Consider the following 55,799-nt stretch of genomic DNA (forward strand, 5'->3'; position numbering starts at 1 on the left):
GCCAGCCTGTTGGCCTTTATCGCTCTTCGCTATGCGGGGATATCGCGGACTTGAAGCCCATCCGATCAAACAAAAGCGTGAACAAATGGGAGCTTGGTATGCAGAAAATTTCTCGTTGGTGTTTTGCCGCGGCGGTCGCATGGATGTCTTTATCCAGCCCAGCCCTCTCGGCCTCAGTCGAGCCGCGTCCGATTGCAGTGGGTATGGACCATTATCATGGGACATGGCTCGAGATCGGCCGTCGGCCTATGTGGCTGACTGATGGCTGTGTTGCGGGCTATTCAACCTACAAGCCCGGAAAAATGCCAGGCGCGGTCCAGGTGGAAGACGGTTGTCACGTCGGCACTCCTGGCGGACGGCTGAAGACTGTCAATGGCGATGGAAGGATCGTCGATCTCGGGCACGGCAATGGCAAGATGCGCGTCCGATATCCCTTCTTCATCGTGTTCAACTACTGGGTTCTTTACAAATCCCCCGACAAAACGTGGTTCATTAGTGCCGATCCTGAAATGCGGAACCTCTGGATCTACGCGCGGGCCATCCCATCGAAAGCAAAACTGAAGGTGATGATCCGCAAGGCGAGCGAACTCGGCTATGATGTCAGAAAGCTTGAGTTTCCCGCGCAGTCCGGGCGGTGAGTGGACGAAGGTTACTTCAGCAGGTCGAGCGCCGACGCACTTTCAGAACGTCCCGCTGGAGCGCGGATGACAGTCGATTGTCTGCCCTCCGCGCCTTGAGAGAAGAGGTGACCATCAGCTCGCGCGGAGAATGGCGATATCCCGCAACTTCGTGTCAGCCCCTAAGGGCTTCGTAGGGTCCTCGATAGGTAGCAGTGAGATTGGATCGGCTACAGTTTCCGATGTGGCGGAAACGTGCATGCGTCTATGCGCTATCCATGGCGGTTCATGTCGATAACGACCCACCGGAAAAATGCAAAGGCGCCCGCAGCGAAGTACAGCAACGGGGAGATATCGTCGAGCATCATGCTCATTCTCCTATCGATGATCCGATGCACTCATGATTGGCGTAACTGATTTCAAAGCGGTTAATCACAATACCCTTTTCAAAAGACAATGAATCCGCCGTAAACAGAAGACTCAAGCACCACCGGCGCCATGCCATGCCTCTGAAGAGGCATCGAATATGGCTCTGTTTTGAGCCACATTGAACTCGCTACTTCTCTCGGAAACATGGGCTCGCATCGCCAGATAAACCGTTTGGCAAGGCTCGCCTAATCCGCCTGCGGCAAACCCGCCTGCTTTCGCTCGCCCATCGCGGCCGGTCTGGCCGACCTCGAGGCCCACGGCCAGATGGTTCTCGCCAATCCGGATTTCGTCGCACGGCTGAAGACCGGAAGCCCTCTGAACGAGGCCGACCGTGCGACCTTCTTCGGCGGCACTGAGAAGGGCTATACGGACTATTCTTCGATGGAAGCTGGGAAAGAAGCCACGGATCCCGGTTAAGCATGGGGTCGACTTGTTCTGGCGCATTAGGCATTAGACATGAAAAGAGCCGCTTCACGATGAAGCGGCTCTTGCAATCTACTTAGAACTTAGATCCGGGGATCGGTACGGTAGCGGCCGCGCTCGGCTGCGATCTGATCTGCGGTATACGGATCAGCGGTGTCATCGAAGCGCGTCCAGCCCTCGGCAACGTAGGCGTCACGGCGCCCGCCGAGATTGACGGCGCGCGAGCGATCGAGGATCGACTGTGCGGCCGTGATCTTGTCGCTCTCGACCTTGGCTGCGACGACAGCACCGCCACGACGGATGCCCTCGGCGTAGACGTGAGCATCCCTCTCCGGGACACCGGATTCGATCATCGCACCGACGATACCACCGGCCGCGCCGCCGACGACTGCACCCGCAACCGCACCTGCCGCCGTTGCCGCAAGCCAGCCAGCCGCAACGACTGGGCCGACGCCCGGAATGGCCATCATGCCAAGGCCCGTGAGAAGGCCGCCTGCGCCGCCTGCCACGGCACCGATGCCTGCACCCGTGCCTGCACCTTCGGCGGCATTGTTGCCCTGCCCTTCGACCTCTTCCTTACCGTCCTTGTAGTAGACGATGCTGATTTCGTCGGAGGACACGCCAGCATCTTCCAAGGCCTTAACGGCGGAGCGAGCGTCATCGTAGGAATCGAAAAGTCCTGTTACGGTCTGCATGGTTGTCTCCTCGTGTTTTTTTCGTTGTTGTCGCTTGGATTACTTTGCCATCGTCACGTTGCCCTGGAAGTCCAGAGATACGTTCCCGGCTTTACCATCCTTGGTGCCCATGCCGCGCCAGACGCCCTGGTCGTCGAGCTTCAGGCCGGACACGTCGGTGTAGCCCGCGACTTCGATGCGCGACTTCGCCTGATCCTCGGTGAAGCTGTTCTTGCCAGCTACTGGAGCGCCGGGGTTTTGCTCACCGGAAGTGGAGACGGCCGGCGTGGTCTGCGACGTCTTCGGTGTCTCGCTCTGAGCGAAGGCGGCGGATGCAGAGAGGAGCGCGGCGGCGGCGATAAAAGTGATCTTTTTCATGGTGTTCCTCCAATTTCGGCATCCAGTTTGGAATGCGAAGAGGTAACCTGCGAGAATACATTTAGTTCCGTGCGTGTTCGCGCGTCGGCGGCAAACAAAGAATACCTCTCTCGTTGACCGAGACGGACAACGATCCCATCTATGGAGCATGCCGAAGACCGAAACGATCGACATCGAACTGATCAGGACGTGGACGCTCCCAGCGGCCGCGACCGTGGGATCGTCTGTCCGAGCGAAAGGCATCCTACAGGAGACGCAAGCCCGGCTTCCTACCATTTCCAAGAAGTCGATCACGCTCGAAGGGAGCGAGATCACCCTCGCGATGCCCGCCCGCGACAAGACTGCGTTCAACGCTGCGGCGGGGATCGTCTCAGGTGTGATGGAGGAGGCCGAGACCCTGCCGGTGATCCCGCGCGAGATCCAGGAAATCCTTGAGATCAAGGCGACCGAGCGCCATCGCTGGCTCGCGGACGGGCGTCTTCCCAGCGCCGGTACGAGGACGGTGCGGTTGAACGGCCGTGCCAGGCAGATCACCTTCCATGTCTTCGATCCCAGGATTGTCGAAGACCTCCTCGACCGTGGGGTCGTGGACGAGTGGCGGATCGAGGACGCCGGGGCGAAGGCGGAGAAGCGGGAGAAGGCTGCCTTTCAGAGAAAGCTGGCACGATCGCTCAGGAAGAAGCCAAAGTCCGAGAAAAATGCGGATGTCGACAAGGGCGCGGTAGGGCTTCGTGGTTGGGAAGACTTCGATCGGGATGGATTTCTTCGGTGATCCTCAGCCCTACTAACGGGTTGTTTTGAAAACCGACGCAATGGGACGCCGCCAATATCTCCACGAGCTTCGGCGCATCGCGTGGATCGGGACCACCCCCATGGGCAAACTCATCACCCCTCCCCGTCGGCAGCCTAAACTCGGTGTCGCGATCGGCCAGCCCTGAGAGATCGCCGGATAGATCGAACAGCCGCTGCGCCACCAGGTGCGCCACCTCCCCTTCCTGCTGAATCTAGCCATTGATCGCCATCATCGAGGATCCAAGCACCACACGGCGACGTTTCTCAAACAGCGTCGGCCAGACAACAATGTTGGCCGGCCTGCTGCAGCGTTCGATTGGGAACGCGCTTGGTGTTGTCGCAATGACAGCGATAGTCTATCGAGCCACAGGACCCATTCAAATTGTCGCTAGAAAGATGCTTATTCGATGGCACGAAAAATCAGAGACGATGTTGCTTCGCGGGATGTCGAGGTGGAGCCCGTCATCTGCTCGCTATGCGAGCGAGCGATACCGGACGACCAGATCCAGGAACACCATCTTGTTCCCAAGAGCAAAGGTGGCAAGGTAAAGGTCCCTTTGCACCGAATATGTCATAGCCATATACACGCAACCTTCACGGACGCACAGTTGGCGAAGAAGTTCTCCACGATCGCCGCTATTCTCGACGACCCCACAATCCAGAAGTTTGTAACTTGGGTGAAAACAAAACCACCAGGCTTCCAGGACGAGGCCGAGGAGCGTGGCCGCCGTCGCTGAGAATTGCCCATGAAACTGCGTAGGTCAGCCTCGTTGAGGATCGAGGGAAGATGGGAGAATTTGCAGCCAAGCTTGCGGGCGGCACCCAAGCACCACAAGCAGTCATCTGAATCTAATGATGTGAGTGGCATTTACGCAGTTCGCGCGCGTAAAACCGAGCTTCTCATAGAGAGCAGCAGCTTCTGCCGTATCGGTAAACAGCCGAACACCGGAGAATGATGTTCGCGCTGTGTCCAGCAAATAGCGAGCAATGCTGGAGGCGACCCCTTGTCGGCGGATGGGCTTTAGTACGTATAGGTGGCGCAGGCGAGCAATACTTGGATCATCTACGTAAGGGTCGATGTTCAATCCGCCGACAGCCACCAATCGTGCATTGTGATAAGCACCAATCAGCATCTCTCCTTTTTTGTCGAACCGATTTGCCTTCGACTCCCATTCCTTGACAAGTTTCTCCATAAAACGAAAACCCGCGGTGGAGGCCTCGATCCGAAGAAGCTCGATGTCAGCCGGAAGCTCGAGGACAGGCTTGAGTTCGATTGCTAGGCCCATGACCGTCTCGTCATTGTGATCGCATTTGCTTTTGTATCAGCGGACCTCAATGGCCGCAAAGTGCCTAGCGCTGACGTCGCGGTTCACTTCCTTGAGACCGGATCCCGCGTTCTTGAAGGGGATCGAACGGTCGACAGATAGCTCAATTATCTGAATTTGAAGTCTCAGGCATGGCGGCAGCCTGTCGAACATTCAACGAAACCGCGGCGGCGGCTCCCCCATCCTTCTCGTCGCCGCCGACATTCACCATCGACTGCGCGAACTCGACGTCGTTCGCTCGGAAAGCTTCCTGGATTATCACATGCGCCTTCCTGCGAATTTAGGTCTTCATACCCGGCAAAGTCGTCATGCCGAAGCTCAGCACTGTGCTGTAGTCGCCGAACTCCTCGACGCCCTTCATCTTCAATGGTTGGATGACCATCGGACCGATTTCGGTATCCTCCATGAGTTCCGCGCCGACCTTCTTTCCGAACGGAGAGCGCATAGCCGAAGCCGTGATTTCCATCGACAAGGCCTTGTCCGCCGAGGCCGGAACCGAGATCGCTGTCGAAGCACTTTGCGGAGGCCTGTCCGTCGATATAGACGCCTGGGAATTGTCGAGCGGGGCACTGTGGGTCGCGGCATGAGCGGTCGGATGGAACTGACATTAACATAACGTCTCGTGCGCGTTGCCTCCACCGCTGACATCTGCGGCGGGCGCAGCGCGCAATTGCGGCAAGTCGGTGTCGTCAGTCGGTCATTGCAGCCAGGATCCTGCCACCGTTCGGTTCCTGCACGAGTATGGCGCGCTTGAGATCGCTCTTTGCGGCAGGGATCGGAAGGTTCAATGGCTTGCCACTCCAGGTGCCGAGATGAGTAAGAGCGTGCACGACGTGGGCATGTGGTAAGGTCTCTCCGGCATTTTCGCCTCTGGCGACCGGCACCTCCACCGTGCCGGGTGCATATCGAACCAGCCAGATATCGGCCGAGGCCGACTGCTTCTCGGTTCCGTCGAGCGCGGCCATGTTGTTAGAAAATTTGATCGCAGGCCCCGTGAAGGCCGGCTCAGCGGCTATGGTGCTGCGGATGTCCTTCAGCTCGTAGCCGACGGTCGACCGATGGCCGTTGATGACCATCTGTGGTGTGAACGGGCCGGATTGGCCAAGCGCGGGTTCATATGTGACCTGTCGCGCCGTGAACTCCGGCTTGCCGAAAATGTCCTTCCAGCCGAGATAGTCCCAGTAGGTGACAGAGAAGCTCAACGCCAGCACGTTGGGGTCGTTGCTCAGCTTGACGAGATTGGCATTGGCGGGTGGGCAGGACGAGCAGCCGTGACTGGTGAACAGTTCGACCACCGTGGGCGATCGCTCCGCCGAGGTCGACGCTGCCGAGGCCTGCGTGGTGAAGGCCGCCGCAAAGCCAAGGATCGTCGTGGCGATCGTCAGTGGTGATACGATTGATGTCGTCATTGCGTTTCTCCCAGATGTTCTACCTCTGGATCTGCTTCGCAATTGCTTGGGATTTGTTACAGCCTTCACGGCTTCGTGACCCTGGTGCTCGCCGTAGCGCAAACGTGCGAGATGACCGCATCGCCAGTGGGCGGACCTGCGTTGTTCGTGCCTCCAAAATTAATCTGATCGTTGCTGTAACAAACTCGTCCGGGGCTCCGTATCTGCTTGTGAAGGTCACACAACCGGGACATCGAGAACGATCATGGCGATACTCGACGACTATAGCGACACACCGCCAACCGCACCGACAACCACCTTCATCCGCCGCCACTCGCTGGTGACGCGCATCACGCATTGGATCAACGTTCTTTGTCTCAGCCTGCTCCTCATGAGCGGGCTGCAGATTTTCAACGCACATCCCTCGCTTTATTGGGGGCAATATGGCGCCGATGCCGATCCGTCATGGCTGTCGATTACGGCCGTCAGCGATGACAATGGCACGCGCGGCGTGTTGAACATCGGGAGTTTGCAGGTCAGCACGACAGGTATTCTCGGTGTCTCCGGTTCCGGCGACGATGCGACTGAGCGTGGCTTTCCGGCCTGGGCGACGGTTCCCGGCTATCAGGATCTGGCCACCGGCCGGCGCTGGCATTTCTTCTTTGCCTGGCTGTTTGTCATCAACGGCTCGCTCTATGCGCTTTATGGCTTCGCACGCGGACATTTTCGTCGTGATCTGGCGCCGAGCGCCGAGGAGATATCGCCGCGCCACCTCAAACAAGAGATCGCCGATCACGCTCGGCTGCGCTTTCCCAAGGGTGAAAAAGCGCGCCATTATAATGCGCTGCAAAAGCTCACCTACCTGATCGTCATCTTCGTGATGCTGCCGCTGATGCTGGCGACGGGGCTGACGATGTCGCCTGGTATCGATGCCGGCTATCCGTTCCTGCTCGATCTGTTCGGAGGGCGGCAGTCGGCGCGGTCGATCCACTTCATCTGCGCCTGGTCGATCGTGGTCTTCGTGATTGTCCATGTGGCGATGGTGATCCTGTCGGGCCTCTGGAATAATATGCGTTCGATGATCACCGGTCGCTACGCCATCGAAACAGAGCGAGGCGACCAATGACCTTCTCAATCACACGCCGCCGCCTGCTGATCGGCTCTGCGGCCAGTGTCGGCGTCATAGGCCTTACCGGCTGCGACGACATCGCCCAGAATTCGAACGTCCAGAACGTTCTCGAGATGGCCGAGCGGCTGACAATGCGCGGCCAGCGGCTGCTGGTTTCCAAGGACAAGTTGGCGCGGGAATTTTCCGAAGCGGATATCTCGCCGGTCTTTAAACCCAACGGCTCGACGGCACCCGACAGCGAAGACTATGTGCGGATGACCGAGAACGGCTTTGCCGACTGGCGGCTGAAGATCGACGGACTGGTGGAGCGCCCTGTCGACCTATCGCTTGCCGATCTCAAGAAGCTGCCGCAGCGCACGCAGATCACGCGCCACGACTGCGTCGAGGGTTGGAGCGCCATCGGCAAGTGGATGGGCACGCCGCTCGGGCCATTGCTGCAGAGCGTCGGGCTGAAACCCGGCGCGCGCTATGCGGTGTTCCACTGTGCCGACGAGCTCGAGCAGACGATGGATGGCAGCGGCGTCTACTACGAAAGCATCGATCTCATCGATGCCTTCCACCCGCAGACGATCCTTGCCTATGCGATGAACGGCAAGGATCTGGAAGTTGCGCATGGAGCACCGCTGCGGCTCCGGGTCGAGCGGCACCTTGGTTACAAGCACGCGAAATATCTGATGAGAATCGAGATCAAGGACAGCTTTTCCGGCCTCTGGGGCGGCAAGGGCGGGTTCTGGGAAGATCGCGGCTACGAATGGTACGCCGGGATATAGCCGGTCTGAAACGGGCAATCATGCCCACTTGGAGGAGAAGACTATGTTGAAAATCAACCTCGCAGCCATCGCTTTGGCAGCAGTATCGTCGATGCCGGTGTTCGCGGCGGAAACGATGACGATGGCCAAGTGCGACGATGCATCGATGATGAAGATGCAGGCCCAGGTCGATGGCATGAAGGATCCGATGATGAAGGAAAAGAAGGAAATGGCGTCCAAGGAAATGGTGATGGCCCATGATTCCATGAAGGCCAAGAAGATGGACGACTGCAAGATGCACATGGATAACGCGATGAAGAGCATGGGCAAGATGTGACGTTTTAAAAACGAGACAGGCGACCGATCGGGCCGCCTGTTTTGCCCGACTGATCGCCGACAGCTCACCCTGGTGCAGTTCGCGGCCAGAAGCGCCCGCGTCGCGGGATGGTTCGACCTCTTAGCCGCCTTCGAACAGGATCCCTACACGGGTGGCGGAGCGATGGTGGGGCCGACGGAAAAGACCAGGTATAGCAATCCTGCGATCGCGATTGCAGTGACGAAAAGGACGATTATTTCTGAGGGACGCATTGGCGAACTTCTATGGGATGAGACGTATGCGCGGCCCGGTTCAGGCTGCTATCGAACAGATACGACGTTTCACGCTACCTCAAGCCTTTGTCAGACCGGGCGGCACCTGCCGATTTTCCTAGGCAAATCGATCTCCATTCCTTAGTGATGAGACCGGCGTGTGCTGCGTGCGCCGGGGTTTCCCCTGATTGACGGAGACTGAGATCAACCTTCGTCGAGGGAGCAAACCCGTGTCAAAAAAAATCCAAGGCCGCATCAAGTCCACCCTTCGTCACTTTCTAGATAGCGAGGCGTCGGGCGGCCTGATCCTCATGGCTGTAGCCGCGCTGGCGATCGTCGTTGCAAACTCTCCCGTCGCCGACTTTTATTTTCACGCCCTGCATGTCTACCTGGGCCCGCTCAATCTGCGGCACTGGATCAATGATGCCCTGATGAGCGTATTCTTCCTGCTGGTCGGCCTAGAGATCAAGCGCGAGATGCTGGACGGACAACTATCGAGCTGGAGCCGACGGATCCTTCCGGGCGCCGCCGCGACGGGCGGAATGGCGCTGCCCGCCCTGATCTACATCGGCTTAAATCTGTCCGACCCAGCGACCTTGCGGGGATGGGCGATTCCAACCGCGACCGACATAGCTTTCGCTCTCGGCGTCCTCTCCCTTCTCGGCGACAGGGTGCCTGCCTCCTTGAAGATCTTCCTGGCGGCGCTGGCCATCATCGACGATCTCGGCGCGGTGGTCGTCATCGCCATTTTCTACACTGCAAACATCAACTTCCTTGCATTTGCCGTCGCAGCCGTCTTGATCGGGAACCTGATGATCCTGAACCGGTCCGGCGTGAAGAACATCTGGGCCTATCTCGGGCTCGGGGTTCTTCTGTGGATAGCCGTCTTCCTGTCCGGGATTCACGCCACGCTCGCGGGCGTCGTCCTGGCGCTTGCCATTCCGTTGAAAGTCACCCCCGGCGCGCCCGAAGCTTCGCACGAGGACTCTCCGCTCCACAAACTGGAGCACGCACTCCAGAAGCCGGTGGCTTTCTTCATCGTTCCGGTTTTCGGTTTTGCCAATGCCGGCGTCTCCTTCGCGGGCGCGTCGGCAAGCGTGCTGGCGGAGCCAGTGACCATTGGCGTTGCTGCCGGCCTGTTCTTCGGGAAGCTTGCGGGTGTGCTTGGAACGGTCGCGCTTCTGGTCAAGTCCGGGTTGGCGCACCTACCTGCGCGAGCCACCTGGCCTCAGATGACGGGCGTATCGCTGCTCTGCGGCATTGGCTTCACGATGAGCCTGTTCATCGGACTGCTGGCCTTCCCGGATGCGTCATCTCAGGATCATGTGAAGATCGGGATCCTTGCGGGCTCGCTCGCCTCGGGCGTGGCCGGGGCCGCCGTTCTGGTGGCGTCGGCCCGGAGAAGACCACTGGCGTAGACCCGCAGACGTCACAAGGTTCGATCGGCGTCACGTCCGGGACGCGAGCAGTTCTTTTAGTTTGCTCCTATCGGTCACGCCGATCTGAAGCCACTTCAGCAACTCGCGCGCGACGTCCCGCCCTTCCTCGCTGCCGGATCGATCGCCTTCGTCAGGCAGTAGTTCTTCACCAGGGTCTACATCATCGAAACGACGTCTGGCCCAAGGGATGGCGATCCCCCTTCGAATGCGCTGACCATAGCGTCCTCCGTGGTCCGGGACGCGCGATCCTAGCCAGATCCTGCGCCTTTTCAATTGTTGGGGGGTGATTTTCAGGCACCTTTGGCGTTAGAAGGCTTCATAACCTGCGCACGTATCGAGTCCGTCATGCCAAGCCGTTACCGCTATTCCAAGCTCTTTCGCCGCTCCCGCGTGATCTGGGGTTCGTTTTCGCTCTGGAAACCACGGCTGGTATTCTGGTGTGGGGCGCTCGCGATCGGCGTGATCAGCGTCGGGTTCGCCAAGCTCGCTGATCTGGCGCAACATGCATTCGAAACCCTCACCTCCGCAGGTGAATGGACATTTCTCCTGCCCCTGGTGCTGACGCCCGCCGGCTTCATCCTATCAGCCTATCTCGCCGCAACCCTGTTTCCAAACTCGGGCGGCAGCGGCATTCCGCAGGCGATTGCCGCCCGGCACTTGCACGATACCGAAGACCGAACGCGGCTGCTATCGCTGAAAATCGCCTTCGGCAAGATTGTGCTGACGGTGCTCGGATTGTTTTCCGGCGCCTCGATCGGCCGCGAGGGGCCGACGGTGCAGGTCGGCGCGTCGATCATGCTGGCGGTCGCCCGCTTCGGCGGCATGGCGCAGGCGCGCGGACTGATCCTTGCCGGTTCTGCAGCCGGTATCGCCGCCGCCTTCAACACGCCGCTCGCCGGTATCGTCTTTGCCATCGAAGAGATGAGCCGGACCTATGAATCGCGAGCTAACGGGCTAGTGCTGACCGCTGTCATCCTGTCTGGTCTGGCAGCACTCGGGCTTTCCGGCAGCTACAATTATTTCGGCATGGCGTCTGCTGCGCCGACCGAGCTTCGCGACTGGGGACTTGTGCTGATCTGCGGCGTTGGCGGCGGTGCTCTTGGGGCGGCCTTCAGCGGCTTTGCGCTGCATTTCGGCCAGAAGATTCGCCGGTGGGCGCAACCGCATCCGCTGAAACGGATGTTAGCGCTCGCAGGCGTCTGCGGACTGGCAATCGCCGTGATTGGCATCGCATCCGGCGGCACGACCTTCGGCACCGGTTACGACCAGGCGCGCGGTGCGGTCGAAGGCAACGCTCTTCCGCTGCTGTTCTTTGTCGAGAAGCTTGCAGCCAGCTTCCTGTCGATGCTGTCAGGCATCCCAGGCGGCATATTCGCGCCGTCTCTTGCGGTCGGCGCCGGGTTCGGCAGCACCGTCGGCTCTCTGCTCGGCACCAGCATCGCCCTTGCGGCGATCCTCGGCATGGCTGGGTACTTCGCTGGTGTGGTGCAGGCGCCGATGACGGCCTTCGTAATCATCCTGGAAATGACCGGCGACCACCAGGCCGTCATCCCGATCATGGCGGTCTCGATGATCGGCTATGTCACCTCGCGTGTACTCTCGCGCGAGCCGCTCTATCATGGCCTGTCACGCGTTTTTGTCGCGGCGGCGATCCGGGCGCGGCGTGCCGCGGATAAAGAACCGGAACCAACTCGAACCTGACACAGACAGCCCATGATGATGCGGGACTATTCCACTGACCGGTATTCTACTCGCCGCGAACATGACGGCTCCTGGACGATCTTCGATCTGTTCACCGGGTTTGCGGCGGACTACCACGGACGTCCGACGACACTGATGGACGAGGACGGATCGAAGTCCCTTTGCATCGTCATGAATGCACTCGACAAGCACCGGCGGCGACAGACCTCGAAATAGCGTTCGCAATGCCTTCGGGAGCGACGCAGGCTCATATGGAGGAGCGCACCATGGAGACAGTGAAACGAGAAGCCAGTTGTTCCTGCGGCCAGCTTTCGATCACGGCCGAGGGAGACCCAGTTAAGGTCTCCGTTTGCCACTGCCGGGCATGCCAGCGCCGCACGGGCAGCGCATTTGGAGTGGCGGTCTTCTTCGATCGGAAAAAGGTGGCGGTTTCCGGAGCCTCGAACAGTTACATAAGGTCGGGTGACAGCGGGAGATCGATCGAATTTAGGTTCTGTCCGGACTGCGGGTCGACGGTCTATTGGATGCCGGAATTCCGGGAGAATCTCCTCGCGGTCGCCTTGGGATGCTTTGAAGAGCCGTCGTGCTTGGTTCCGACGCAATGTGTCTACGAGGAAAGTCGAATGCGATGGGTGGCCTTCGAGCTGCCCAGCGGAGACTGACATTCCAAAGAGTTCTTGATTGCCGCCCAGCTCCGCTTGACCACGCAGCGCGGGCCGCTCGCGGTATTGTCATTTTCCTCAGGTCAAGAAATGATTAATATCATGGTATGATATTCTCAGCCACCGCGGTAGCCCTGAAGCTCATCGGGTTCGTAAGACCTGCCTTCCGTCGGCCTCCAGACGCCCCGATCGACGCCTATGAGCTTGTGGCTGTGAGCATTCTTCTTGACGAGTGGTGCAGGCGTTGGTCAGTCAACCAAGGCGATCCGAAGGCCTATGCCACAATTGCTAGGATCGTCAGGCTCCGAGGGGCTGGACGAACCATTGAGGAGGTGCGGTCCGAGGTTCTCTCGGAAGGCTCGACAGACGCCGAAAACATGGGAAATGGGGAAACAGATGCAGAAATTCGACCTGGTGGATAATGAAACCGCCTTGAGCTATCCAGGGCACGTAATCATTGTTGCTGGCGACAAAGCCGGGATCACTGGCGAACTGGCGCTCAGAGGCCAATCTCATCCAAGCCAAGCGGAGCCACTCGAAGTGGCTATCCACCAAGCCTTGCTGGTAAAGCAGAGAGACGCATTGCCAATTGCGGTGAAGGACGATCTCGGGCTTTGGCCAGCGAGGCTCGGAGAACTTGTTCCCTGGACCCCTTAAACGAGGCTACAGGAGGTGACGGCGATCAAAGCGGGCAAGTCCGCAAGACACCCGTCAGTCAGTCAACCATCGCAGAGGACGACGCGTTAATCTTTATGACGCCAACCCGACGCGGGTCCCTGTCCGCAGCGTGGCGAGATCGTCTTCCGATCAATAGCAGACCTTGTTGAGTGGAGCGCGGCAGTACAAGCATTTCGCGGACGTGGTCTTCAGACTCTACTGCCTAGTAGCGCAACCACTGAAGTTCCCCATTGAGAGTGCGTGGTCCCTCCTCGCTCTCCAGTCTTATCAAATCTCCTCGCTCTACCACTCAACTTAGCTTGTGGTCAGCTGTGATGGCGGCGGCAGCGGCCTGCAGTCTCTCCATGTCGGCCTCGATCCGCAATACCGCGGCCGCACGATCGAGTGCCTCCTTCGAATGTCGCACGGCGTTCGCGTGGAACTCCTCGCTGAGTTTCGATAGCATTGCGAGGGTCTTTTGAAGTCGGAGTCCGACTTCGACAAGGCCCGCGCCGTCGCGGGCGATTGGGGTGAACAGGTCGTCAAACAGGTCGGCGGCCGAAAGCGTCGCAACATGGAGCCGGGGATAGAGGATCTCGTCAGGTGCCTCGCTGTTCGCGTCATGCCACGCGCATAGGATCCGCATCGCGCGCGAGATGACGTCAATGGCGGTTCCCGGATCGTTGACGGCAGGAGACAAAGCGCGCGACGCGATCTCAGTCAATACCGACGCTCCGAACCGCGGGTCTTGATCGAAGGAGCGGACGTCGCCGATCGAAAAGCAGGCACCGGCCCGATCCAGAACATCCTCGCCGACGGCTCCTCGCAGCCATCCAAGCGGCTGGACGGGCGAGGCCAGCTTGCCAGGTATCGCCACGATGACCAGCTCGCACTTGCTCTCGTCGGCGATCTTTGCGAGCGCCTCTGCATCCACGTGCTGCACGTAGCCGATCTCGTCTGCGAAAAACGGTGTGTCGTCGGTCCGTGGCTCACGACTATCTCGTTCGAGCGCCCTTCCACCGAGGTTCGGGGATTTCCGCCAGGCCTTGACGGCGTCGAGCGTCGCCTCCTCCACACGGCGGGTCGTCTCTGTCACCCGGCCCAGCCTGGACAGGTGGTCGATCCATCTCAACAGAGTCACCACGATGAGCACGATGACGGCGATCGTAACAACGAAGAGCACCAGCCGGCCCTGCTCGCCATAAGCGCCGGTCGTCAGCGCGATAATGCCGACAAGGCTGAACAGGAACGAGCCGACGAAGGTCGCCAGCACGTTCTGTGTCGTGCTGTCCTCCATGACGAGCCGGGTTGCGCGAGGCGTGACGTTGGTTGTCGCTGCGGAATAGGCCGAGACCATCGTACTCAGGGAGAAAGTCGTGACGGTGAGCATGCTCGAGGCGATGATGCCAAGGATGTTGTCGACAGAATCCGCGCCAATCTTCGTCGACAGGTCCGCCGGAATATAGGGTGTGACGACGATCGCCAGGAGGGCGGTTGCAACTGCCGCGAGGGAGAACAGCGTCGCCCTGAACCAGATCCGCCGCGCCAGAACCGATATCGACCAAATCAAGCGCGAGCTCATGGTGTCCCCTTCTTCTAGACAAGGTCAAATAGCTTCAGGGCATGGAAAGGCAATCGCGCGAACGCTTCGGGTCTGAAATCGAGCTAGAAAGAATCGCCTCGGCGGCTCGGCGTCCTGCGGCGGTTCTTGTCCAACGCGTTTACGACCGCGCAAAGGCTATCGGCGACGCCCTGCTCCAGTCCGTCGAGAAACCGTCCGTCGTAATCCGCTGGCCAGCCGGTGAAGATGTCGAACACCGTCCGCGTGCCATCCCCTTCGAGACGTACGCCGAAACGATTGGTCTCATATGGCTGCGTTGCGGGCCTGCGATTACCAAACACGATGTAATTTTCTCGCTGCGTCACGAAATAGGCACAGTCTTTTTGCCAGCATCAGGAGAATATGGTCCGCGAGTGATCAGCCGACGCCGGTGCTTTTGCACCGTCTCCCGCATCGGCCGCACTCGCGAACCGTTCTCCTAGCGTGGTTCGTTATTTATATCACATCATGATATTTTGGAAGGACTAAAGAATGCCTCGATCGGGACGCCGGAATTCCGGCCTGGCTGACGAAGTCTTTGATGGCCTCGCAGGATTCCGGCTCGCGATGCGGCGATTCCTGTCGTTCAGTGAGGCGGCGCTCGCCGAGGCTGGCGTGACCTCTCATCAATATCAGGTTCTTCTCGTCGTCCGGACGGCGCCCGGCCGGCAGATCAAGGTTCGCGATCTCGCGGAACAGATGCTGATGCACCACCACGGCGCGGTCCAGCTCGTTGACCGCATGTGTTCGGCAGGTCTTGCGGAGCGCATCCCTGCGGAAGACGACAAGCGAAGCGTGCTGATCGGCATGACGGCGAAGGGCGAGACCATTCTTGGAGCTCTGGCGAAAATCCATGTCGAAGGCATGCTCGAGAACGAGCCACTATTGGCGGAATCCCTCTCGCGACTGCGACAGGTGACTGAGCTCGCTTGACCGGCGTCACTATTTTTTGATCATAGCGTCCTTGACCTCTCAACCTGATTTTGTATCATGTCATGATATAAACCAGAGGAGAACAGCTATGCAAAACGGCGAAAGTGGCTGGTCGGCATACCGGCCTTCCAAGACACTTTGGGGTTGGTCGATTGTTGGCGCCTCCGCCTTGACGATGGTGCTCGGCTTCACCTGGGGCGGCTGGACGACATCAGGCAGGGCTAACGTCATGACCGAGATTGCCGTCCGCGACGCGAAAGCTGATCTGGTCGCAAGCATCTGCGTCCATAACTTCGTGAGCGCGAGCGATGCACAGGAAAACCTGAAGGCCCTGCAGGCGAAGTCCTCGTGGCAGCGCGACGATTTCATCACCGAAGGCGGCTGGGCGACGGTCGCGGGCATCGACGGAACCGTCACAAATGCGGCCGACACCTGCGCTGACCAGCTCGTCAAGATGAAGGAACTGCCGCGATCGGGAGGAGATGCGCCAGTAACCGACAGTTAGGCTTCGACCAGGCGTGATGAGATACCTGGTTGGCGCGAGGCCCGTCCGAAATGATTTCGGGCGGGCCATTTCTTTGAAACAGCCTTAGCTCTCGGCGCCTCTGGCCTCCTGCAGCACCAGCAGTATCTCCTTTGTCATGAGATGTGCCGCCATCAGAACTGCGGGAGACAATGGCCTTCCATCGCGGGCGTCGCGGCAGATCTTGAGGAGACCGACGAGCTCGACCGGGTTTTCGATGAAACCGTCCAGCGCCTCCTCGACGTCCCTGGCGAAGCGAGATCCTGCGTCGCAGGCGACCTCGCCGTCCTGATTCAGCACTCCCCGCTCGATCAGAATGGTTTCCAGCCGTCCCACCCACAGACCAAGTTCGGCCCGTCTTTCGATCATGGTGTCGCCCCCGTCGTTTACGCGAAGACACGCATTCCTTCCGGAGGCGAGCCGCGCCCTCCCTCGCGGATTGTCCTCACGTATTCGAGGACGCTGCCGATCAGTTTCGGCTGCGCGGGTTTCGATATCAGACCGATCACTTTCGACAGATCGGCAACGATCATTTCGGGATTGGCGGTGACCATGACCACCGCGACGCCAAAGTCGTTCGCGAGATACTGCGCAATCCTCGGCCCGGTGGCCCCGTCGCGAAGGTTTACGTCAACCAAGGCAATGGTTGCGAACGGGGCGAGCCGCTGCGCGCTCTCGAAACTATCGGCAATGCCCACGACGTCGTAGCCGGAACTGGCAACGATATCTTGAACATCTGTCGCGATCAGTGCGTCATCCTCCACGATTGGAACCCGTTCCACAACCATCCCCCTCCCAAGTCGTTCATCCTGCATTCAGGATTGACATTATGGACTAAGAGCGCCATCCTTTCGGCTGTATTTGCGAGCTATGTCGCAGTCATGTTCGCCATCGCATCGATCCCCGGCGAGCCCCCCTCCGAAGTGTCCGAAGCTGCAGCTATCCAGACCTCGAACTAACCGAATCTGGGGCGTCGCGATCTACGTCGTCCTTCATATCTGATCGCCGTTTTGATCATCACATGATATATTCTACAGCGCTTGGAATCGCAGGGCGTCGGGTCCATTACTCCTTGGAAGGAGTTTTGATCATGCAGCGTTCCCAACACGAAAGCACACCTTACCGATCGGTGAACGAAACCGAGACCGAACCCAGATACGATGTTGGAGGCCTGCGGCGACGCTACGGCATCAGCCGACACGAAGCGGAGCGCCTTCTGCAGAGGTTTGGGAATTCGACGCACGAACTGGACTTGCTGCTTTCGGGCAAGGGGCGAACCCCGTCGCACCGTCTTCGAGAACTCGCGACGCCCGATAACAAAGCGGCGTTCGGAATCGGGTGAGCGCCGCTTCACTTGCAGCGAGCGACTCGCTCCAAAGCTGCCGTTACCCCTGACAGCGAATAGTCGTAGCTGGTACGCGTTCCTCTCGCCGACGTCGCCTGTAAGGTCATCCGGCTTCCGGATCGAAGCGCATTGATGAATTCAGGTTCCCGCACCGCCTCCGCGACCCAAGCGGTATTTCCCTTTACGAACATCTTGAACTTCTTCTCGCCAACTGAAACATGCACCAGCGAGCCGGCCTGCACTGTGTAGCCGAGGACCGCCTCTGGCTCGTTGCCGCCGCCATTTGCCGCTGGAGCAATCAGAAAGTAGTTCTTCCCGTGATCGACGTCAGAAGGTCTGGATTGTTTGGGAGCCGACAGCGCGTAGCACACGAGCTTTCCGTCTCTTTTGAAGGAGTAGACGCCCCAGTCGCCAGCCCGGTAGACCATTCTGGCCGCAGCGTGGGCGGTGAAGGGAATCGATAAAGCGACCAGGAGACCGACAAGCTTCTTATTGTTTTCCTTCTTCAACTCGGATCAAGGTTCACGACGCACCGTGGAAGGTGAACTGCCCGCCCGCTTTCCGCGCAGAAACCTGACCCGTTCGGAGGTGACGCTTCCATTCACGACAACACCTTCCCAGACCCTGTTCCCAAGCTGGCAGGTGACCAGGAGCCCGTCGCTCGCGGTCGCGGAGGTCGTGGATACCGAAATGAGGTTCTGCAGACGGTAGCGCTGGAATTCTTTGATCGACAGACCCAGGCGGTCCGCAAGGACCTGGTCGCTCGGCAGGCATCGAGGATTGATTTGATTTGACACGATGAGGTCGAGCTCCGATCACAACAATATCATGCCGTGATATAGATCATGGTGTCCTGGCAGTTCAACCTTTTTATGGAAGGAGACGCTCGATAGAACCCCTATCACCCGATAGGGCTAGGTTTCGGGCATATTTCACGCATACGGCGAGGATGGACAAATCATCGCAATGCTCTATGTGTCAATTATCGTCAGCAAACGAATCCGTAGGCGTTGGCGGCTGAGGGCTGAAAGCTCCCGCCTGCCAAATGCAGGACGTGCTCATGGCCGATGATTCCGCCGGGACATCTGAGAAAATCATCCGCGGAGACGGTAGCAAGCTGCTCGTTCTTATCGCTGAAGATGAATTTCTAATTCAAGCAACTCTTGAAGATGTCTTGACGGAAGCTGGCTTCGAGCACCTCGCCGTTTCGAACGCGGACGATGCGATCCGTGCTTTGGAAGAGGATTCGGCTCGCTTTTGCGCCCTGATAACCGACGTAAGGATGCCAGGAGAAACAGACGGTTGGGATTTGGCTCGCCGGGCGCGTGAAATGCAGCCGCTCATGCCAGTGATCTATATGACCGGGGACAGCGCAAAGGAATGGGCAGCTCAAGGCGTTCCCAATAGCGTTCTGCTTCAGAAGCCCTTCGTCCATGCCCAGCTTGTCACAGCATTGACCACTCTTCTCAACGACGCTGCCGCGAGCAGCATCGGGCAATAGCGCTTCAGACTGAGTTGAAGGGGATCGGCTAGGGCGCTCAATCTTTCTGCCTTCTCCGGCGAAGAAAAGAGCCGCCACGAATGACCACGACAACAGCCCGACACTTACGACCGCTTATCGGCGATAATGGATAACTTGTGGATCTGTGGTGGCTTGGCGAATAAGTCGCCTTCGGCGGCCTTCGCCATCAAAGCCGCAGCGATCTGGCCATTTAGGTGGGCATCCCTTCCGTCCTCAACGTCGAACGTATCGAAGATTGCGAACGAGCTTGGGCCCTCCTGTATCGCATACCAGGATATCGTGCTCGGCTCCGCGTTGACGAGAGGTATGGCTGATCTCAAGAAATCGGCGACCTCCTGTTCCTTGCCGGGTTTTGCTTCAAGCGGAACGTAAAGTGCGAATTTGGTTATGACCATCTCCACGGGCACCTGATCGTGCCGCAACCTACTATACCACGTTCAGCCGCCGGATGTTTCGCGATCGGGCAAATAAAGAAGTCCATAGGAAAGCTCGGCTTGATCTAGGATGGTGAACCCTTCGGAAGGGGTTGGAAAATGAAGGTCGCGGATCAGCGTTCTTGAAATGATCTGAATTAACGACATGCTATTGTTTGAACGTATTTTCACGATGCCATTGTAGAAACTGTGGATGCGGGCGCGCGTGAGTACCAACCGGCACGATCACTCTTCCGGTCTTGTTGATCAGACCTTGGATGCTGTCGCGGTCATTGGCGTGACGAGAAACCAGAACCTCAAGATCATCCGATAAGCCGATAAGGCCGCGATCGAACATCCAATGAGCGGTGCCAGAAAGCGCGATGCCGTTCGATAGAATGTCAGGGCCGTTCGCTTCAACGGGGCGGATGTGGGCCGCATCGACCTCCGCCCGACCACCCCCATTGATCAGCTTCAATCCTGTTATCGCGCATCGTTTGTCGTAGGCCTGCAAGATCAATCGGCGAAACAGCCGATCGCGAACGATACGCGACGAAAGCTGTGTGACCCGCACCCGTTCCTCTTCGAATAATATAAAAGGAGCTTGAATGCCGTCCGAGAAGCCGGCTCCTGTTGGCATATCTGTCGCCTCGCCCGATCGCGGAAGCTCTGGCTGACACTCGGCCAGACCAATCGACAGAATTCGATTGAAGTCTACCGCTGAGATCGGCCGCACGGCTGCTTGCGCCCTTCCCGAAATCCGTCCCGCATCGTTGAGCACCCCGCGCTCGATCACACCCTCTGGCCCGCTGAATGGAACAGCGTTGACGAAATCAAAGTAGCTGCCGGGTTCAATCAGAGCCAGATACATTCCCGTAGCTTTGGCATCCGGGATGACCTGCGCTACTTTGGCCACCGCAAAATATCCTCGCGTCGCCGCCACCTTTCGGGGCTCGTAATAGATGATCCAGTCTCCGAGGCAGGCCTGGACACGTCCGAGATACTGGCTCGGAAACTGATATTGCGCAGCCGGGCTGTCGTCGTAGATCGAATCTGTGCGGTGAATGAAAACCCCGAATCCCATACTCAATCTCTACCATGGTGACTGCGATTCAAACCAGGGAGATCGGCCATTATGCATGCCCCCAAGCGCGTCGTGCTTTACGCGCGTTACTCAACAGAACCCCGCTCTTTGGCAGCGTGTGAAGATGCGCCAAGAAAACTGGCGAGCAAGTTAAGATGGCTGTTTGCCATATCGGCGCGGGCTACTTAGTTCGTAAACGTGCAAAGGATCGGCGTCATCAGCGTTATATGTGCATCCATACGCTCGAGTACCTTTGCCGGTACGACCTCGCGTTCTGGCAGCGACCACCAGCGAAAGTTCACAAGTTCGACCGTGTCGACCACCGCCCTCAAAACTGCGGCTTCCGGCAAGCGCGCACGATTTGCAAATGCTTTCCATCGCTGGGCATTCAATGCCTTGAAAGGACGCTCGCCGGCGAGCGACAGAGCCATGGCGTCCGCTGGGATATAGGGGATTGTCGATAGCACATCATAGACCGGCGCGAGTTGCGGTCTGTCGCCAGCACCTCGATAGATCAATGACCAATTTTTCAAGTGCATGTCGCCATTGCCCGTCAAGGCAGCCAGAGCCAACCGGCGGACGAACTCGAGCGCAGCGTCTGACGACACGGCAACGTTCAAGGCCGCAGCAATGTCGTGATAAGCGGCACCTTCGTATTTCCGGGAAGGAGGGACGCCGAAGACCTGAGCGAAGTCCTCGATATGGATCCGCTCGCCGCTTGCTCCGCGATCGAAACGTTTGACGAGCAGGACTTTTCCGTCCGACAGCGTCTCGAATTCCTTCGGTATACCCTCGAACTCCGATTGCTCGACAAGTTCCCGTTCCGGCACTTCCATGCCAATCGCTTCAGCCCAATGCCAGATTGGCATATTCGTTTTCCGAGACGCCGGGAAATGAAGTGGACGGAAACTTTGCGATATAGGAACCCTGCTCGTCACCAAGTGGCAATGTCAGTCCACCGCCCTTGCCAGTGTTCTTGATGACCGAGAGCTTCATCTGGACGCCGGCGAGCGAAAACCGGGCTTTCGGTTTTGGAGTAGGCGTATCGTTGAGATGTGCCACCGTTCTATCGCTCGGCACGACGCGCACGGCACCCGGCAGGTCCGCCCCGAGTGCGACAAGCAGATCGAAATCGTTCCCGGTGCGTACGCTGCCGGCGTGGTGCTTCTCCATCGCCTCGCGCAATTTGTCCTCTGGGAGGAGATTAGCAAAGAATGCCGGCAAGGCTCTGGCAACAGGCTTTGGGTCTTTACGTAGGCCGCCGGTAGCCGCCCGAAAAGACAAGCTCAGGACGGGAATTCCACCTGTCACGCGATAGCTATCCTCAAAGCTGAACGCGTTGAAGTCGCCGGGCGTCCGCACAATCGACCCAACCTTCACGTTGTTCAGCATCACGTTGAGCGAGGAGATGGATCTCGGATCGGGAAAAGCCTCAGGCACCATGATCACCGTCTGGATGAGCAACAAACGCTGGGAGATCATCGAGATCGTCGTGCGGCCGCAGCAATGCATCGACAGCAGGGACCATTGCCTGCGGGATCAGCATCAATTCCAGCCCTAGAGCGCGAGCGATATTAATTAACGTCGTCGTGCGTGCGGAACTGCTCCCGGATTCGATCTCGCGATAGCGAGGGCGAGATATGCCTGCCATGTCGGCAACCTTCTCCTGGGTCAATCGCCTGCCCTTGCGGGTAGCCCTCAGCAATTGTCCGATTTCCAGCAAAGCATCCGACTCGGAGCGTGCCATCATTATCTCACCGTCCGGTCTTCATCGTAATGGCAGAAGAATTACCAAAATCACCCTTTCAGTCAATGAAGAAGATAGAAATACGGATCATTTCTAGATCTATGATGCATTTATTTATCATTCACGACGTTTGCAGACCGCGACCTGATACCCGCACACCATACATGCTTCGTTAAAGGCCGCCTCTTATTCCCGCTCGCCCTCGGCACTGGTGCTGACAAGAAACGGAATGAGCATGCCCAAACACGATCTTTCATCACGTCATTTTCAACGAAAAATCTCGGAATTCTGCGAGGTGCGCATTGCACCGATATCCTCAAAGCGGGTGCTGGAGAATGTCCGCCCCTACCTGATCAGCCTGATCATATACCGCAAACGGCCGCCGATCCTGAACGGCCATCTTGACTGGACCGCGATCGGAGAGGCCTGCGAGATCGAGACCGAAATGACAGCCGAGCTGAAGAAGCATTTGCGGCCGGCGCTGGATGCGATCATCCGGTGGCTGAAGGCGCCTCCCGTCGCTGAAGACGTTTCGCCTGCAAAGGTGTCTACTCGGACAAGCAAGGCAGATGCGGTCAAAAAGACAGCGCCAGTTTCCTCGACCAGAAAACCGCTACGCGCCGCCGCTGATGGAATTTTTGCCCGGAACACATCTGCGCAACCGGGACCTGCTCCGAGGCCTATCAGCCCATTCCCGGATGCCTTGTTCGAAGCAACCGACGATCCGGCGAGTTTTCAGGATGCGCTGATCTACCACATGCGCCGGTTTGGCGACAGCTACTGGCAGCTCTACCGCGCTGTGGTTCGTTTGACCGAAACCTTCGATAGCAAAACGCTTCTGTCCTGGATCCTGGGCGAGCGTGCCCCGCGCTCGGTTGCCAGTTTCGACATCCTGCGCCGGATCGAGACGCGGTATCGGTTGTCGGAAGGCTATTTCAAAGCGAAGCTACCGCATCAGGCGCGATCGCTCTACGGGCATGATCTCGGCGACATCAGCCCAGCCGAGCGTCGGCGGATCTCCCTACATCTGCCAGAGGACTTCAACACCCTGCCCTTCACAAAGCGAGAGGAGATCCTCGACTGGGTGCGCCGGGTGATCATCTCCGGCTCCACCGAGTATCGCCGTTACCAGGCCGCAAAGAGCAAGGAGCGTTATGCGATCCGTTTTCCCGGTGTCACCTATGGTGGTGGTTCACTGTCACCCCGATCTCTGACATCTGCTGCCAATGCCAACCAGCATATTGTTGAAGAACTCGACGATCCCGACCTTTTGTCCGGCGTCGTCGACGCACCGCCGCGTCTTGCGATGGAAATGGCGGACCTGATCCGGTTTAAAACATCGACGCTGACTGCGATCGGCTTGCAACGTAACGGCGTGTGGGGCGAGGAGACTGCCTCCCAGAAGATTGAACATCTCGGCCTCATGTTTGGCGCCCTTGCCGCCTCCCCGTCTGGCATCGTCAAGGGGCGAGGCGTGCCGCTCAGTCAGTTGAGCTTTGGCCTGTTGGTCTTCCCGGGTGTCTGGGACTGGTATCTGCAATGGCGAGAGCAGCGGCGTGGCTTCTACACCAAGTGGGAAGAGGACATGCTTATGGTGGCGCAAGCTCTCACTCGCGCGGAGGTGGGCTGGATCAGGCAGCACCCGGAACTACTCAAAAACGTTCGTCCGATCGAAGGGCTGATTGCTCCGGAGGAAATCGAGTTCGCAACCCGCGACTGGAGTGGTGCCTGCGACGCGTTTCATCGGCATGCGGCCAATCGGTCAAAAGAAATCCAGCGGGTCGCACGGGTCCATCGTGATCCGTTCGAGCCGATCATGTGCATTCTCGAAGCCGACAGCCCGCTCGCGGAATATCGCAAGATTACTGATGAGATCCTGAAGCGGATGCCTGACGAGGATCGTTATCCAAGGCCGGCGGCGGAAGCTGTGCGATCCTTTCTACTGTTGCGGCTTGGCCTGCATCTCGGTCTTCGCCAGAAGAACCTGCGGCAACTGCGCGTCTGCCCACGCGGGCATTTCCCGACATCTGAACGCCGTCTCGAAGATATGAAATGCGGTGAACTGCGCTGGAGCGACCGTGATAACGGCTGGGAAGTGCTCATCCCGTCGGTCGCCTTCAAGAATGCCAGCTCATCGTTTTTCGGGCAAAAACCGTTTCGCTTGATCCTGCCGGACCTACTTAATCTCTACAAATACCTCGAAGCCTATATCGACAAGCATCGCGGGGTGCTGCTCGGGAACGCAAAGGATCCTGGCACGCTGTTCGTCAAGACCGTGAAGACCACCAGCATCGACGCCGCCTACGACTCGACGAAATTCTATGAGGCTTGGAGAACGGTGATCCAGCGGTACGGGATCTATAATCCGTACACCGGCCGCGGCGCTATCAAGGGCTTGCTGCCGCATGGACCGCATAATCTGCGGGATATTCTTGCGACCCATATCCTGAAGCAGACCGGTTCATATGAACAGGCGAGCTATGCTATCCAGGATACGCCGGATGTCGTGCAGCAGCATTACGGCCGCTTCCTACCTCAGGATAAAGCCGCACTGGCAGCCAAGATCTTGAACCAGGTCTGGGAAGCCGCGTAGGCTACTTAGAATATAGTGAGATCAGGCTCGGTGAACGAACTGCGCCTGATCTCTGAATACTCTAGGTCTTGATGGTATCTGAACCCGCGACCCACTTGCTGCTCCGACGCTGGCTTCTATTCCGCCGATCATGACCGGGTTGTCTCGCTCTCCCAATCTGCAATCGCATCTTGTAGCATCCAAGGTGATGGCGCACTCAGCGTCACCTCAGAAGCTTCCAAAGCTGTAAAATGACACCACTCTAACTCATCGCACTCCCATTCGCCGATGATTTCGCCGTCCACGCGCAACACGTCGCCCTTAAGAGCTCGATTGTGGTATCCAAGCATGATCGTTCCGTGGCGAACCATGCCTCCCCCATCGACTAATTCACAAATGGATTTGAACTGAAGTCGTACAGCGTCGGCACTGGCGCCCGAAATCTGGCCAACTTCAAAGACCTTATACATCAATGTACCCGTGTAAAAATTTTCGGGCTGCCTAACTATCTGGCAAGACATTTCGTGATGAGTTTCAGTTTGGATATGCATGACGCAAGGTCCCTTTCATACTTCACACAGGTGCCCACCGGCCTTCTAACATCGTCGGTTGGTCGCAAGCCGAAACTGCGGATAACGTCAGAACGCCCTCCTGCTTGGAACTGAGAAACCCACGTTATCGCTCAACCGGCCATTGTTGCACTGGTCGGCGCACGCAGTACAGTCGTTGCGCAAATTGAGTTCGCAAAGACTAGATCGGCCACGGGATGCCAATCTTAATAAAGAGTGCCTTTGCAACCTCATAGACGGCCGCCAGCAAGCCAGCGAATTTAAGCCAAGTGGCAGCGGTGATAGAATCTGCAACCCGTTTTCCGAGTTGATCCGCGAAGCTCTCGGCAAATCTATCGCCGTGTCGTGCGAAAAAATGAGCGATCTGTTGGCCCCGCGATCGTAATCTCTCCGCAGCTTCCACCACCTGCTTCGTCGCGGTCGGCATTTCCTCGACGGGAATGTCTAGAATCCGCAGTGCTTCTTGGATTTCATGTCGCCCGGTCTCATCATAAGGAGGCAGACCGATATCTTCAGGAGGCTGGTTGCCGCCAATTCCCGGAGGTGATGTTGGAAGTCTAGCTACTAATTCCCGCAGCTCAGAAACTTTTACTCGGAGGTCCAACTCAAGAACTTCTACATCAACCACGCGATCCGCATGCGGTGCCCACTCTGGTGCCTCCAATTCTAACTCATCAACAATATCGTCCACGATCTCATCGTTCACGCCAAAGAAATTATCGTCGATTTCCTCGCGAGCATCAAAAGGGCCACCAAAGCGCCAAGGATCGGGATCATCCTTTTCAGGAGCCTCAAAATTTTCGAAGAACCATTCGCGGATGACATCAGTCGCGTCTTCGCCAACCTCATCGTCGTCCAATACTGGGGCGTAGGTTGTGGGCTTCAGAAAATACTTCGCCAATGGTTTCCTCATACTCCCTCGGCAATCGTTATGCCGACCTGCCTGCCTCGAACACTAATTTAAGCTGCTGATATGGCAAGCAACAAGGCGAGAAGCAGTCATCTGCATTTAGAGCAATGGCTGGATTGAGGATTGCAAAACACTTGGTGCGTTCTTACTATGTTCCCACTATGGGCTATGAACCTCGACAACAAAAAGCTGTGGTGGGATAACGCAGGCATGTTTTCAGCAGTTGTGAAGGCTCTTCTCGTTCTCACGGCACTCACGCCGATCGCGCTGGTGTACGCGTGGGTCGCCATATCGGAAGGCTACAACTTCACGGCGCTTTGGCTGCTGATTGCCTCTTGCATTCTCGTATCCTCTTGCTGGGGAATTTTGAAGATTGCTCATAGTCAAATCGAGGAGTTCGATTTCGAGTACGAGTCAGTTGAGCCAGCTGACCAGGAGAACATTTCATTTATACTTTTATACCTTTCTCCCCTATTCTTGGATAAGATGGCTAATGTCAATCTAAACGTGCTAATTCCCGGCCTGATTGTATATGGATTGCTCATCGCTACAAGTTACACATTCCAATACAACCCACTTATTAGTCTTATGGGTTGGCACTTCTATAAGGTTTCTTCCAAAGAGAAGGTTACCTATGTGCTTTTAACACAAAGAAAATTGAAGAACGTTGACGCCGTTCGCAAAGTTGGGCAACTTACAGGATACATGCTGCTAGATCTTACGAGGTAGAAATTGTCTGTGAATTTGCTCGCCATTTGCGGAGGCGCAAATGGCTTTACTCTGAAAAGGGTCGTCACGACTCAGCCTGTTCAGCACATGCTTGAAGGCTTATTTCTCGGACAAGAAACAACATTTCAGAGCGGCATCACAGACGAAGTGGATTTCGATGGCAGCTGGAAGCCAGATGAAAACGAACTACTGAGGTCCGCTGTTTCCGACGAAATGACGGCCGTATGGGCTCTGTCTCAACAAAATGTCACTGCGCTGGACGAACTGGACGCTCCGAACTTTCTTTCCGAAGGCGTGCGAGCCACTTGTGTTGCAGTAGGGAATGGAGCCAACAGACGCCTGCTGATCCAGAACTTTTCATCGCGGCAGATTCTGGGTAGGACTGCGATTGCATTCGTCTATGACGGCAACACATTTAACCAGCTCACATCTCCGGCGTTCACGCTCGCAACCAATCTTTCTGCGATCATGACCGAGACCCATCTCAAGTTTCGGAGCTACAACAACGTCAAGATGATTTTCGACTTGGCCAACCTGTATCAGGAAGCGACCAACGCACAGATCGACACATTTGCTGGCCACGCCTCACTCTACATCGGTGATGTTAATGCTTTCAAAGGTTTCGCCGATCAAACGCTTCGAAAGCTCGTGACCGCTATTTCAAAAAAGGCTGTTCTGGATAACTTTACGCCAACTCAAATTGCCACCGCAGCAGCTCAAGCGACGCTTGATGTACTGCTCGATGGTGGGCGAATTGTTATCCCCCAAAACAAGGCAGACGCGAAGAAACTGATGCATTTTCTTGATGAGGGATTTTATCGCGGACCACTTAGTGGTGTAGCCTACATCACCAACTCAAAGCGACGAGCTCAGTAACGTTTTCGGTGTCGACGGGATGCCCCTCTTCAACAGCTTAGCAAAAAAATCGGCACATGGATGGAGCTCACATCCTCGACAGCATAGTAGCCGCATCTCCTCTGCAATTAGCAATGATGGATCGCCAGGGAATTATCAGAGGGGCGTTGAAACAAGCCCATTCTTAATCCGCCAGCTGGCTACAGTACGCCCCACGCCCGAAACCTCCCCCTGCCCGTCATCTCGCGCAAGCCGAGCTCCACGACGATCCGCCGCGCCGCCTGCTGCGTGACCCCGAGCGTCTCGGCCACCATGCCAGCCGAAACCAATGGCTTCGCCATCACCAGCTCGACCAGCTCCGGCAGTCTCGAAGACGTTCGTCTCCCCGACACCTCCCGCTCCATCATCGTGCGCGCCAGCGCCAGCCGGTCGTGCTCCTTCAGCCCGATCTCGGCGGCCGCCAGCAAACCGTGGGCAATGGCCAGCAGCCGTGTCTCGCGATCGCGATGCCGGCGCCGATCGACCGGGATGGTTTTCAGGCCAAGATTGAGCGCCACCAGGTGGCCGCCGGTTGAGATGCCAGCCTGGCGCAGCAGCGCCGCGGCCAGCAGCCGGGCGAGCCACGGCGCGTGCTGCGACACGGACAATTCGTTCCAAGCATCGAGGGTGACGATCGCCGCCAGCACCGGCGGCAGCTCCTGCGCCTGCCGGACAACGTCGCGCCATTCCTCGAGCCGCGCTTCCTCATCCCAGTCGAGATCGTAGACCAGCGCCTTGGTGTCCGCGTCGCGGTGGCTTGCCACCCGGCTCGGGCGCTTTGCCTCCTCGATGGCGGCGGCCGAGCGAGCCAGCACTGCATCGATTTCAGCGAAGACACCGGCGTCCGGGTCGGACGCGGTCGCGTCCGCCTCGTCATCTCGCTCCCCCTCCCCTCCCCCGGGCGTTGCGACCTTGGCATCCGCAGTGTCGCGAACTTCGTCTTCACCAAAAGAGGCTGCAGGCCCCGCCTGCGCCGGCGCTTGCCGGAGGGTGCGCAAGCCATCGGGGCTGAGCGCCCAGGCCGGTGGTTGGCTGGCGATGCGCCGGCGGCTGCGCAGCACGTCGCGGGCGATAGTCAGTTCGTGGGTCGGGGCGCGGACGTCAGCGCCGGCGTCGTGGAGGACGAGGTCCTCGAGATGCACGAGCTCGCCGTCAAGCCACAGCGATGCGCAGGCGTCGACAAAATTCTGGCGCTCAAGCAGGCCGGTGCCGACGGCTGAGCGGGCGATGCGCTCGTCGAGCCGGCATAGAGCGGCTGTCGCCTCGGTGAAGGGCTTGAGCAGGCTATGGATGGGCAGATTGGCGAGATCGTAACGCATTGAAACCATAGTAAATCATTCGTTAAACGAATGCTATGGCATAATTACTATTCGCTACTTCGTATGATGGTCCAGGCGATGCCTGGCTATCGATAATTGTAGGTTATCGATAGTCAAAGTTGCACCACCGACCTCTTAAAGCGTGCGACAAAAGCCCATCAATGCATCTCGATTCTCATAGCCGAGAATCGCCTTTTTGAGACTTCTGGTCAATCCTTTGGTGTTTCTAACCTCTTCGTCCATGCATTATCCTCGGCGCACGATCGACTTCGCGATCTCGACGATATCATCACGCGACGCTGTCGGATCCTCCTTCGACCAGGCAATGCCAAGCCCGATCTTGAAGTCGATCCCCCTCACCTTCTTGAGCACGAAGCTGCGGTTGGGGATATCGGTCGTCCATTCCGGTGCGAAGCCGATGCCAAGACCGGCGGAGACGAGAGAGACCAGCGAATAGGTGTCGTCGCAGCTATAGGCGACGTTCTTGGTCAGGTCGTATTCCTCGAACTTCTCATTGAAGTACCGCTCCGTGAAGGAGAGGTTCTGCCGATTGAAGGCAATGATCTTCTGATCGCGTAGATCCTCAATCGAGATCTCGTTGAGCGAAGCCAGAGGATTGCTCTCCGAAACCGCCAGAAGATAGCGTTCATGGGCAACGGAGAAGAAACGCAGCGATCCGATGTTCTCGACCGGCCTGATGAAGCCGAGGTTGAGCTGTCCGGTCTCCAGCCCGCGTATGATGTCTCCGGTGTTGCCTGAGGCGATATGGATGCGGACATCAGGAAACTTGCGAGCGATCTTGCCAAGAAACAGGGGCAGCATGCCCATGGTGGCTGGATAGACGGTACCTATCTTGATCTGGCGAATGCGACTTCCACCCGCGGCCCGCGTCAACTCGGTCGTCAGCTCCATCTCGCTGAGGATGCGAACGGCACGATCGTAGAAGGTCTCCCCTGCCCTCGTTAGCTCGACCCGCCGTGTCGATCGGATGAACAACGGACAGCCAAGCTCCCTCTCCAGCGCCATGACATGGTTGCTGAGCGCCGGCTGGGCGATGTTCATCTTGATGGCAGCCCGACCGAAGTGAAGCTCCTCGGCGACAGCTCTGAATAGAGATAGTTGGCGCAGTTCCATGCTGCAGTCCTCGGCATCGTGCATATGAACAACCAGAGGAGTAATATGGGACCCACAGTCCGTCGATTGTCAAGCCGTTTAAATGTGTTGTGCGCCAATGGACACGAAGCACACCATTGGATGGAATTTGAGAAGCCTACGCGTCGAGCGTGGACTGTCACAAGAGAGGCTCGCCCTTGAGGCAGGCATCGATCGGTCCTACGTCGGCAGGGTCGAGCGCGGTGAAGAAAACGTGACGGTTGCCACTCTTGAAGCTTTCGCCAATGTCCTCTCGGTTCGGGTCGTGGCGCTTTTTGCAGAAGTTGACCCTAAGAGCGGCAGGCCCGAACCTCTTCGGTCAGGGCGCAAACCAAAGAACGCAAAGTAGGAAGCGTTCAGGCTCCCGGAAGTGAAACCTGCTTCAAAGATTCCAAATATGGACCGTCGATTACGGGCCCACCATAGCCTCTGCTGTCAGGACACCTACACCTGACAGCTGGAGGCCGCCTAATCTATTCAGAAGGAAGGAAAGTGGCAGCGTGTGAGTTCCCGTCTGTTCGAAAGGAATTTCTCTGCCGTAGAGCGACACCAGATGTCGCTGTCATCGTGAAATGAGTAACCATGAGCGCCACCCAGAAAATCGCGCCGTGTGGCCCGCTATTAGCACATTGATACATGCTTGCAAAAATAGTGTTATCGGCGCACTTTATATCTGTACAAATTATTGCGAGCACAAAGATCGGGACCATCACCGCGGTGCAAGAAAAAGTAGACAATCACAAGTCTCCTACCCGTCTCGTAGGATACGCACGTTTCTCGTCCGCTGGTGATCAAGCCAACGATCGACAGGTCGATGATCTCCGGGCGGCCGGTTGTGACCGCATCTTTCAGGAGCATGGGTCCGGCTCGCCACAAACGAGGCCGGTCTTGGTCCGCCTACTTGCAGAGCTCAACGCTGGGGATGCTTTGGTAGTCGCCCGCTTGGATCGAGTGGCACGCTCAGCTGGCGACCTCCTGGGGCTAATTGAAAAACTCAAAGATCGAGAGATCGGCTTCCGCTCTCTCGGTGACCCCATCGACACGGCTGGGCCGCTGGGTGCCTTCACCATCCAGGTTCTTGCCGCGATCGTAGATCTTGAAAAGGCGCAAAGCGCCGAGCGCGCGAGAGATAGTATCAAGGCAGCAAAAGCTCAAGGTCGACTTCCTGGCAACCCCGGCCTTCGGGAAAGACGCCCGGAAGCCATTGAAGCTGCGTCCAAGGCACGCGAGAAGCTATACATCGATAGTCTCAATGCCTCGTCGGAAACCTGGCTTCCAGTCGTTCGGCAACTGCGCCCGAAGCACAGCTGGGATAACGTCGTCGACGTTCTCAACCGACGCGGCCAAGATTGGACGGTAGAGCGTCTTCGTCGAGCGGTACACCGTCTGGTGCGCGAGCAGCTAGCAGAAAAGGAGCTCCTTGACCGCTCCCCTCGCCGCGCTCCCGAAGACCATCTGATGAAGAAGGTAGCGGCAATCACGATCGCTGATCCGAGCTTATCGCTTCGCGACATTGCAAGTGAGCTTGAGAAAATGGGAGAACGACCGGCACGTGGCGGGAAGAAGTTCCAGGCCTCATCTGTTCGAGATCTGCTGGACAAAGCCCACCGATTTGGTCTCATCCGCCGTTAGGATCAAAAAGCCCGGCGCCTGTGTCTACCTCATTCCGTCCGACAGTACTATTACACCAAGGCGGTTGCTCTTGATCCTCTCTCATGCTTTCGGGCGTTAGGGAGTCCATCAAACGAAGCGAAGAACTGACCCCTGCAAACGTAATCGACCTGATCAGTCGTCTCGCTCCCTCGGCTGACGTCTCTTGAAGTCCGTCACGCCGGGAACCTACGCAGAGCCGATAGCCTTTTTGGGGGATGGTCGTTACCGGTGGTTGGCGACCCGACCCGAGCGCGGTCGCCCACTGCTGACAGGGAAATATTCCCCGGTCTGACCCGGACAATCGACCTTGCTGGTCAGGATCCAGTCCTACCGATCGCTTCTCGACGTCAGGTCAAAAAGCGCGCATGTGGAAGACCAATATCGCCAAAGCCTGCCGGATAAGGCGGAAGCCTCCCGACGGGCTCAAGGCGTTCTTCGAATGATCCCTCGCCGGGGGCTCATACGAGTGCCGATACCAATCGCCGAACGCAGCAAACGCCAGCCCATAAGCACCACTGGAAAGCCGCAGCGTCGAAGGCGCCAGAGCATGACGTATGGCACATGGCACCCGAATAAACGCTGATCAGCGCCGAGGCATCATGGCCCGGCATTCGTGGCCAGCACCAGGTTTCAAACCATCCGGTTCCATATTGGCTGCGCCTCAGGATCGAGCGCTACAGATTTCGGGGCTCAGATACGTTCGATCTCATTGCTCTGCTGAGCACCCAATTGCCTTTTCTACGATGTCGCGTTCGCAACGGCATGCGATGGTTTCCATAGCCACCCGGCTCATTGGATGTCGATCAAGGTAATTTTTGGTTGGCCTACCCTACCAGAAAGCCACACGCACAATCAGCCAACACAATTGCCGTCCAAAGAACGCATGTTGCGTTGGGACGACTGGCCATCTTGGTGCCTGAACAGACACGACGGCCCCGCCAAACAGCCCTCGCACACACTGGCGCCAACGTCAGGAGATCGGGGCACCCGATTGCGCCCCGCGAAGCTTTCTCTCGGCCGACAGCCTCTCGTCGGACAGCAAGCATCCAGCTAAACTTCGCAAAACGCCTCTACACCGCACGCACTCCTTTGCCGAACGTCCTGCAAGCTGGCACCGGATTCTGTTGAGACTCAGCCTCAAAATTCATCGCTCATGGGACGCACCAATCCCCGCGGGCCCAAACCTCCACATCTAGGATCGCTTGCCTTGCGCTGATGTTGATGGGCTTCCTGCGTCGTCTCGAAGCCAGTATGCCCCTCCGCCTAACGGCAGAGACTTGGGACAGGCAGCCACTCAGTGTAGCGCAGGGTCTGCAATGACCACCTGCGGAGGAGCGGGAAGCAGGCGTCAGGCGCCATGCAAAACTGGGCGGATAGAGGCAAACAGAACTCGCCCTTCCCAAAGAAGGGCCTCGCGAGCGCACAGACCATGACAAATGCTTCACCATGTCTGCGCGGAGGGGAGGAGTGCCTGACGCCCGCTGAAGAGCCCCGCACCTGTCCGGCCGTTTACAGGTGTCCCCATACTCTTCTCGCAAAGGTCTAGTAGCTGAGAGCTTCCGCCGCGGAAAGGCAAGTGATCGAGCGAAGCGACCGTCGTGGACTAGTTCGTTGGTTGGGTCGGCCGTCGCTAGGTACAGCATGGTTCCCAGCAATATTTTTAGTGAAATTGATGAGAGCCTGCGTGGGCCGCGGCCCACAGATTTAACTATCTGAATTTACTACATAATCCAAGTTGATGAAATATCGCAAGGATCTCAGCCGGCCTCCGTGGGCCGCGGCCCACGATCTCAACTCACTGAAATAACGTCATTTTCTGAAGTCGATTGCAAATCGGCTTTTTTTCACGCCCTTTTCTCCAGCCGCGCAGCGTCATTGAAGTGTGCGAACGGCGCCCAACCAACCACTGATCTCCCACTCGCCTCCTACCACCTGCGAACCACGACGCGCGTGGAGGTCAGCGTAAGCTAAGGGGGCACTTCGAAGTGCCCGTCGGCGTTCTCGTCACATCCGAGCTCCAACAAGCGAGCGGCGAGAGGAGGGGGACATAGACCCCACGCAGCAAACAGCGACCAGCGCTCACCAGTCAGCGATCAGCGATCATTGGAACCTTTGACGTCGCTAAAACCAGCGAGCGATCGGACGCCTCCCTATCGCCAGCCACCCACGGAGAACATTCGTCGCTGCTGCAAGTCGAACGAGACCTGCACGCACAAGCATCGGCGGAAACGCCATATCTTGCTCGTCAAAAGAACGGTCCGCGACCGGGATCGCGACAACTGGATGTTTGGCTGAGGTCACTCGCACCTCTCAGCGATCCATTCATACCGCCGGGGTCGGATGGCTTCGACGTCGTCATCAAAAACCCGGGAATGACGTTTCTATTGATTCGTCGGCGGAAGCTCACGGGAGATGATCATGGAAGCGGGGCGGACGAAAAGCGCAATCATGTGGGCAGCTGCCGGACTTGTTGGGCTGGGGCACGCCGCAGCCTCGGCGAACTGCGTGTCGATTATCCAAAAGGAAAACTGGCCAGCTATTGCACGCGCGATCTCCGATGTCAGGCTCTGCGAACAATTGCCGGTCGGACCTAACAAAACAAGGAGTTTCGAGGTGGCCTATGCTGAAGTCTGTCCGCAGGCGGGCGGGCTGACAACCGTGCGGGCGCAGGCCTATCTGACATGTGAGGCCGACGTCAGTTCATTGTTTCAGGTCGACGCCGTGGAAGGAAGAGTAAACGTTGACGTCACCCTGGAGCCATCAACTCGCAGGGTCACCGACGCTCACCTCAATATCGATGATGGTCTTGGAGGCCTCCTGCCCGGTCTAACCGACACCGACGACCTGGCGCGTAGCTGGGCACAATCACAAGCCACGCGGTTGTGCCGATTGCAGTAAGAGGAGCGGACGAGAGGGGAGGGGCGCTCTTTGAACCACAGCCTGCTCAAACCCCATCGCAGCAATACCGAGCGCCCCTGAAGTCCGTGTCGGCAGCGTAAGAAGCTCTCTCGTATTAAGAGACGGAAGAAACACCAAATGTCTCCCCTCCGTCTCGAAAGACATTTGCAATTGGCAGAGGGGAGAGGGTAAGGTAACCCGGTAGCGAAACATATTTCCTGGCCTCGTATTCCCGCCCAGGCGCCCCGCGGACCGATAACATTCACCGAGAATGGAGAACGAGCGTTGACGCTCCATGCACCTAAGCATCTCACTCCGGTCGCCTCTTCCTGAACTTGCTAGGCTGCCTCCTTGCGGCTGCTGCACTGGTCGCAGCCCCATTGAGCCGCAGGTTATCTTCGTTCGCTCGGTGGCCAGACGTCATTGCCAATTGAAGGTTTTCGCGACGATCATCCGGCAATGGCGGCTCCTCTTTGCCGATCCCCCTTCGAGATCGGCAAAGGATCCCAATCGCCGCTTTGCAAGCGAGCCAGGCAAAAGAGGTCCAAAAGACCTAGAAGCATTGATAATAGGCCCGGTCTTATGACTCCCATGCTGGACAGCCGTATCATCACCGGGGCTATGTTGCCGCCATGTCACGAATCACTCCACACGATCCGTTCAGCATTGGGTCGGAAACCGGAACGGCAGCATCGCGGTCGACGCGCGCCCATCTTGGCGCTAGACCGGGGACGCAAGTCGAGCGAAGGCGCTTGAGAAACGTCCGCCTCAACGCGGGTATAAGTTTCTCGCTTCGCCCGAACGACTCGACCATCATCAGCATCACCGCTGGATGCCTCAGCTTGAAATATGATGCCTCCCATCTCGAAGAATGACGGATCTCACCAATCTCTGCTCGAGCAGCGAAGCCGACTGAGCGCAAAACGCAATTCCTCCTCGAACTAGATCGCAATACTAAGTCCTGTACCCGATGCGAGACAGGCGCGTGCCGGCCGACCTTATGCCTCCCAACCTAAACAAGGGCCACACGCGCTATCCCAAAAGCCCCTTCAAGATCGTTATCTTGTCTTGCGGTAATGTCAGGCAAAGCTGAGCCGGAGGACGTCCCGCCGAAGCATTGATCAAACCATCGCAACGCTGGTGCCAACACCGTTCGTGGAATTAATCATGCAAATGGTTGCAAGGACGCCGATGTCGCTCAGACCACCCACCACATTCCTTTCCGAGATTCAGGATTGTCTCATTTTTTCATAGGCTTAGTAATGTCTGACTCGGCGCGACGGAACTCTGACTTTGAAGAACTAGGCCTGGCAGTAGGTCGCAGATCTTGCCGATCGTGTGACATGATGACCACGCCTGGGCGACTTGGGTCGAGACCAATGAAACTCCGACGCTCGTATTCCCGATCGACAGCGACTGCCAAAAAAGTCTGACGAGAGTCATCAGGCTCTTCCAGGGCATATTTCGAACAATCTGCGGCACGCGGAGCCCCTTCCTTCCGGAAGAATACCCGAGGCAAGCGCTGCCTTCATCTCTTCCACCCTCCGTAGTGTTTGCCGCCAATGACCGCTTCCCTTGCTGCTTGTTGCAACGGTACAGCAATCAGAGCCTCCAACCTTGCTCCTGTTCCCGATGGATCCGCCCTATAGGAGCGCGCAACGGCTCCACACCTGCAGCGCAGTACCGCAGTTTCGTCCAACTCGAACGTGAACGAGACAAATCCCGGGGCCACAGGGATATCTATCCCCGCGACCATGTGTCTTGCTGCTCGTAAAGTTTATTCGCTAGAACTCAAACCCTCCGCTCGGAATCGGCATTCGCCTTCAAGAGAGCCATGAGCATTGGACCAAGAGAAAACGCACCTCTTTGTGCCCGGCCGGTCAAATCTCTCAGGTATCCACCAGGCGAATTAATCATGTTTGCTCGCTCGAGCATGCAGGCGACTGACACCGCTGCGTTCTCTTGCCCCATGACATCACAAGCTTGCTGATAAGCCGAGGGCGTGATCCCCAACATCGATCGGACGACTACGCCGGCTGACATGAAGTCACGCCACGACGTGATGCTGCCGCCGGGCCCGTAGCCGACAATCTGCGGGCATGCTCTCAACACGGTACCCAGCGCGAAAACCTTGAGAGGTTCTCGTGATTGTTTCTTCGCCCGAGTATCTTCCACCGATTTCGCTTCCAGCTCCTTTTCAGAGCTTTGTTCAAATTCATTAGGAGAATCGGGATTCGAATTATGTATGTGCCGCTCAATATGAGCATCATTGGTGCCCAAAAAAACCGATTTATCGTGCTTTTCCAATCGATTGAGGATCTCTGTCCGCAAGACGAGCATTTCATCTAGGGCGCGGGTGACCTCACCTAGCGATGCGACGCGCGGCAGGCGTCCAACGATGGCCGTATAGGCTGCTTCTATGGCATACCAATCACCGCCTTCGACATCTTCTTCGATGGCAGCGGTAATCAGCTTTCGAACATCGCGTCTGCAGATCGTCAGGTCCTCTTTCGACTTACGCAATCTTGTGCGAGCCGCGATCACCTCTTGGGCCATAGCTGCAAGCTCTTCTGCGCGTGCCAGAAGGGGGGCGAGATCAAAGCCAAAGGCGCGTTCAACGTCGCCGGCACCGTCCTTGCGTGCATACCGTTTGCCGTTGGCACTATCCTTGCGCATGATCAAACCGGCCTCAACCAAGAGGGCGAGGTGACGTCGCAACGTTGAACCGGGCATGCCATTGGCTCTGAGGGAGAGCTGGAGGTTAGAAGGATAGACAACCAACTGTCCATCCTGGCGCAGTTCATTTTCAGGATAAAAGCTCAACAAAGCGTCGAGCACTGCAAGGCTGTTCGATTGAAGGCCCAGCTGCTCCATGGCGGCAGAGGCGTCCCGCTTAACTTTCCACTTGTCACAGGTCTTCCCCGCCTTCAGCTCGGCAACCGATTGTTGCCGCCTGATCAAGGCAAGCGTCATCGGCCGCCGCCCGAACGGCGTCGCCACACTTTCCGTATGCATCGTCCTTTACCTTTCTTCAGGCAAAAGCAATTCGCTCATCAAAACGATGCCAAAGACTCTTGACGATGAATCCCGGAAATGCGATTCTACTGGTGCTTAGACAGATAGGGGCTTCCAGGACGGCGACGTTTTGGGGGCTCTTTTCTTTTGCGGGTTACGCTTCCTTTTTTGGCTGCAGTTTTGTGCGGTATTCTGCGTAGATCGAGGGCAACTGCTCCAGTACGAAGGCGGCAAAGTCTGGCATTGCCTTCCTGTCGATCGTCAGTTCAACCTTGGTCTTGTTTTGTTTGACTTGAGCAAGACGTTGTCCGTCCGGCCCAGAAAGCACGTCTGGAGCACCGCGTGTGATTCGACGCGGCTTCAGATGGGCGATCATGCTCTTGAACCGATCCTGCGACGGCAGGCTCTTGAGCGTATGCGCATAGCGCGTCGCATCTTCCGGTGAAGACGCTTTCTCAACAAGCTCGGTCAATTCAATCCAGCTGCGTCGCCCGACGCCGGGTGCCCGGCCAATTGCGTCGATCAGATCCGCTGGCAGCGCATCGACGATGTTGAACATCCGCGTCAGATCGCTTTTGTCGACAGACATCGCCGCCGTGATCACGTCGCGGGCGAACCGTTCCTTGAGACGCGCTGCAAAGCGGGCTTTCTCGATAAACGTCAGGTCCTCACGCTCGTTGTTTTCCTGCCCCTGAGCAATGACCAGCTGTTCGTCGCTCAGTTCGCGAACAATTGCCTTGACCTGAAGGCCGAGTTCAACGAGCGCCCGCAGGCGTCGGTGGCCGAAGGCGACCTGATAGCGGCCCGATTGTTCAGGATGAGGGCGAACGAGGATCGGAACCTGTTGGCCTTGCTCTCGTATGGAGGCGACGAGACCATCGAGGTCTCCTTCCATTCGATCCTGCACGAAGGACGGTTCAATGGTAGCGGCATCAAGCTCGATGACAACCTGGCCTTCAGCCAGCTTCCTCTCGATTTCATTCGCACGGCGACTGCGATCGTTGAGGTCGCCAAGCGACTTGCTGATTGCGGCCAGTGGCTTTGATCTCGGCGCGTCGAGGTGTGGTCGTGATGGTGGCGGCGGAGCAGCTTGCTGCCCGTCCTTGGCTTCATTGTGAAGCATCGGGAGGAGGTTTTTCCGGCTCATGATCTACCCCATGTCGCTTTGATCAATGATTCGATCTCAGCGTTGACGTTGTTCATCGATTCCAGTGCCCGGTCGTACGTGGATCGGGTGAACTGGGCGCGTTCCACCTCGAATAGTGTCTGGTTGGTGATGCCTGCATCGGATACGGCCGTGCTCTTCAGCATCGGATTGACCAACACGTTTTCGCCGAACATCGATCGAAGAAAGGCGACCATCTGGTTCTGCGGGCCGTCGGTCGGCTCAAACCGGGTAATGAGGTAACGCATCCAGTTGTTGCGATCCTCGGCGCCAGCTTCGGCGATTTCATCCAAAAGGGCGCTTGTCATGGCGAGGAACTGGTTCATGGACATGACGTCAAGCATCTGCGGATGGATGGTGATCAGAACCGACGTTGCGGCCGTCAGTGCCGACAGGGTAAGAAAGCCCAGTTGCGGAGGGCAGTCGATCACAACGACGTCGTACGCGTCCTCCACGTCCTTGATTGCAGCCTGCAGACGGGCAAAAAACAGGATATCGTCGGGTTTGCGTTGCAGCAAAGCCTTTGGAGTGTCGTGTTCGAACTCCATGAGTTCCAGATTGCCTGGGATGACATGAAGATCAGGAATATAGGTTCCGCGAATGATTTCCTGGATAGGACGGCGCTCCTCGTCGTAGCGGATGGCGCCATAGACAGTTTCGTTTTCGCCAACGTCGAGCTCGGGCTGATTGCCGAACAGGGCTGACAAACTGGCCTGCGGGTCGAGATCGATCGCAAGGACGCGATAGCCGCGCAGTGCCAGATACTGAGCCAGGTGAGCTGCGGTCGTCGTCTTTCCCGAGCCGCCCTTGAAATTCATCACCGAGATGACCTGCAGCTCCTCACCTTCGCGGCGATGCGGCAAGTAACGGCCGTTCGAACGGGCCGGCTTGTCGAGATGGGCGCGCATGGCGGCGATATCGTGCACTGAATACATGCGTCTGCCACCGGCGAGCGCCGGACTGAAGTCGCGCTCCGAGCCGACGGAGGCTTTCTTTTCCAATTCGACCGCACTTGTGCGAAGATAACCTTCGGCTACCCCGAGCAGCTTTGCGGCTTCCGAGGGAGAAAACGACCGAATGGTCTTGCGCGCATGTGGCGTGAAGATATTCGATTGGTGCTCTTGAAGCTTGGCCGAAAGCGACGCCGAATGGCTCGCGATCTTCGATCGGAGCGGTGAAGAGCGGCTGTCGCCATTGTTTGTGGTCTTGGTCATCATTTCGTCCATCAGGGCACGTATGCGGAAAACGCCCGAAAAACGTGAAAAATACGCATCTGAGGAGTGCATCGATTCTCTGACCCTTGCAAGCCTTTTAAAGTTAACGAGATCTTACTCCACGCACTGATTGGATGGATGCTCCACCCTTATGCGGATCTCAATCAACAAAATCAGCGGTTTACGTTCAATTTTGTTATCCAGTCTCGATGTGCGTTCGAAAGCATCCGGGCGCTGTAAAACCTTATGATCCAGCAAGCCGGCTACTAACCGGATGGGTTGGGCGTCGAATTCGATGCGAATCGTCGTCCTCACTTAGGCTGTGGCCCTGTCTTTTCCTTCCAGATTATCTCCTGGCATTTGAAGTCTTGCTGACCAGCCTCGGCTTTCCTGAAATACGCAGCCGATTGACACGCATCGGCTCGTCGGGCTGGAGATGACCGTGATCAAGGCGACGGGGCATCAACCATTACAGCCTCGTCTGCTCCGAAGTCGCGAACCTACGCCGAAGCCTGTTCGATGAACTACTCGCAGATCTGCGAGTAGACGCTGGTGGCTTGAGCCCGCTACCAACCAGTCACCAGGTCCTGATCACAGAAAAAATTTCGGATGGACCCTTGGCCAACCCGCAACCTGCGACGGGATACCTCTATGACCGACAGCAGCCGCCATTCGATATCACGCCTGATCAGCAAGCTCGAACATGCCCTCGGCCCGGAGCTTTGTCGTATGATCGACGAGCCGGATGTCATCGAAGTCATGCTGAACCCCGACGGCAAGCTCTTCATCGAGCGTCTGGGTGGGTCGATCAATACGCTCGGCAACATGGCGGCTTCGGCGGCTGAAACGGTGATTGGCTGCGTAGCGCACGTCCTCGGCGTGGAAGTTGACAATAGCAGACCGATCATTTCCGGCGAATTGCCAATTGGGGGCCACCGTTTTGAAGGATTGTTGCCTCCCGTGGTAACCGCACCGATTTTTTCAATCCGGAGACGATCATCGCGACTGGTTCCCCTCGACGAGTATGTGCGATCGCGCAACATCACCGTATGGCAAGCGGATGTTATTCGGGAGGCGGTCGCGCAGCGAGCGAACATCGTCATTGCAGGCGGTACCGGATCGGGAAAGACGACGCTGGCGAACGCCATTCTTGCGGAGATCGTAGCCTTCTCACCCGAAGATCGTCTGATCATTCTCGAAGACACCGCCGAGATCCGCTGCGAGGCCGACAACGCCGTCAGCCTGCATACAAGTGAGCTGGTCGACATGTCGCGGCTCCTGAAGACCACGATGCGGCTTCGTCCCGACCGCATCATCGTTGGCGAAGTGCGCGATGGTGCAGCGCTGACCCTCCTGAAAGCCTGGAACACCGGACATCCGGGCGGCATTGCGACCGTGCATGCAAACTCAGCACGCATGGCGCTACAGCGCCTTGAGCAATTGACTGCGGAAGCAAGCCTGCAACCGATGCAGGCGGTCATCGGTGAGGCAGTTGATCTCATCATCGCCATCCAGAGAACACCGAAAGGGCGACGGTTAAGCGAAATTCTAAGCGTCGCCGGTTTCAGCGACGGCCATTATCACATCGAGGCTCGCGATAAGGATACCCGTCATGCGGCTTAGAACAACGCTATGTATCCTCGCGGCAACTCTGTTGGTGAGCTCACCCGTCCTCGCAAGCTCGGGCGGATCGCTTCCCTGGGAGGGGCCGCTGGAGCAGATCCAGCAATCCATCACCGGACCGGTCGCCGGCTATATAGCGCTTGCAGCCGTGGCAATTGCCGGCGGCATGCTGATCTTCGGCGGCGAACTCAACGATTTCGCGCGGCGACTGGTGTATGTGGTGCTGGTCGCAGGGATCCTGCTTGGCGCGACAACGATCGTCGGCCTGTTCGGCTCGACCGGCGCTTCTATCGGTGGCTCGTTTGGCGTCAAGCAAACCGCGATCCCGAATGCTAACCGGGTTGGGGGAGGGGAGGGGCGTCATGGCTGACGCCGGCGCCGGGCTCCATCGCAACCGGATCCATCGCGCCTTGTCGCGGCCGAACCTATTGATGGGAGCGGACCGAGAGCTCGTGCTGCTGACCGGGCTCGCGGCAATCATTCTCATCTTCGTCGTTCTGACCGTGTATTCGGCCCTGTTCGGCGTCGCGATCTGGATCGTGGTCGTCGGCGTGCTCCGCATGATGGCGAAATCCGATCCCATGATGCGCAAAGTCTATGCCCGCCATATGCGCTATCGGGCGCATTACCTTCCGACCTCCGCGCCCTGGCGCCGATACTAAGGGCCCCCGCGATGGTCGCGTTACGCACATTTCGATCGACAGGTCCATCATTCGCGGATCTCGTTCCCTATGCCGGCCTTGTCGATAATGGGATCCTTCTGCTGAAGGACGGTAGTCTGATGGCCGGGTGGTATTTTGCCGGTCCGGATTCCGAAAGCGCGAATGACTTCGAGCGCAACGAGCTCTCCCGTCAGATCAACGCGATCCTCTCGCGCCTCGGTACGGGCTGGATGATCCAGGTCGAGGCCGTGCGGGTGCCAACGACGGATTACCCGTCGGCTGAGCGCAGCTATTTCCCCGATCCGGTCACGTCGCTGATCGATGACGAGCGTCGGCGGCATTTTGGACAGGAGCGCGGACATTTCGAAAGCCGGCACGCGCTTATCTTGACCTACCGACCGCCAGAACGACGCCGATCCGGCCTGACCCGATACATCTACTCGGATACCGAAAGTCGCTCAGCAAAATATGCCGATACCGCTCTCGATGCGTTTCGGCGCTCGATCAGGGAGATTGAGCAATATTTCGGCAATGTTCTCTCGGTTCAGCGCATGCAGACCCGAGAGGTTCCCGAACGCGAAGGTAGTCGCGTCGCGCGCTACGACGAGCTCTTCCAGTTCATTCGGTTCGCCATCACCGGCGAGAACCATCCCGTCCGCCTGCCAGAAATTCCCATGTATCTGGACTGGTTGGCGACGGCAGAGCTTGAACACGGGCTGACGCCGCGGGTCGAAGGTCGATTTCTCGGCGTGATCGCGATCGACGGGCTTCCGGCCGAGAGTTGGCCGGGGATCCTGAATAGCCTCAACCTCATGCCGCTGACATATCGGTGGTCGTCGCGTTTCATCTTCCTCGATGCGGAGGAGGCAAAGCAGCGCCTGGAGCGAACCCGCAAGAAGTGGCAGCAGAAAGTGCGGCCGTTCTTCGACCAGTTGTTCCAGACGCAGTCCAGGTCGATCGATCAAGATGCGATGGCCATGGTCGCCGAAACCGAGGATGCAATCGCCGAAGCCTCGTCGCAATTGGTGGCATACGGCTATTACACTCCTGTCATCATCCTCTTCGACGAAAGCCGGTCGGCGCTGCAAGAGAAGGCGGAGGCGGTTCGTCGCCTCATCCAGGCGGAAGGCTTCGGAGCTCGCATCGAGACGCTGAATGCGACCGATGCCTTTCTCGGCAGCCTGCCAGGCAACTGGTACTGCAATATCCGCGAACCGCTTATCAATACGCGCAATCTGGCAGATCTCGTTCCGCTGAACTCGGTCTGGTCAGGACAGCCGTCCGCGCCATGCCCGTTCTATCCATCCGATGCACCACCTCTCATGCAGGTGGCATCCGGCTCGACGCCCTTCCGACTGAACCTTCACGTCGACGATGTCGGTCACACCTTGATTTTCGGTCCAACCGGGTCCGGCAAATCGACCCTTCTCGCGCTGATCGCCGCGCAATTCTGCCGATACGAGAAGGCGCAAGTCTTTGCCTTCGACAAGGGCAATTCAATGCTGCCGCTGACGCTCGGCGTTGGCGGTGACCACTATGAGATCGGTGGCGAAAGCGGGGAGGCGGCCAGTCTTTCCTTCTGCCCGTTGTCAGAGCTTTCGACCGACGCGGATCGGGCCTGGGCCTCCGAGTGGATCGAGACCCTCGTTTCGCTTCAAGGCGTGGCGATCGCGCCTGACCACCGTAATGCGATCTCGAGGCAGATAGGATTGATGGCATCGGCGCCTGGCCGCTCGCTGTCGGATTTCGTCAGTGGCGTCCAGATGCGCGAGATCAAGGATGCCCTCCATCATTACACGGTCGATGGTCCAATGGGCCAACTCCTCGATGCTGAAGAGGATGGCCTGACGCTAGGGCGCTTCCAGTGCTTCGAAATCGAGCAGCTGATGAATATGGGAGAGCGCAATCTCGTCCCCGTCCTGACCTATCTTTTTCGAAGGATCGAAAGGCGGCTCGACGGCTCGCCGAGCCTCATCGTTCTGGACGAGGCGTGGCTGATGCTCGGCCATCCTGTGTTCCGCGACAAGATCCGGGAGTGGCTGAAGGTGCTGCGCAAGGCGAACTGCGCCGTCATTCTCGCAACGCAATCAATCTCCGATGCTGAGCGCTCGGGCATCATCGACGTGCTGAAGGAATCCTGCCCGACCAAGATTTGCCTTCCGAATGGCGCCGCCCGGGAAACCGGAACCCGCGAATTCTACGAGCGGATCGGCTTCAACGAGCGGCAAGTTGAGATCGTCGCGAACGCCATCCCGAAACGCGAATACTACGTGACGTCGCCCGACGGCCGCAGGCTCTTCGACATGTCGTTGGGTCCGGTCACGCTTTCCTTTGTCGGCGCTTCTGGCAAGGCCGATCTAGCCCGCATCAGGGCGCTCTCATTGACCCACGGCCACGAATGGCCGGGTCAGTGGCTCATCGAAAGGGGGATCAACCGCAATGAGTGAAGCAATCCAGCTTTTGAAACTCGGCAAATCGTTGGTGACCGGGTTGGTCGCCGCCGGGCTGACCGCGACGCCCACTCTCTCCTACGCAGGAGGCGCGGTCACCGGCGCGACCGAGATGACGCAGATGCTCAACAATGGTGAGCTCATCCATCTTGTTGGTCAGTCGACTGAGCAGATCAACAATCAGATCAAGCAGATTACCCAACTTGCTGAGCAGATTCAAAACCAGCTCAATATCTACCAGAACATGCTGCAGAATACGGCCCAGCTTCCGAACCACATTTGGGGCGAGGTCGAAGGCGATCTGAACCAGCTGCGCGATGTCGTCAATCAGGGCCAGGGCATCGCCTTCTCCATGGGCAATGCCGACGATCTCCTGAAGCAACGGTTCAAGAGCTACTCGGATTTGAAGGCCGACCTCCCGAACGCCGAGAGCTTCTCTTCTACCTATCAGACGTGGTCGATTACCAACCGCGACACGATTTCCAGTACCCTCAGGGCGGCAGGCCTTACCGCCGATCATTTCGACAGTGAGGAGGATACAATGGGTCAGCTGCGATCAATGTCGCAAGCGGCGGACGGGCAGATGAAGGCGCTTCAGGTCGGCCATCAGATTGCCGCTCAGCAGGTCGCGCAGATGCAGAAGCTCCGCGGCATTGTCGCCCAGCAGACGGCGATGATGGGGACTTGGCTGCAGAGCGAACAGACGGACAAGGACCTTGCACAGGCGCGAAGGGAGGCATTCTTCGGTGGCACGGCACCACCTACCTCTGGCGGCGAGAAAATGAAGATCGAGTGGTAGCCTTATGACCATTTTCATCTCCCCTCGACGACGAAACCTGCTCCTGATCGGCGGCTTCCTCGTCATGTCACACCCCGCCCTCGCACAAGAAGGCACGGTGCTGACAACACTCCAGACCCAGATCACATCAGCAGCCAAAGGGTGGGAAACCACCACCATGGATGCGGCGAGATCGCTGTTTTGGATCCTCGCAGTCATCGAGGTCGGCATTGCAGCGGTATGGCTGGCGATCCAGGCAGCATCGCTGGACAGTTGGTTCGCCGAACTGGTGCGGCGCATTATGTTCATCGGCTTTTTCGCGTTTGCGCTGACGCAGGGACCGGCCTTCGCCAAGGCGGTCGTAGACAGCCTTTTCCAAATAGGTGCCGGCGGGGGTACCGCTTCTCCTGCTGATGTCTTCAATGCCGGCTTGGCGGTGGCGACTAAAATGTCGGAGAAAATTCAGTTTGGCGTCTTCGAGGATAACGCGCTGGCAATCTCCTCAGCTTTTGCAATGATCGTCGTTGTCGTTGCGTTTTCTCTTGTCGCGGCAATTTTCGTGTCGGTCATGGTCGAGATGTATCTCGGTCTGCTGGCCGGTATGATCATGCTTGGTCTTGGCGGCTCGTCGTTTACCAAAGATTTTTCGATCCGCTATTTTGTTTACGCCTTCTCAGTTGGCATGAAGCTGATGGCGCTGGTGATGATTTCCCGTATCGGCTCCGAGGTTTTGATCGGCCTCGCAAATGAACCTCAAGTCGGTGACCAATTTCGAACCGCTCTAGCGATTGCCGGCGTCTCCGTCGTCGTCTTCATCATCGCGATGTATGTCCCGAACATCATCCAGGGCGTCGTGCAGGGAGCTTCGGTCTCCGGCGGAATGGAGACAATCCGCCATGGCGGACAGGCGGCCTCGTTCGCAGCGGGTGGCGCGTTTCTCGGCGCCGGTGCGGTCGGCGCTGGCTTTGCCGCCGCGCAGGCAGCGCGTGCCGGTGGCTCGTCAGCAGCTGGCTCGGTGCTCAAAGGCATGGGCGCAAGTTTCAGCTCCGGTGCCATGGCCGCCGGGTCCGCTGCCAAGGAGAAGGCGATCGGGTCACCCGGTGCCTATGCCGGCTCGCTTCTCGGCCTGGCCAACGCGAAACTCGATCAGGCAAGGGGCAATCCTACAGCTCCGCCACCTCCTCCGGAACGACCGGACAAACCATAATTCACGGACAGGATCACACACATGGCAGGGCATCCCGCACCTGAGAACCCGTATCTTGCCGCAAGGCAGGAATGGTCAGAACGTTACGGCTCCTACGTCAAGGCGGCCTCCGCCTGGCGGGCCGTTGGCATCCTGAGCCTGGGATTGGCCGTTATCGGCGTCAGCTACGCGCTCTATCTCAGCACGCAGGTCAAGCTCGTTCCTTACATCGTCGAGGTCGACAAACTCGGGAACACGGTTTCCGGCGGCTTCCCGCAGCAGATCGAATACGCCGACACGCGGGTCGTTCGCGCGACCCTTGGGAATTTCGTGACCAGCTTCCGTTCGATCACGCCGGATGCGGTGGTCCAGAAGCAATATATCGATCGCACCTATGCACTGCTCAGAACGAGCGATGCCTCGACGCAAAAGGTCAACGCCTGGTTTCGCGGCAACTCGCCGTTCGAGAAGGCAGTCAACGCGACAGTGGCGATCGAGGTGAACAACATCGTCGCGCTTTCGAACCAGACCTATCAGATCGACTGGACCGAGTACGAGCGCGATCGGAAAGGCAAGGAGGTCGCAACCCGGCGCTTCCGAGGGATCGCGACCGTGTCGATTACCTCACCACAAGACGAAGCAACAATCCGGCTCAATCCGATCGGCGTCTATGTGACCGATTTCGACTGGACCGCGCAACTTTGAGGGCAGGATCTGCAATGAGGATCAAACATAAACGCGTCGCGCTTGTCTGCTTGCTGGTGCTTGCCGTATCGGCCGATGTCTCATCCAATGCGATCGCGCAAAGCTTGACGGGCAACGAGGCAAAGGGGACGAACCTCTCCGGCAAATGGCGAGGCCAGGCCGGGCTGGTGACAAGAGGGCCGGACGGTAAGGTGATTTTTCTCTTCGGTGAGACGCAGCCGTCAGTCGTCTGCTCACCCTTGCAGGTCTGCGATATCGAGCTGCAGGGCGGGGAAATCGTCCGCGACGTGCTGGTTGGCGATACTGTTCGGTGGAAGGTCGAACCGGCAACCTCTGGCGCCGCAGGCGGTCAGGCGATCCACCTGATCGTCAAGCCGTCCGAGCCGGGGCTTGTCACGTCCATGGTGGTGACGACCTCACGGCGCACCTATCATATCCAGCTAAAATCGCACCCCTCGCAGTACATGGCCCGCGTCGGGTTCGAATATCCCGAGGATGCCGCCACGAAACTATCCGACATCAACGCCCGTCTCCAGGCCATGACTGGACCGGAGGGCGGTGTCGCTCCCGAACAGCTCGCCTTCTCCTATGCCCTGAGCGGACGCGCTCCCTGGCGCCCTAAGCGGGTCTATTCCGATGGGCAGAAGACCTACATTCAGTTCCCCCGCGCAATCTCCGGTCAGGATGCACCGGTTCTGTTCGTCGTCTCGGGCGGCCAGAACCGCATCGTCAATTACCGGATGAAGAACGACATGATGATCGTCGACTACAATATCGACAAGGCGGTACTGATATCAGGGGTCGGCTGGAAACAGCAGAAGATCACGATCCGGCGGGGAGGATAATTCATGCAGCTCCATCGCCTCATTACCATTGTAATCGCTTTCGGCCTGACCGGATGCCAGACGGCAACCGGCGGGCTCTCCACAGCTGCCGCACCCGCTGACGTCAGCGGGCCTGCCGCTGGCGCTATTGCCGGCGACATGGCGGGCCGGTTCGCCGAGCAAGCCCGATCGACGACCACTCCCATCAAACTGCACAAGGACACGTCCGAATTTTCCGTCGCGCTCGAGGCGGCTTTGAAGGGTTGGGGCTTTGCAGTCGTCACGGATGACAAGAGCACGGGCGCGACGGAGTCAACCAAGCCGGTCGAGCTTGCCTACTCGATTGCTGCCGTAGACGGGCAGGTGCTCGCGCGCCTGTCGACGGACACCATGTCGCTCGGCCGGGCGTATTCAGTCAGCAATGGCGTGGCGACGCCGGCAAGTCCCCTTTCCCTCATGAAGCGAAACTGACAGGCGGAGACGATCATGGTCCAATCGCTGCAACTGGGAACGTCAAATCAATCGGCTGACGACAAAGGGATGAAGCGCCTCAATCGCGTGCCTCTGTTCATCGGCATCGGGATCCTGATTCTGTTCCTCGCCGTTCTGGTCTACGGCCTTTCCTCGCGTGGGCTCAAGTTTGGTCAGCACGATCCAAACGATGGCGGATCCGGCACGCCGGCATCGACCTTCGCCGATCAGCTTAAGCGGGGTGTCAAGGATGGCATTATCGGTGACCGGGAGGTACAGCAGCCAGTGTTTCAGCCAACCCCTGTTCCGCAGCAGCAGGAAGCTGCTCGCCCGGTAGAGGCAGAACCGAAGGCCGAACCACGGCAGCCCAGCAGGTCTCGCATGGAATCCGACGAGGAGTGGAATGCAAGGATGCTTCGCGAACAGCGAGAACAGATCTTCCGCGAACAGCAGCGCCAGCGCATGGCAAGCCTGCAGGCGAGGGGGGCGGCCCTCGACTCGCCACTGAAGGTCGACATGTCAGATGTCTCGGCACAATCGCCAGTCGCTCAATTTGCTGGAGCGCGTCAATCGAACACCGCGTCGAGCGGCGCGCAAGATCTCTATGCTGCAGCGTTGAGAGCGGGCGCGGCCGGTCAGGTCGATCAGAACGGACAAACGTCCAAGGAAGATTTCTTTAACGCTGATATCAAGGATCTCGGCTACCTGCCCAATCAGGTCGTGCCACAGCAGTCGCCATACGAGCTCAAACGTGGGTCGGTGATACCTGCCACGCTAATCACGGGTATCAATTCTGACTTGCCCGGCCGTATCACGGCCCAGATCAGCCAGAACGTTTATGACAGCGCAACTGGCCATCACACACTTGTGCCACAAGGCACGAAGCTTCTTGGCCGATACGACAGCAAGGTGTCATTCGGACAAAACCGCGTTCTCGTTGTCTGGACCGACATAATCTTCCCGAATGGTTCGACCCTGCAGATCGACGGCATGGCTGGAATCGACGCTGAGGGCTATGGTGGTTTTAACGACAAGGTCGACAATCACTATCTAAGGACCTTCGGGTCGGCGGCGCTAGTCGCGCTGATAGGGACGGGGATCGACATGTCGATGCCTGAGAGTTCAACTCTCGCTACGAAGGACACAGCTTCAGACGCGGCACGTCGGAATTTTGCCGAGACGTTTGGAAGGGTCGCGGAACAGACAATCTCGAAAAACCTCAATGTCCAGCCGACGATCAAGATCAGGCCGGGATACAGGTTCAATGTGCTCGTTGATCAGGACATTATTTTCCCGGGAAACTACAGGGGTTAAAGTCTGACATACTGCCGGGCTCAGAAGACAAGGAGTTGTCGATGGTCGATCGAATGTCAGAGCGCGCGAAGGTCGATCTCGACCGTGTGATGCAACAGCTCTACGATATTTCGCCAGAGGTTGATAAGCTCGCTACAGACTGTGCGCATGCCCTGCAGTCAAATGTTGAAGCCGACGGCGACTACATCTCAAAGCGGACCGTGAAGGCATTCACCGACATTCGCGAGGGCATTGCGCAGATCGTGTCCCATGAGATGGTGTAACTGCCGACGAGGCCACCGTACTCTCCGGCCAGGCCGGGAGGATCAACGCGCCACGGCTGGCAAGCTGATGATTGGATCATCGCTCATTTTGCCGATGGTTTCTACTGTCATGTAACGCGACCGTTGCACCGCCCACTCATCGTTCTGCTCGAGGAGCATTGAACCGACGAGCCTGACAATGGCATCTCCGTTTGGAAAGATGCCGACGACATCGGTCCGCTTCTTGATTTCTCCATTGAGGCGTTCGATTGTTATCTTGGGGATTCACAGCGCCGCTTACCTCCGCGCGGACAATGTCGCGAAAGAGGTCGGATTTCTCTGGGCGCCGAATTGGACCATCCTTTTCATGGTGCTCCTACCGCTGTTTTTCGCAATCGTGGCCGAGCTGCTCGCCTTCTGGAATGGAGAGGCACGCCTGAAGCTGTGGACGTGGAGCCACACGAGCACCTGAGACGATGGATGGGCTAGTCAGGTGCAGGCGTCCTCTTTGTCCTACTGGGCAATCTTCCTGATTTGCGTGTTGTTCGCCGGCGTTTTCCAATCGATTGGCGTTTGCCTCGTCCCACTACTGGAAGGCGGAGCAGACTACGCGACAAGCTGGGGTACGATGGCAATTGTGCGCCCGGAGGTCATTTCGGTGCCGGTGGCGATCGCGTTCACCGCTCTCGCCTTTCTCTACGTGTGCCTGTGCTTCTATTTATTTTTTGCCGGGCTAATTTTGCTCTACACGATGGTACACGATCTCAAGAGAACTGGCCTGGACGCAGCGGTCTTTGAGCAAACTGGATCGCGAGGCGAGGTGCACAGGCTATGCTTGAGACTGATGCGCGGAGTGTTTCGTTGCACGGTTCTCGGCCTACTTGTCGCGTTATGCACGAAGGCCCAGAGCTCCTATCTAACCTCGAACGCCAAAAACATCCTCGATTGGCTGGCCGGGGATTTCTCTTCAGTGCTGGCTGGCCGCGATGCTGCGAGCAATGGGTTCCACATCGGATGCCCACCCATTACAGTAGCCTGCTTGTCGCCCTCTCGACCATCGTCGTCTTTGTCTACGGTTCAATCTCGATCCGAGCTATCGCTGGGCGATTTCATAAACCTCTCCGGACAATGGCGGCGGTCGTTACTTTGCTGTTTGCTGCATACCTGCTGATCGACGCTTTCGTAGGATTCTCAATCCTTTTGGCTATCGGTGTGGTCGTCGCGGCCTTCAGCCTGATTGAACCTGGCCTAGGCAGCCGGCGAGCCAATGACGTAGGAAGCAAGCAAATTGCATCTTAGGTGGCTTGATCAGTGGCATGAACAGCGCGCGCGACGCGGTGAAGACGGTAAGGAAGCGACGCGTTTCATTCTGGATGCCGACCGTGCCTTTCCCGGTGAGAACATCGAGAGCATTTCCGAATTTTGTGACCGCGCGGATAAAGCGTCGATTGACCCTAAGTTTTTCGATGAGCCAAATCGCGGCAATCATCGGTTCGAGGTGAACGAGGATTGGGTTAAATTCCCCTCGGACATATCCACCGATGTCGCAGAGAATAATATCGTCTGGGCGAAAATCACCAAAGGCGGATCCCTCCACAAGGCACTCGTGATCTTTCACCATTGGAATTCACAGGCTCGAAACGCGAAAATTGGCGGCTTTTTGTCATGGCGCGGGATCACGGTCGTCGAGATCGCGATGCCTTATCACCTCGAGCGTGGCCGGCCCGGCTCCTTGCACGCGGACTATATGTTGAGCGCCAACCTTGGTCGTACGATCCAAGCAGTGAAGCAGGCAGTGTGCGATGGAAAAAACTCATCTGCTGGCTGAAGGGTGAAGGCTACCAAGAGATCTCTGTCCTTGGCATGAGCCTTGGATCTTGGGTTGCAGGATTGATTGCGGCCCATGATCTGAGCATTTCGAAGGCTTCGCTATTTCTGCCAGGTGGGAGCCTTGCGGACATGGTTTGGACCGGTCGCGCCACTCGAACTATCCGCAGCAGCCTGGAGCATGAGATCGAGCTGGCTGATCTCAGGAGAGCATGGGGTCCACTCAATCTCGAGAACTACACGCGTTGTTTGTCGCGGCCGGGGCTCGATATCCAGATGGTCTTGGCCAGAAGAGACAAGGTTGTGATGCCAGCGATCTCAGAGAGCCTGATATCCAGCTTGAAGAACGACGGTGGCCGACCACGGATCTTGAAGCTGAATTGTGGCCATTATTCCCTTGGACGGCTGCCGTACATCCTGCATGCGGGTCTGAGTTTGAAACGGTTTCTCTATTGATAGGACCGAACGCCCTGCTAGAGCTTCAGAGCGTGTCCGCACCAAATCTGACGACTCGCCCAAATCAAACTTGCAAAACGGTTTTACGTGCACTACTTTTCCAGTAGAGCAACGCTCCGGGGTCAGCGCTAGGCGCTGGCCGAAACGAATTAAGGTCCGCAAGGACCTTTTTTCATTTGAAGCAGCTGTATTTGATTCCGAGGCTCGGCCGGTCCTGTTCTGGAACGAGCGCGTCGATCAGTTTGCCCGACCTCATGAGATCGACATGCGGTTTATAGGTGGGATCGTATCCACCCTTGGCCATCGGATAGAGCATCAGGTCAGCGACCTGCATCATCGCCGCCTCCTTGGTCCGGCGCTTGGGTTCACCTCTGACGATCCGCCGGAATTCCTCTGGAGGAAGCGAGCCATAGGCATTTGCGCCGTCGCCCGCGAATGGCATTCCGTCGGCCTTGAGCGCCTTGGCATAGGTCATCAGATCCCGGTCTTCGTGTTTGCCGCTCGCCTCGAAGAAAACCCGAAGGGTCCGGCCCTGACTGTCGGCGAACTTTGCAGCCCGCTCAATGAGGATCGAGTAGGCGGTTTTACACATCAGCCACAGTCGTTCCTGATATTTCTCGCGATACCGCAGGACATATCCCGGTCGATCGATGACGGCTGCAATCCCGATCACGTGCAGGGAGAGGATGAATGCGTCGAGTTCCGGAAAGAAGAGCCGCGCCTTCTCAGGATTCCTTAGCCAACCAAAATCTCCGCGACCGCCACGAATTTTGTGCGAGTGCAAGGGATAATCGATCCCATGCTCAGCGCAGAATGCGGAGTGTCGCACCTTCAGTTCACCGATATCTTCTTGCTTGATCAGGAACCCGCCCAAGCCAAAGCAATCCATGCCGTCCTTTCGCTGCTGAGGAAGCTCATGGTCGGGATCTCGGCTGCCGGTGTCGTCGATAAACAAGTGATATTCGGGAGGTGCTGTCATTGCCACTCAGTTTATCCGGCAGAAATAGGGAAAGCTATGTTTTTGGCGCCCAAATCAGGCTTATCTACCTCCGCCTATCCGCGAAAGATCGATCCTCATTCCTGCCTCGGTGGCCCCACCCGGCTCGGCTGATTGTGAGCTATCTTCAGTTTCGGGGCGAGGGGCCGCAGGTTCATCATCGTCAGCCGGCTTTTCTGAGCTTGTATTCATGAAGGTCGGACCACCGGGATCGTTGGCTCGGAACACATTGTCGCCCTCGAAGGATCCCGTCTTCCAAGCGTAGATTGCATCATCGACCAACTGCGGAAGGAGCTCGCTGTTTGTGGGGCGGCCATACCATTTGGTGACGATGCGGGCGACCTTTGCAAATATGCCTGTCCCCGTTCGCAAGTTCGAGCAGGCGTCGAACATGTCTGGCTGAAGCTGTGACGGGTCGTCAACGCCAATACCCGCGGGAAACTGGGTGATGCCGACGCGAACGATGGCATGACCGACATAGTCCTTGACCACACCCATCGCCTCGTCGGGCGAGCCAGGCTTGGGAATGAGAACCAGCCGACCATCCGCCTTCACGGTTACGGCCAGTGGATCTTCGGAACCGACGGCCGTAACGAACTGTTCGACGATAGCGGGGGCAAGACTCGGATCGGCGCATTTCGCGATAAGGGCAGCGTCCATGGTCTTTCTCCAGATCAGGTGTTGAAGGACATCACGAGAGGTTTGTCGAACAGTCGTGCCCAGGCCTCTGTGCTGGCGCGCTGAATGGCGACGATGGATGTCCCCTTGGTCCACCAGTCGTTTCCGACGGCGATGATGAGGTCTGGATCATGGAGCATCGACTGCAGAACGGGCCAGATGATCAGCTGCTCGTAGCAGATGAGTGGAGCCACGCGCCGGCCGCCAATCGAAACAATCGGATTTGCGAAGAAGTCAGCTCGCGCGCCGCCGCTCTTTCCAAACAGTGGCAGCCACGGCTGCCACATCGAGCCAGGCACCGGCATGCGTTCCTGATAGAGGATCTCACTTTCGGTGGCCGAGACTTGGACCAGGACATTATCGTATCCCTGCGCATCGACCACAGCTGCGCCGGCGATGACGCTCAGATCGCCATCGGCGAGCTGCTGCCGCCACAAGCGCTCCACCGATGGCGTCCAAAACCCAAGAGCACTTTCAGGCAAGAGCATGTAGGCGGTGTCGGGCGCGCGCTGTAGTCGCAACGTTCCAACAAGGTCACTATGGCGAGCAAGACTGGTATCGCGGCCAAGACTATTTCCGAGCTGCAGGTCGACGCCCTGCCACCCACGCCCTACGTCGGGGGTGGTCCAGAATGCGGCGGACCAGAGCCAGAAACCTACGAGGGTGATGGCTGCAGCCGGTCTATATTGCGTTGTCATGATCGCGAGACCGGCTGTCACTGCCGCAAGCCCTGACCATCCCCATCCTGGAAAGAGAATACCCGCCGCGGTGATCGGATGCGCCCAGCCGACAATGCCAAACGGTGGCAGCGCCATCAGGACCATCGCGATCGTATATCGCAGGGCTTTACGGGCGCCGGGATGGCGCGACCAAAGGGCGACATGAACGAACACGAAGCCGCTTGAGGCGACAAGCCACAGTGTCAGTCCCGGCGAGATGTCCGATTGATAGAATGCAGCCACGCCCTGCGGAAGACCACGCGACGCCGCCAGAAAATAGGCCACCGAAACGAGACCAGCGGTGCGGCGACTGCGTGCCATCGACCAGAGCGCTGGAAACGCGATTGCTGCCGGAAGCGCCAATGCGTTGCCACTCCAGGCAATGTACCCAACCGTGGCGGAAGTCAGCGCGAGGGCAAGTGGTTGGATCCAATCAGGGCGCATAGGTCAGCACCTGTTTTGCAAGACCAAGGACACCGGACGCGGGGACCGGCCCGAAGTATCGCGAGTCCCAGGACCCGGGAAACGGTGAGTGTAGGAACAGGAAGCCGGTCGGAACCTTCCCTCCCACATACGGGCGCAGGGGCCGCCCTTGGCCGTCCTGAGAAACGAGGTTCGAGCTTTCGATCGGCCGCCCATCGATCGTGACGTCACCGGCG

General features: G+C 57.8%; 55 protein-coding genes and 7 pseudogenes (1 of these 62 running past the window's edge). 35 read left to right on the forward strand and 27 right to left on the reverse strand.

Annotation, left to right across the window (positions count from 1 at the left end; all coding sequences use genetic code 11):
* Nucleotides 1–143: 143 nt before the first annotated feature.
* Together D460_RS0114790 and D460_RS35095 are read left to right on the forward strand one after the other, a co-directional pair.
* Nucleotides 144–638 carry a lipocalin family protein gene (locus D460_RS0114790; RefSeq protein ID WP_051110799.1) on the forward strand — a complete coding sequence of 165 codons (495 nt, stop codon included), beginning with the start codon at nt 144–146 and terminating at the stop codon, nt 636–638.
* Nucleotides 639–1,265: 627 nt separating this feature from the next.
* A pseudogene (locus D460_RS35095) lies at nt 1,266–1,463 on the forward strand (hypothetical protein); the annotation flags it as partial.
* Nucleotides 1,464–1,552: 89 nt separating this feature from the next.
* Here D460_RS35095 and D460_RS0114805 read toward each other — a convergent pair.
* A complete protein-coding gene (locus D460_RS0114805; protein WP_018899342.1) occupies nt 1,553–2,164 on the reverse strand; it encodes a general stress protein in 612 nt (203 codons plus the stop codon).
* A 39-nt stretch (nt 2,165–2,203) separates the two neighbouring features.
* A complete protein-coding gene (locus D460_RS0114810; protein ID WP_018899343.1) occupies nt 2,204–2,521 on the reverse strand; it encodes a hypothetical protein in 318 nt (105 codons plus the stop codon).
* A gap of 148 nt (nt 2,522–2,669) precedes the next feature.
* Between D460_RS0114810 and D460_RS0114815 the strand changes: the two genes are divergently transcribed.
* The gene (locus tag D460_RS0114815; RefSeq protein ID WP_018899344.1) at nt 2,670–3,293 is read left to right on the forward strand and encodes a hypothetical protein; all 624 of its coding nucleotides are present in this window, start codon (nt 2,670–2,672) and stop codon (nt 3,291–3,293) included.
* 67 nt (nt 3,294–3,360) lie between these two features.
* Here D460_RS0114815 and D460_RS35100 read toward each other — a convergent pair.
* Nucleotides 3,361–3,612 (reverse strand): annotated as a pseudogene (locus D460_RS35100) (hypothetical protein); the annotation flags it as partial.
* 108 nt (nt 3,613–3,720) lie between these two features.
* Between D460_RS35100 and D460_RS0114820 the strand changes: the two are divergent.
* A complete protein-coding gene (locus tag D460_RS0114820; protein ID WP_018899346.1) occupies nt 3,721–4,050 on the forward strand; it encodes an HNH endonuclease in 330 nt (109 codons plus the stop codon).
* A gap of 102 nt (nt 4,051–4,152) precedes the next feature.
* On the opposite strand, the gene D460_RS0114825 is transcribed toward D460_RS0114820, so the two are convergent.
* Both D460_RS0114825 and D460_RS36750 read right to left on the reverse strand, forming a co-directional pair.
* Nucleotides 4,153–4,599, reverse strand: coding sequence for a GNAT family N-acetyltransferase (locus D460_RS0114825; protein WP_018899347.1), 447 nt, complete (start codon nt 4,597–4,599; stop codon nt 4,153–4,155).
* A 142-nt stretch (nt 4,600–4,741) separates the two neighbouring features.
* Nucleotides 4,742–5,065 (reverse strand): annotated as a pseudogene (locus D460_RS36750) (mechanosensitive ion channel family protein); the annotation flags it as partial.
* Here D460_RS36750 and D460_RS0114840 point away from each other — a divergent pair.
* Nucleotides 5,043–5,225 carry a hypothetical protein gene (locus D460_RS0114840; protein ID WP_018899350.1) on the forward strand — a complete coding sequence of 61 codons (183 nt, stop codon included), beginning with the start codon at nt 5,043–5,045 and terminating at the stop codon, nt 5,223–5,225. The pseudogene D460_RS36750 and the gene D460_RS0114840 overlap by 23 nt on opposite strands.
* A 102-nt stretch (nt 5,226–5,327) precedes the next feature.
* Here D460_RS0114840 and D460_RS0114845 read toward each other — a convergent pair whose 3' ends face one another.
* On the reverse strand, nt 5,328–6,047 hold the full coding sequence (locus D460_RS0114845) for a DUF1223 domain-containing protein (RefSeq protein WP_018899351.1): 720 nt from the start codon (nt 6,045–6,047) through the stop codon (nt 5,328–5,330).
* A 244-nt stretch (nt 6,048–6,291) separates the two neighbouring features.
* Between D460_RS0114845 and D460_RS0114850 the strand changes: the two genes are divergently transcribed.
* From D460_RS0114850 to D460_RS0114885, 8 genes are all read left to right on the forward strand, one after another.
* On the forward strand, nt 6,292–7,152 hold the full coding sequence (locus D460_RS0114850; protein WP_018899352.1) for a cytochrome b/b6 domain-containing protein: 861 nt from the start codon (nt 6,292–6,294) through the stop codon (nt 7,150–7,152).
* Nucleotides 7,149–7,925 carry a molybdopterin-binding protein gene (locus tag D460_RS0114855; RefSeq protein ID WP_018899353.1) on the forward strand — a complete coding sequence of 259 codons (777 nt, stop codon included), beginning with the start codon at nt 7,149–7,151 and terminating at the stop codon, nt 7,923–7,925. Before D460_RS0114850 ends, D460_RS0114855 begins: the two co-directional genes overlap by 4 nt.
* A gap of 43 nt (nt 7,926–7,968) precedes the next feature.
* Nucleotides 7,969–8,241: a hypothetical protein gene (locus tag D460_RS0114860; protein ID WP_018899354.1), complete on the forward strand. Its 273-nt coding sequence runs from the start codon at nt 7,969–7,971 to the stop codon at nt 8,239–8,241.
* A 481-nt stretch (nt 8,242–8,722) separates the two neighbouring features.
* Entirely contained in the window at nt 8,723–9,910 is a 1,188-nt protein-coding gene (gene nhaA, locus D460_RS0114865) for a Na+/H+ antiporter NhaA (RefSeq protein WP_018899355.1), read from the forward strand.
* A 366-nt stretch (nt 9,911–10,276) separates the two neighbouring features.
* Nucleotides 10,277–11,632: a chloride channel protein gene (locus D460_RS0114870; protein ID WP_018899356.1), complete on the forward strand. Its 1,356-nt coding sequence runs from the start codon at nt 10,277–10,279 to the stop codon at nt 11,630–11,632.
* 12 nt (nt 11,633–11,644) lie between these two features.
* Nucleotides 11,645–11,848, forward strand: a complete 204-nt coding sequence (locus D460_RS0114875; protein WP_018899357.1) for a hypothetical protein — start codon at nt 11,645–11,647, stop codon at nt 11,846–11,848.
* A gap of 59 nt (nt 11,849–11,907) precedes the next feature.
* A complete protein-coding gene (locus D460_RS0114880) occupies nt 11,908–12,294 on the forward strand; it encodes a GFA family protein (RefSeq protein WP_026283157.1) in 387 nt (128 codons plus the stop codon).
* A 396-nt stretch (nt 12,295–12,690) separates the two neighbouring features.
* Nucleotides 12,691–12,951, forward strand: a complete 261-nt coding sequence (locus D460_RS0114885) for a hypothetical protein (RefSeq protein ID WP_081619913.1) — start codon at nt 12,691–12,693, stop codon at nt 12,949–12,951.
* A 310-nt stretch (nt 12,952–13,261) separates the two neighbouring features.
* On the opposite strand, the gene D460_RS0114890 is transcribed toward D460_RS0114885, so the two are convergent.
* A complete protein-coding gene (locus tag D460_RS0114890; protein ID WP_018899360.1) occupies nt 13,262–14,533 on the reverse strand; it encodes a DUF2254 domain-containing protein in 1,272 nt (423 codons plus the stop codon).
* An 83-nt stretch (nt 14,534–14,616) separates the two neighbouring features.
* A complete protein-coding gene (locus D460_RS33060; RefSeq protein ID WP_155947754.1) occupies nt 14,617–14,853 on the reverse strand; it encodes a hypothetical protein in 237 nt (78 codons plus the stop codon).
* 265 nt (nt 14,854–15,118) lie between these two features.
* Between D460_RS33060 and D460_RS0114900 the strand changes: the two genes are divergently transcribed.
* Both D460_RS0114900 and D460_RS0114905 read left to right on the forward strand, forming a co-directional pair.
* On the forward strand, nt 15,119–15,484 hold the full coding sequence (locus D460_RS0114900) for a MarR family transcriptional regulator (protein ID WP_245267752.1): 366 nt from the start codon (nt 15,119–15,121) through the stop codon (nt 15,482–15,484).
* Between the two features lie 88 nt (nt 15,485–15,572).
* Nucleotides 15,573–15,989 (forward strand): hypothetical protein, encoded by a 417-nt coding sequence (locus tag D460_RS0114905; protein WP_018899363.1) that lies wholly within the window; start codon nt 15,573–15,575, stop codon nt 15,987–15,989.
* Between the two features lie 84 nt (nt 15,990–16,073).
* Here the strand turns inward: D460_RS0114905 and D460_RS0114910 are convergent, their stop codons facing one another.
* The 3 genes from D460_RS0114910 to D460_RS0114920 form a co-directional block, all read right to left on the reverse strand.
* Nucleotides 16,074–16,376 carry a hypothetical protein gene (locus tag D460_RS0114910; protein WP_018899364.1) on the reverse strand — a complete coding sequence of 101 codons (303 nt, stop codon included), beginning with the start codon at nt 16,374–16,376 and terminating at the stop codon, nt 16,074–16,076.
* Between the two features lie 17 nt (nt 16,377–16,393).
* The gene (locus D460_RS33065; protein WP_348625635.1) at nt 16,394–16,822 is read right to left on the reverse strand and encodes a response regulator; all 429 of its coding nucleotides are present in this window, start codon (nt 16,820–16,822) and stop codon (nt 16,394–16,396) included.
* A 535-nt stretch (nt 16,823–17,357) separates the two neighbouring features.
* Nucleotides 17,358–17,861, reverse strand: coding sequence for an invasion associated locus B family protein (locus D460_RS0114920; protein WP_018899366.1), 504 nt, complete (start codon nt 17,859–17,861; stop codon nt 17,358–17,360).
* Nucleotides 17,862–18,412: 551 nt separating this feature from the next.
* On the opposite strand from D460_RS0114920, the gene D460_RS0114925 reads away from it, so the two are divergent.
* A complete protein-coding gene (locus D460_RS0114925) occupies nt 18,413–18,853 on the forward strand; it encodes a response regulator (protein ID WP_051110800.1) in 441 nt (146 codons plus the stop codon).
* A 104-nt stretch (nt 18,854–18,957) separates the two neighbouring features.
* Here the strand turns inward: D460_RS0114925 and D460_RS0114930 are convergent, their stop codons facing one another.
* The 4 genes and pseudogenes from D460_RS0114930 to D460_RS35120 all read right to left on the reverse strand — a co-directional run bounded on the left by D460_RS0114930 (nt 18,958) and on the right by D460_RS35120 (nt 22,118).
* The gene (locus D460_RS0114930) at nt 18,958–19,263 is read right to left on the reverse strand and encodes an antibiotic biosynthesis monooxygenase (RefSeq protein ID WP_026283158.1); all 306 of its coding nucleotides are present in this window, start codon (nt 19,261–19,263) and stop codon (nt 18,958–18,960) included.
* A 193-nt stretch (nt 19,264–19,456) separates the two neighbouring features.
* Nucleotides 19,457–20,371: an HNH endonuclease gene (locus D460_RS0114935; protein WP_018899369.1), complete on the reverse strand. Its 915-nt coding sequence runs from the start codon at nt 20,369–20,371 to the stop codon at nt 19,457–19,459.
* A gap of 185 nt (nt 20,372–20,556) precedes the next feature.
* Nucleotides 20,557–21,814: pseudogene (locus D460_RS33070) on the reverse strand (HipA domain-containing protein).
* Complete coding sequence (locus D460_RS35120; RefSeq protein WP_037111465.1) at nt 21,804–22,118, reverse strand: helix-turn-helix domain-containing protein; 315 nt, start codon at nt 22,116–22,118, stop codon at nt 21,804–21,806. The pseudogene D460_RS33070 and the gene D460_RS35120 overlap by 11 nt, the downstream one beginning before the upstream one ends.
* Nucleotides 22,119–22,353: 235 nt before the next feature.
* On the opposite strand from D460_RS35120, the gene D460_RS0114945 reads away from it, so the two are divergent.
* The gene (locus D460_RS0114945; protein ID WP_026283159.1) at nt 22,354–24,711 is read left to right on the forward strand and encodes a hypothetical protein; all 2,358 of its coding nucleotides are present in this window, start codon (nt 22,354–22,356) and stop codon (nt 24,709–24,711) included.
* 128 nt (nt 24,712–24,839) lie between these two features.
* Here the strand turns inward: D460_RS0114945 and D460_RS0114950 are convergent, their stop codons facing one another.
* Both D460_RS0114950 and D460_RS0114955 read right to left on the reverse strand, forming a co-directional pair.
* Nucleotides 24,840–25,241 (reverse strand): hypothetical protein, encoded by a 402-nt coding sequence (locus D460_RS0114950; protein ID WP_018899371.1) that lies wholly within the window; start codon nt 25,239–25,241, stop codon nt 24,840–24,842.
* Between the two features lie 199 nt (nt 25,242–25,440).
* Nucleotides 25,441–26,160 carry a hypothetical protein gene (locus tag D460_RS0114955; RefSeq protein WP_018899372.1) on the reverse strand — a complete coding sequence of 240 codons (720 nt, stop codon included), beginning with the start codon at nt 26,158–26,160 and terminating at the stop codon, nt 25,441–25,443.
* A 219-nt stretch (nt 26,161–26,379) separates the two neighbouring features.
* On the opposite strand from D460_RS0114955, the gene D460_RS0114960 reads away from it, so the two are divergent.
* Together D460_RS0114960 and D460_RS0114965 are read left to right on the forward strand one after the other, a co-directional pair.
* Complete coding sequence (locus D460_RS0114960) at nt 26,380–26,898, forward strand: hypothetical protein (protein ID WP_037111467.1); 519 nt, start codon at nt 26,380–26,382, stop codon at nt 26,896–26,898.
* Nucleotides 26,899–26,901: 3 nt separating this feature from the next.
* Nucleotides 26,902–27,774: a DUF4868 domain-containing protein gene (locus tag D460_RS0114965; RefSeq protein WP_155947755.1), complete on the forward strand. Its 873-nt coding sequence runs from the start codon at nt 26,902–26,904 to the stop codon at nt 27,772–27,774.
* Nucleotides 27,775–27,953: 179 nt separating this feature from the next.
* On the opposite strand, the gene D460_RS0114970 is transcribed toward D460_RS0114965, so the two are convergent.
* Complete coding sequence (locus tag D460_RS0114970; RefSeq protein ID WP_018899375.1) at nt 27,954–29,120, reverse strand: RHE_PE00001 family protein; 1,167 nt, start codon at nt 29,118–29,120, stop codon at nt 27,954–27,956.
* Nucleotides 29,121–29,357: 237 nt separating this feature from the next.
* On the reverse strand, nt 29,358–30,245 hold the full coding sequence (locus D460_RS0114975) for a LysR family transcriptional regulator (protein WP_026283162.1): 888 nt from the start codon (nt 30,243–30,245) through the stop codon (nt 29,358–29,360).
* A gap of 97 nt (nt 30,246–30,342) precedes the next feature.
* Between D460_RS0114975 and D460_RS35125 the strand changes: the two genes are divergently transcribed.
* The 3 genes from D460_RS35125 to D460_RS0114990 all read left to right on the forward strand — a co-directional run bounded on the left by D460_RS35125 (nt 30,343) and on the right by D460_RS0114990 (nt 34,814).
* On the forward strand, nt 30,343–30,612 hold the full coding sequence (locus D460_RS35125) for a helix-turn-helix transcriptional regulator (RefSeq protein ID WP_026283163.1): 270 nt from the start codon (nt 30,343–30,345) through the stop codon (nt 30,610–30,612).
* Between the two features lie 287 nt (nt 30,613–30,899).
* A complete protein-coding gene (locus tag D460_RS0114985) occupies nt 30,900–31,895 on the forward strand; it encodes a recombinase family protein (protein ID WP_018899377.1) in 996 nt (331 codons plus the stop codon).
* Between the two features lie 2,439 nt (nt 31,896–34,334).
* Entirely contained in the window at nt 34,335–34,814 is a 480-nt protein-coding gene (locus D460_RS0114990; protein WP_026283165.1) for a hypothetical protein, read from the forward strand.
* A gap of 1,791 nt (nt 34,815–36,605) precedes the next feature.
* On the opposite strand, the gene repC is transcribed toward D460_RS0114990, so the two are convergent.
* The 3 genes from repC to repA form a co-directional block, all read right to left on the reverse strand.
* Nucleotides 36,606–37,829, reverse strand: coding sequence for a plasmid replication protein RepC (gene repC, locus D460_RS0114995; RefSeq protein WP_026283166.1), 1,224 nt, complete (start codon nt 37,827–37,829; stop codon nt 36,606–36,608).
* Between the two features lie 154 nt (nt 37,830–37,983).
* The gene (gene repB, locus D460_RS0115000) at nt 37,984–38,976 is read right to left on the reverse strand and encodes a plasmid partitioning protein RepB (protein WP_026283167.1); all 993 of its coding nucleotides are present in this window, start codon (nt 38,974–38,976) and stop codon (nt 37,984–37,986) included.
* On the reverse strand, nt 38,973–40,208 hold the full coding sequence (repA, locus tag D460_RS0115005) for a plasmid partitioning protein RepA (protein ID WP_026283168.1): 1,236 nt from the start codon (nt 40,206–40,208) through the stop codon (nt 38,973–38,975). The genes repB and repA overlap by 4 nt, the downstream gene beginning before the upstream one ends.
* 651 nt (nt 40,209–40,859) lie before the next feature.
* Between repA and trbB the strand changes: the two genes are divergently transcribed.
* The 11 genes from trbB to D460_RS0115060 are packed head-to-tail and all read left to right on the forward strand — an operon-like array spanning nt 40,860 to nt 50,484.
* Nucleotides 40,860–41,831, forward strand: coding sequence for a P-type conjugative transfer ATPase TrbB (gene trbB / locus D460_RS0115010; RefSeq protein ID WP_018899383.1), 972 nt, complete (start codon nt 40,860–40,862; stop codon nt 41,829–41,831).
* A complete protein-coding gene (locus tag D460_RS0115015) occupies nt 41,821–42,201 on the forward strand; it encodes a TrbC/VirB2 family protein (RefSeq protein WP_026283169.1) in 381 nt (126 codons plus the stop codon). The genes trbB and D460_RS0115015 overlap by 11 nt, the downstream gene beginning before the upstream one ends.
* Entirely contained in the window at nt 42,194–42,493 is a 300-nt protein-coding gene (locus D460_RS0115020; protein WP_018899385.1) for a conjugal transfer protein TrbD, read from the forward strand. The genes D460_RS0115015 and D460_RS0115020 overlap by 8 nt, the downstream gene beginning before the upstream one ends.
* Nucleotides 42,494–42,504: 11 nt before the next feature.
* A complete protein-coding gene (locus D460_RS0115025; protein WP_018899386.1) occupies nt 42,505–44,940 on the forward strand; it encodes a conjugal transfer protein TrbE in 2,436 nt (811 codons plus the stop codon).
* Nucleotides 44,933–45,742, forward strand: a complete 810-nt coding sequence (trbJ, locus tag D460_RS0115030) for a P-type conjugative transfer protein TrbJ (RefSeq protein WP_018899387.1) — start codon at nt 44,933–44,935, stop codon at nt 45,740–45,742. Before D460_RS0115025 ends, trbJ begins: the two co-directional genes overlap by 8 nt.
* Before the next feature lie 4 nt (nt 45,743–45,746).
* Nucleotides 45,747–46,928 (forward strand): P-type conjugative transfer protein TrbL, encoded by a 1,182-nt coding sequence (gene trbL, locus D460_RS0115035; protein ID WP_026283170.1) that lies wholly within the window; start codon nt 45,747–45,749, stop codon nt 46,926–46,928.
* Nucleotides 46,929–46,949: 21 nt separating this feature from the next.
* Nucleotides 46,950–47,612, forward strand: coding sequence for a conjugal transfer protein TrbF (locus D460_RS0115040; RefSeq protein ID WP_018899389.1), 663 nt, complete (start codon nt 46,950–46,952; stop codon nt 47,610–47,612).
* Between the two features lie 14 nt (nt 47,613–47,626).
* On the forward strand, nt 47,627–48,457 hold the full coding sequence (gene trbG, locus D460_RS0115045) for a P-type conjugative transfer protein TrbG (RefSeq protein WP_018899390.1): 831 nt from the start codon (nt 47,627–47,629) through the stop codon (nt 48,455–48,457).
* Nucleotides 48,458–48,460: 3 nt separating this feature from the next.
* Nucleotides 48,461–48,907 carry a conjugal transfer protein TrbH gene (gene trbH, locus D460_RS0115050; protein WP_018899391.1) on the forward strand — a complete coding sequence of 149 codons (447 nt, stop codon included), beginning with the start codon at nt 48,461–48,463 and terminating at the stop codon, nt 48,905–48,907.
* A gap of 15 nt (nt 48,908–48,922) precedes the next feature.
* Nucleotides 48,923–50,221, forward strand: a complete 1,299-nt coding sequence (trbI, locus tag D460_RS0115055; protein ID WP_018899392.1) for an IncP-type conjugal transfer protein TrbI — start codon at nt 48,923–48,925, stop codon at nt 50,219–50,221.
* A 41-nt stretch (nt 50,222–50,262) separates the two neighbouring features.
* Nucleotides 50,263–50,484 carry a hypothetical protein gene (locus tag D460_RS0115060; protein WP_018899393.1) on the forward strand — a complete coding sequence of 74 codons (222 nt, stop codon included), beginning with the start codon at nt 50,263–50,265 and terminating at the stop codon, nt 50,482–50,484.
* Nucleotides 50,485–50,526: 42 nt separating this feature from the next.
* Here the strand turns inward: D460_RS0115060 and D460_RS35130 are convergent.
* Nucleotides 50,527–50,733 (reverse strand): annotated as a pseudogene (locus tag D460_RS35130) (transposase); the annotation flags it as partial.
* A 4-nt stretch (nt 50,734–50,737) separates the two neighbouring features.
* On the opposite strand from D460_RS35130, the pseudogene D460_RS33090 reads away from it, so the two are divergent.
* Both D460_RS33090 and D460_RS33095 read left to right on the forward strand, forming a co-directional pair.
* Nucleotides 50,738–51,762 (forward strand): annotated as a pseudogene (locus D460_RS33090) (hypothetical protein); the annotation flags it as partial.
* Nucleotides 51,752–52,746, forward strand: a pseudogene (locus tag D460_RS33095) (dienelactone hydrolase-related enzyme). The pseudogenes D460_RS33090 and D460_RS33095, both read left to right, overlap by 11 nt.
* Nucleotides 52,747–52,918: 172 nt before the next feature.
* Here D460_RS33095 and D460_RS0115085 read toward each other — a convergent pair.
* The 4 genes in view from D460_RS0115085 to traF are tightly spaced (at most 60 nt apart) and all read right to left on the reverse strand, a layout consistent with a single transcriptional unit that may run on beyond the window.
* Nucleotides 52,919–53,725: a DUF3800 domain-containing protein gene (locus D460_RS0115085; RefSeq protein ID WP_026283174.1), complete on the reverse strand. Its 807-nt coding sequence runs from the start codon at nt 53,723–53,725 to the stop codon at nt 52,919–52,921.
* A gap of 60 nt (nt 53,726–53,785) precedes the next feature.
* Nucleotides 53,786–54,403: a TraH family protein gene (locus D460_RS0115090; protein ID WP_018899396.1), complete on the reverse strand. Its 618-nt coding sequence runs from the start codon at nt 54,401–54,403 to the stop codon at nt 53,786–53,788.
* Between the two features lie 14 nt (nt 54,404–54,417).
* The gene (locus D460_RS0115095; protein WP_026283175.1) at nt 54,418–55,584 is read right to left on the reverse strand and encodes a conjugal transfer protein TraB; all 1,167 of its coding nucleotides are present in this window, start codon (nt 55,582–55,584) and stop codon (nt 54,418–54,420) included.
* Nucleotides 55,574–55,799, reverse strand: the end of a protein-coding gene (traF, locus tag D460_RS0115100) for a conjugative transfer signal peptidase TraF (protein WP_018899398.1). Its footprint extends 341 nt past the window's final position; only the last 226 of its 567 coding nucleotides appear in the window; its start codon lies off the right edge, out of view; it ends in the stop codon at nt 55,574–55,576. Before traF ends, D460_RS0115095 begins: the two co-directional genes overlap by 11 nt.

Origin of the sequence: Rhizobium sp. 2MFCol3.1 (assembly GCF_000377565.1) — a bacterium.
GTDB lineage: Bacteria > Pseudomonadota > Alphaproteobacteria > Rhizobiales > Rhizobiaceae > Rhizobium.

What these genes read in the sequence shown, in the direction of transcription:
- repA (WP_026283168.1), bottom strand. Translation starts at nt 40,208, where the DNA reads ATGACCAAGACCACAAACAATGGCGACAGCCGCTCTTCACCGCTCCGA.
- D460_RS0114905 (WP_018899363.1), top strand. Translation starts at nt 15,573, where the DNA reads ATGCAAAACGGCGAAAGTGGCTGGTCGGCATACCGGCCTTCCAAGACA.
- D460_RS0114910 (WP_018899364.1), bottom strand. Translation starts at nt 16,376, where the DNA reads ATGATCGAAAGACGGGCCGAACTTGGTCTGTGGGTGGGACGGCTGGAA.
- D460_RS0114875 (WP_018899357.1), top strand. Translation starts at nt 11,645, where the DNA reads ATGATGATGCGGGACTATTCCACTGACCGGTATTCTACTCGCCGCGAA.
- D460_RS0115095 (WP_026283175.1), bottom strand. Translation starts at nt 55,584, where the DNA reads ATGCGCCCTGATTGGATCCAACCACTTGCCCTCGCGCTGACTTCCGCC.
- D460_RS35125 (WP_026283163.1), top strand. Translation starts at nt 30,343, where the DNA reads ATGGACACGAAGCACACCATTGGATGGAATTTGAGAAGCCTACGCGTC.
- D460_RS0114975 (WP_026283162.1), bottom strand. Translation starts at nt 30,245, where the DNA reads ATGGAACTGCGCCAACTATCTCTATTCAGAGCTGTCGCCGAGGAGCTT.
- D460_RS0114890 (WP_018899360.1), bottom strand. Translation starts at nt 14,533, where the DNA reads ATGAGCTCGCGCTTGATTTGGTCGATATCGGTTCTGGCGCGGCGGATC.
- trbJ (WP_018899387.1), top strand. Translation starts at nt 44,933, where the DNA reads ATGAGTGAAGCAATCCAGCTTTTGAAACTCGGCAAATCGTTGGTGACC.
- D460_RS0114815 (WP_018899344.1), top strand. Translation starts at nt 2,670, where the DNA reads ATGCCGAAGACCGAAACGATCGACATCGAACTGATCAGGACGTGGACG.
- trbG (WP_018899390.1), top strand. Translation starts at nt 47,627, where the DNA reads ATGAGGATCAAACATAAACGCGTCGCGCTTGTCTGCTTGCTGGTGCTT.
- D460_RS0115040 (WP_018899389.1), top strand. Translation starts at nt 46,950, where the DNA reads ATGGCAGGGCATCCCGCACCTGAGAACCCGTATCTTGCCGCAAGGCAG.
- D460_RS0114825 (WP_018899347.1), bottom strand. Translation starts at nt 4,599, where the DNA reads ATGGGCCTAGCAATCGAACTCAAGCCTGTCCTCGAGCTTCCGGCTGAC.
- D460_RS33065 (WP_348625635.1), bottom strand. Translation starts at nt 16,822, where the DNA reads ATGCAGGATGAACGACTTGGGAGGGGGATGGTTGTGGAACGGGTTCCA.
- trbB (WP_018899383.1), top strand. Translation starts at nt 40,860, where the DNA reads ATGACCGACAGCAGCCGCCATTCGATATCACGCCTGATCAGCAAGCTC.
- D460_RS0115020 (WP_018899385.1), top strand. Translation starts at nt 42,194, where the DNA reads ATGGCTGACGCCGGCGCCGGGCTCCATCGCAACCGGATCCATCGCGCC.
- D460_RS0114945 (WP_026283159.1), top strand. Translation starts at nt 22,354, where the DNA reads ATGCCCAAACACGATCTTTCATCACGTCATTTTCAACGAAAAATCTCG.
- D460_RS0114960 (WP_037111467.1), top strand. Translation starts at nt 26,380, where the DNA reads ATGTTTTCAGCAGTTGTGAAGGCTCTTCTCGTTCTCACGGCACTCACG.
- D460_RS0114860 (WP_018899354.1), top strand. Translation starts at nt 7,969, where the DNA reads ATGTTGAAAATCAACCTCGCAGCCATCGCTTTGGCAGCAGTATCGTCG.
- repB (WP_026283167.1), bottom strand. Translation starts at nt 38,976, where the DNA reads ATGAGCCGGAAAAACCTCCTCCCGATGCTTCACAATGAAGCCAAGGAC.
- D460_RS0114935 (WP_018899369.1), bottom strand. Translation starts at nt 20,371, where the DNA reads ATGGGATTCGGGGTTTTCATTCACCGCACAGATTCGATCTACGACGAC.
- D460_RS0114805 (WP_018899342.1), bottom strand. Translation starts at nt 2,164, where the DNA reads ATGCAGACCGTAACAGGACTTTTCGATTCCTACGATGACGCTCGCTCC.
- trbH (WP_018899391.1), top strand. Translation starts at nt 48,461, where the DNA reads ATGCAGCTCCATCGCCTCATTACCATTGTAATCGCTTTCGGCCTGACC.
- D460_RS35120 (WP_037111465.1), bottom strand. Translation starts at nt 22,118, where the DNA reads ATGGCACGCTCCGAGTCGGATGCTTTGCTGGAAATCGGACAATTGCTG.
- D460_RS0114810 (WP_018899343.1), bottom strand. Translation starts at nt 2,521, where the DNA reads ATGAAAAAGATCACTTTTATCGCCGCCGCCGCGCTCCTCTCTGCATCC.
- D460_RS0114855 (WP_018899353.1), top strand. Translation starts at nt 7,149, where the DNA reads ATGACCTTCTCAATCACACGCCGCCGCCTGCTGATCGGCTCTGCGGCC.
- D460_RS0115060 (WP_018899393.1), top strand. Translation starts at nt 50,263, where the DNA reads ATGGTCGATCGAATGTCAGAGCGCGCGAAGGTCGATCTCGACCGTGTG.
- D460_RS0114850 (WP_018899352.1), top strand. Translation starts at nt 6,292, where the DNA reads ATGGCGATACTCGACGACTATAGCGACACACCGCCAACCGCACCGACA.
- D460_RS0114900 (WP_245267752.1), top strand. Translation starts at nt 15,119, where the DNA reads ATGCGGCGATTCCTGTCGTTCAGTGAGGCGGCGCTCGCCGAGGCTGGC.
- D460_RS0115015 (WP_026283169.1), top strand. Translation starts at nt 41,821, where the DNA reads ATGCGGCTTAGAACAACGCTATGTATCCTCGCGGCAACTCTGTTGGTG.
- D460_RS0114990 (WP_026283165.1), top strand. Translation starts at nt 34,335, where the DNA reads ATGGAAGCGGGGCGGACGAAAAGCGCAATCATGTGGGCAGCTGCCGGA.
- D460_RS0114950 (WP_018899371.1), bottom strand. Translation starts at nt 25,241, where the DNA reads ATGCATATCCAAACTGAAACTCATCACGAAATGTCTTGCCAGATAGTT.
- D460_RS0114885 (WP_081619913.1), top strand. Translation starts at nt 12,691, where the DNA reads ATGCAGAAATTCGACCTGGTGGATAATGAAACCGCCTTGAGCTATCCA.
- D460_RS0114970 (WP_018899375.1), bottom strand. Translation starts at nt 29,120, where the DNA reads ATGGTTTCAATGCGTTACGATCTCGCCAATCTGCCCATCCATAGCCTG.
- D460_RS0114840 (WP_018899350.1), top strand. Translation starts at nt 5,043, where the DNA reads ATGAGTTCCGCGCCGACCTTCTTTCCGAACGGAGAGCGCATAGCCGAA.
- D460_RS0114870 (WP_018899356.1), top strand. Translation starts at nt 10,277, where the DNA reads ATGCCAAGCCGTTACCGCTATTCCAAGCTCTTTCGCCGCTCCCGCGTG.
- trbL (WP_026283170.1), top strand. Translation starts at nt 45,747, where the DNA reads ATGACCATTTTCATCTCCCCTCGACGACGAAACCTGCTCCTGATCGGC.
- repC (WP_026283166.1), bottom strand. Translation starts at nt 37,829, where the DNA reads ATGCATACGGAAAGTGTGGCGACGCCGTTCGGGCGGCGGCCGATGACG.
- D460_RS0115085 (WP_026283174.1), bottom strand. Translation starts at nt 53,725, where the DNA reads ATGACAGCACCTCCCGAATATCACTTGTTTATCGACGACACCGGCAGC.
- trbI (WP_018899392.1), top strand. Translation starts at nt 48,923, where the DNA reads ATGGTCCAATCGCTGCAACTGGGAACGTCAAATCAATCGGCTGACGAC.
- D460_RS0114925 (WP_051110800.1), top strand. Translation starts at nt 18,413, where the DNA reads ATGGCCGATGATTCCGCCGGGACATCTGAGAAAATCATCCGCGGAGAC.
- D460_RS0115025 (WP_018899386.1), top strand. Translation starts at nt 42,505, where the DNA reads ATGGTCGCGTTACGCACATTTCGATCGACAGGTCCATCATTCGCGGAT.
- D460_RS0114985 (WP_018899377.1), top strand. Translation starts at nt 30,900, where the DNA reads ATGCTTGCAAAAATAGTGTTATCGGCGCACTTTATATCTGTACAAATT.
- D460_RS0115090 (WP_018899396.1), bottom strand. Translation starts at nt 54,403, where the DNA reads ATGGACGCTGCCCTTATCGCGAAATGCGCCGATCCGAGTCTTGCCCCC.
- D460_RS0114790 (WP_051110799.1), top strand. Translation starts at nt 144, where the DNA reads ATGTCTTTATCCAGCCCAGCCCTCTCGGCCTCAGTCGAGCCGCGTCCG.
- D460_RS0114820 (WP_018899346.1), top strand. Translation starts at nt 3,721, where the DNA reads ATGGCACGAAAAATCAGAGACGATGTTGCTTCGCGGGATGTCGAGGTG.
- D460_RS0114845 (WP_018899351.1), bottom strand. Translation starts at nt 6,047, where the DNA reads ATGACGACATCAATCGTATCACCACTGACGATCGCCACGACGATCCTT.